The organism is Sphaerisporangium fuscum (assembly GCF_018531465.1).
Lineage (GTDB): Bacteria > Actinomycetota > Actinomycetes > Streptosporangiales > Streptosporangiaceae > Sphaerisporangium > Sphaerisporangium fuscum.
Genome location: NZ_JAHDTF010000025.1, coordinates 107521 through 164532 on the forward strand (window position 1 = coordinate 107521; position 57012 = coordinate 164532).

Genomic DNA, 57012 nt, shown 5'->3' on the forward strand with positions numbered 1-57012 from the left:
CCGTTGCCGTACTGCGAACCCGTCCCGTTCCCGTACTGCCCACCCGTCCCGTACTGGGGACCGGTCCCGTTGCCGTACTGCGAGCCGGTCCCGTACTGCGAACCCGTCCCGTTGCCGTACTGCGAACCGTAGCCATTCCCGTACTGCGAACCGGTTCCGTACTGGGAGCCGTAGCCGTTGCCGTTGCCGTACTGGGAACCGGTCCCGTTGCCGTACTGCGAACCGGTCCCGTACTGCGAACCCGTCCCGTACTGCGAACCCGTCCCGTACTGCGAACCCGTCCCGTACTGCGAACCTGTCCCGTCGGTGCCTCCGGAATCGCTGTCCGTGCCGTACTTCGAACCGCTGCCGGCACCGCCCGACTGACCACCACTTGTCATGGACGCCGGGAGGTTGGAAAGCGGGAGAGAGGTCGACTTGACCTTCTGCGCCTGCTCTTCCATTGCCGTGCCCTTGCCTTTGAGCTTCCCCTCCTGCGAGGAAAGCCAGCCCCACACCAGACTGGCGATGGTCAGGCCCGTGCCCGCGATGGCGGCGTACTTCATGACCATTTTCCTGGTCGTCAACTGGGCCGGAGGTCCTGCCGCCTGCGCCGCTATCAAAGTCGGCGGGGTCGGCAGGAAGGACAACGCCGCCGCAGCGGCGAGGACGGAGCCGACGGTCGCCGACAGAACGCCACCGGTAAAGGAGATCTTAGCCAGCCCCTTCATCAGGGAAGCCATGTCACGGTGCAGACTCTCACCTGTTGCCACGTTCTCGTGGTCGGTTTGGAACGTAGCCCTGAACGCGTCGGCGTCCGTGGCGGTCCACTTGTCCAGAGGAATCGAATTCCGGAGCTCAGCCATGGAGTCCGCGATTTCCTTCAGCCCGTCGGCTGCCTTCTCCCAGCCGCCACCCGCCTCGTCGATTTTCTGGGCGCTGGAGGTTGCGCTGGTGATGGCGGCGGCGACGGCCAACCCGTATTTGGGATTGACCTTGAAAGCGTAGAAGGTGGCTCCGGCAAAACCGAATGCGTACAGATAGACGCCCGTTTCGTAGCTCATGCGCTCGCCGCCTTCTTGACCGCCTCGTTCCTGGCCTTCGCGTCCTCGTTGGCCAGCCGCCACTTCTGACCGGACATCTTGAGGTTGTCCCGGTAGACCTCCATCTGCGCGTGTATGGCCTCGAGATAACTTTCGGACTGATGGCAGACCTGCCCATGGGCGCCGCTGATACCCATGCCGATCGCCCCACAGTCGAGTAACCCGATGTGATTGTTCGCAGGCACGCTCTTCAGTTCCTTCGCCCTGACGCCGATGCCGTCCTTGCCGTTATCACCGGCATAAACCCGTTCACCCAACTTGATCACATAATCATGGTCCACTTCGCGGGTGGGGCCGGAATCGCCGGGCTGGCCGTTGCCGGGCCCATTGTTCGGGCCGTTGTTTCCGGTGTTGTTGTTTCCGGCACCGTAGTTCCCCCCTCCGCCTCCCGTGCCGTAGTTGGTCGGGATCGTCCCGCCCCCGCCACCGCCGGACGGGTTCGTGCTCGGGAGATCGGAGACGCCGGGCGTCGAGGCGCCGCCGGCGCCGGGTGACTTCCCGTTGTCGTACGTAGGAAGCTGCGGCACAGTGGGCGTGCCGGGGTCCGAAGGAGTGCTCGGCACACCGGGAGTACTCGAATCGGTCGGCGGCTTCGGCGTACCGGGCAGGCCTGGATCAGTCGGCGTCGTCGGCACGCTTGGCACGCTTGGCACGGACGGGTCGGTGGGCGTCGTCGGATCCGTGGGCTTCGTCGGGTCCGTCGGCGTGGTCGGGGGGTCCGTGGGCTTCGTCGGATCGGTCGGTGTGGTCGGCACCGAGGGGTCGCTCGGAGACGGCTGCCCGGGGATGCTCGGGGTCGGGACCTCCGGATTACCCGGAGTCGTCGGGTCCGGCGTCACCGGGACGTTCGGGTCCGGGTAGTTCGGCGTGTCCGGCGTCGGCTGGCCCGGTATGTTCGGATCCGGCACCACGGGATGACCGGGGTCCGACGGGATCGGGTCGGTCGTGTTCCGCGTGTCGGGCCACGTCGGCCCGGTGATCACGCCGTTCGGGTCCGTCCCGTGAGGGCCGCCGATCACGAAGGGGGCGCTGGGGTCCGCCGTGCCCTGCGGGTCGACCTGCCCGGTGGGGTGGTTCACGTAGACGTGCGAGTCAGGGCTCCCGACGGGTGTACTGGGACCGCCGATGACCGTGTCGAGCGTGCCCGTCGGCGAGTGCAGCTGCGTGACGACCGCGTCGGGGGACCCGAAGGGGGTGTGCGGCGCGGTCACCATGGAATCCGGCGACCCGAACTGCGCATGCGGACCGGTCACCATCGAATCGGGAGACCCGAACTGCGAATGCGGCGCGGTCACGAAGGAATCCGGAGAGCCGGAGAGCGGACTGTGCGCGAGCGGCGAGCCGCCGTCCGGGCCGGCGAACGGTGAACCCGGTCCCTGCACGGTGTGGTCGCCCACCGGCGAGTTCGGCCCGGCGAAGGGTGAGCCAGGGCCCTGCACGGTGTGGTCGCCCACCGGCGAGTTCGGCCCGGCGAACGGCGACGACTGCCCCAGGTGCCCGGTCGGCCCCGGACCGGCGTCCGCGTAGGGCCCGCCTCCGTTCGCCTGCGGCCCGACCGTCTGCAGGACCGGATCCTGCCCGCCGCCACTGTCGGCGTGCGGCGCCGGACCTCCCTGCGACGTCGCGAAGGGCCCGCCTCCGAGAGGGCTGGAGGCCGAGGTACCGAAATCACCCCCGCCCGGTGTGGACGGCGAGGCGACCTCGCCGTTCAGCAGGGCTTCTATGCTTGGTCGCTCGCTCATCACGCCGTCCCCGTTTTCCGCGCGCCGCCCGCTGATGCCACCGTGGGAGTCCGCCGAGGCACCATAGAAGTTCCTTGATCCACCCTAAAAGGGCAGAGTAGCCCAGCTTCGCTCAGGCCGTACAGAAAGCCGCAGGGCCGTCTCCGCGCCTGTCTCCCTTCTATGCTGTCGGCGTTGACCCGCCAGGCAAGGCTGAGGTGGCATGCAGACCCGTCGTGATCTTTACCAGGCCCACAGGCTGATGATGCAGCGCTTGGGCATGGCCCTGTTGCAGGCGGAACCCGACATTCCCGAATCGCCGATGCGACGGCACAACGTTGCGATGTTCTGCGGGGTACTGGTGGCCGTCCTCGTGACGGCCGTCTTCGGCATCTGGGGCTGGATCAAGCCGGGCGGCGCGACCGCCCTGACCGACCCCGGCATGCTCCTGGTCGAGGAAGGCACGGGCGCCACCTTCATCTACAGCCAGCAGGAGGAGAAGCTCATCCCGGTCGCCAACTACACCTCGGCCCGTCTGCTGCTCGACAGCGCCGAGGTGAAGGTCCGCACCGTGTCGCCGGCCTCGCTGGCCAAGTTCGCCAGGGGCACGCTCGTGGGCATCCCGGGCGCCCCGCAGAGCCTGCCCGCCCCCGAGAAGCTCGTGCGCGGGCCGTGGTCGGCCTGCGTGGCGGAGTACGTCGACCCGAGCGGCACGCGCAAGCCGTACGTCTCCCTGATCGGCGGCATGGACGTCGGCGGACGGCCCTTCAGCGGTGACGCGATGGTGGCCGACGACGGGCAACAGTCGTGGGTGATCCTGGCGGACCGCAAGATGAAGATCTCGGACGCGGGGGTGCGCGCGCTGACCGACCAGCGGCCCCGGCAGATTCCCGCGACGTGGCTCAACGCCCTGCCCGTCGGCCCCGATTTCAAGGCTCCGCGCATTCCCGCCATGGGCCGCAAGGTGAAGGGGCCGGACGGTCACATGTCCGCGGTCGGGCGCGTGTACACCGTCCCGGCTGTGACGGGCGGCGATGCCCGCTGGTACGTGCTCCGGCAGGACGGCCTGGCGGTGATCACCCAGACCCAGGCGACGCTGCTGCTCGAGGACCCGGCGAGCAAGGCGGCCTACGGGAGGCAGCCGGTGAAGCCGATCGAGGTCGACGCCGCGCGGGTGAACGCCGCCCCCCAGTCGCGCACCTCGATGGCCGTCGACGGCATGCCGGCGACGATGCCGAAGGTCAGCATGCCGGACCCGGGCGCGCCGCTGTGCGCGGTGTACTCCGACACCGCCAAGGGCTCCACGGCCGCGCGACTGACGATCGGCAGCCGCATGCGGATCCCGGTTCCGGAGAACGCGGGCGCCGACCAGGAGCACTTCGACCAGGTGATGCTGCCGGCGGGCGGGGCGGTGCTGGCGGGGCTGCTGCCGGGCGACGGCCAGCTCGACGCCGTCCAGACCTATTCAGTGATCACCGACCAGGGGCGTCGGTTCGAGCTGGCCTCCGCCGATCTGGTGGCGAAGCTGGGGTACAGCGGCGAGGACGTGGCGCCGCTGCCGGCGCACCTCTGGCTGGAGATCCCGGAGGGTCCGACGCTCGATCCGGAGGCGGCCCGGGTGCCCGTGCCGATCACGCAGGCGCAGGTCCTGAAGCCTTGACCGTTTAGTAGGCCAGTGGTACGAAAAACCGTAACTGACTCGTAATGTTGCGCTTGTCCACTGTGTGGCGAATGATCCTACTGTTGCAGTGATCAGCAATCACGGGGGCCGATCAAGATCAGCGGACGCATGGACGATGGGCCGCCGTGGGCATGCTCGAGGTCGCACCCCATGGAGGAAACCCGTGGCTCAGGAACAGATCAGCAACGCACAATTCAGCAAGCTCAAGGAGGCCGCCGGCCGCACCGGTGAGGCCCACAGCCTGATCGAAGGCATCCGCACCATGCTCATCAGCCACACCGCCGAGCTTCGCGCCGGCTGGGGCGGCTCCTCCGGTATGGCCTTCGGTGACGAGCACACCGGTGCCTTCGGCGCGTGGAACGGCGAGCTGCAGAACGTGCTCAAGGAGCTGAAGACCCTGGAGGACAAGCTCCACAAGGTCGAGGCGCACTACCGCACGAACGAGCAGGACCGCGAGCAGCGTGCCCGCCAGCTCTCCTCGAACATCAGCGGCGCCGGCCGGCTGAGCGCGTCCATCAACGGCTGACGAGACCCCTGACCTACGGAGATCATGATGGCTGGCTACGACGACGTCGACCGTACATTCGTCAACTTCGGCACGATGGCCACCGGGCGCCAGGACTTCGCCCGCCAGTGGCAGATGATGGAAGGCACGCTCCAGGAGCTGGAGGGCCAGCTCGACCGCCTGCTGGGCGACTGGGAGGGCGAAGCCCGCTCCGCGTACTGGATCGCCCGCAAGAACTGGGACGCCGCCTCCGGTCGCATGGCCACCCTGCTCCAGAGCCTCGGCGCTGTGATCGAGGAAGGCCACGAGAACTTCAAGCTCACCGAGAAGAACAACGCCCAGATGTTCGGCGAGTTCTTCGACGGTAAGTGACAGGGCCGGACACCAGGTTCGGCAGCAGAAGACCGCCCTCGCACCACGACTCTCGTGGGCAGGGCGGCCTTGAAGCTCGATGAAAGCTCAAAGGGCAGAACATGAGCGATAACGGTAGTAGCGGCTTCGCCTACCAGGGCTTCAACCCGGACAAGACGAACGGCTGGCCCGGGCTCGAGGTCAAGGACGGCGTCGACGTCCGCCATTCGTCGGTGAAGAACCTTCTCAAGGCCCTCGAGGACGACCTGGCGGAGCTCCAGGACGTCAAGCCGGGGACGCTGGCGCACTTCAAGGTCTACGGCAAGGTCACCCCCGCGCAGATGGGCGACTGGGACGTGGCCCAGGACATGCACGCCGTCTTCGACCAGGGCTTCAACTCGCTCGCGACCAGCATCGAGAAGTGCATCGCGCAACACGCGGCCGCGCTACAGGTCGCTAGGGCCGCGTTCGAGAACACCGGCAAGGCCGACGATGCCAGCACCATCCGTAAGCAGACAGAAGCCTGACGTGATCGACAGTTAGACGATGGGTCGTTATGGAGCGCATCAGCGATATTCAACCGATCAGGGCTGGGACGTCGATCTCGGCGGGTGACTCCGGCAGCTACGGCGGTGTCGAAAGCGTCCGCAAGAAGCTGGAGGCCACCGACCCCGAGGGAATCGCCGCGGCCGGCAACGCCTACATCTCGGTCGCGTCACGGCTCGAGTCGACGCTGGCGTTGCTCGAATCGGTGGCCGGCACGATGGCGGGCGACTGGAAGAGCCCGACTTCCCCGAACGTGCAGGAGTCGCTCCGGCTGGTGCACGTCACTCTCGGCGAGATCGCGTACAAGGCGCGCCAGGTGGGCGCGGCCCACAAGGACTACGCCGAGAAGCTGAAACAGGCCAAGGCCGACTTGCCCAGCAGCCACGGGGCGACCTGGGACGACGACATGTGGGGTTGGGCCGCCGACGGCTCGGGCACCTGGTCCTCGGAGAACGACCGGGCCCGCAAGCACATCACGGACCTCAACGAGAAGATCAAGACGGTCTACAAGACGCTGCCGACGGACGTCGCCACCGCTCTGCCGGCGGTCAAGGCGCCTATCCCGGCCAGCCCGACGGACGTCAAGTACGATCCCACCGCCTTCAAAGGACCCGGCAGCGGCACCGGTTACAACGGCCCCACCTATCCGGGTAGCGGGACCAACTTCCCGAACGGCACCGGGCTCGACGGAACGGGCGGCGACGGGAGCGGCGGCCTGAAGACGCCTCCGGGCACGAACCTTCCCGGCGACGGCACGGGCGACAACAGCGGAACCGGTTCCGGTGGACCCGGTACGGGCGGAACCGGGCCGGGTTCGGGCACGGGCGGTACGGGCACGGGCGGTACGGGTACTGGCGGGCTTCCCGGCGGCGGGAACGGCACGGGGAGCGGGACGGGCGGCATCGATCCCACGACGGGTCTGCCGGTCGGCACCGGGAACGGCGCCGGCTCGGCCGGTGGCGTGGGTACCGGCGATTCGCGCAACACGGGTATCGCCGGGCTGGACCCGTCGAACGGGCTCAACACCCCGCCCTCCAACCTGAACAATCCCAACCTGAACAACCCGAACCTCAGTAACCCCAACCCGAACAACCCGAACCTCAGTAACCCCAACCTGAACAACCCGAACCTCAACAACCCCAGCCTGACCACGCCGAATCTCCACAACCCCTACGCGATGGGGGTCAACAACCCCAACAACCTGGGGAACAACGGCGGTGGCAACGGCAACAACGGCACCAGCACCTGGCTCGGGAGCGGTAGCTCCGCGGGCGGCGCGAACCAGGCCCTGGCCGCTCGCGGCACCAACGGGGCCGCGGGCGTGGGCGGGATGCCGTACATGCCGATGAACGGTGGTGCCGGCGGCGAGGGCAACAAGGATCGGGAACGCGCGACCTGGCTGAGCGAGGACGACGAGAGCGTCTGGGGTGGCGACCAGGAGGTCGCTCCGGGAGTGATCTGCTGAACCCGCCCGGCCCGCGAGCCCGGACCCCCGGGCTCGCGGAATGCCGCCGGCGCCGCGCAGCCGGAGTACAGGGGAGATCTCCGAGGCCGCCCGCACACGCAGGTTCGCCCCGTAGCCACAACCCCCAAAGAGCCACACCCACGACGCCGGAGTACAGGGAAGATCTCCGAGGCCGCCCGCACACGCACGCCCCTTGTTGCCGCTCGACCCGGCGGCGAGGGCACTCAGCGGCGAGGTTGTGACGGCGGACCGGTCGGGCCGGTTGGGCCGGTTGACAACGCCAAAGGGTGGCCCCACCCGCGATACCGCGGGTGGGGCCACCCTTTTTGGCGTGCCGTACCCGGCCGGTGAGCGCGACCGGAGACCTCCCCCGTCTCCTGCCTCGCGTTCCCGGCCGGGGACGCCACGCGCCCCCCGGCTCTGCCGGTACGCCGCGAACCCCTCCCCGGCGCACCGCCCCCCACTACCGGCGCCCCGAGCCACCGGGCGCCTGCCAACAAAGTTCCACGAACCACTTGCAAGCCGCTTAAAGGATGCTTGACTCATATCCCCATAAGAGCCATATAGCGGATTCCAACCCGCTGTCGCCATGGTGACCGCCGTGACGATCGAACCCGACCTCGGCGTACCGGGCCGCCGCCGCCTCGTCGAGCACGTCCTCGGCAACGGGCTGCTGCAGCTCGCCGTCCTCCGGCCGGACGGCGCCCCGGTGCTGCGCGAGGTGTGGTACCAGGCGTCGTTCGAGCCGGACCGCCTCCACTTCGTGTCCCGCCCGGACCAGCTGCACCCGGGAGACCTGCGGCTCGACAACCGCGTCGCCGGCGCCATCGTGACGCCGCCCCCGTCCGGCCCCGGGGAACCCGCCTGCGCGGTCACCCTGACGGGCGCCGCACGCGAGCTCACGGGGGCCTCCGTCGCCACCGCGCTCGCCGGCTACCTGACTCGCTGGCCCGCCACCACGACCGACCCCGGACGGCTGGCGCGGGGCGAGACACCCGAGCGGGTCTACCGGGTCGACGTGACCGAGTGGACCGTGGTGACCGGGAACGACACCCCACCCTTGATCATCCCCGCCGCCCCCTGATCCGCGAGGGGCGCGGCTAAAGGGGTCAGTCACGCACCGCTTCGAGCGCCCGGCGGGCCGCGGCCGTCCAGGCCGGCGCACCCGCCTCCTCGGACACCTCCAGGGCGGTCCGGTAGCGCGCCCGCGCCTCCTCCGGCCTGCCGAGGTGCAGGGCCAGGTCGCCGAGCACCTGGGCCACCGGCCACAGCGGGATCACCGCGGTCCCGTCGGTCACCGGCCGCCGTTCGTACGGCAGCAGCGCCGCACGCGCCTCCAGCACCCGCGCCTCGTCGCCGATCGCCGCGCCGAGCAGGCCGCGCACCACCGTGAAGAAGTGCCGGTAGAAATCCGACCTGATCGGGACGCGGGCGTCGCCGAGCACCGTCCGGGCCTCCTCCACCCGCCCGGCACGGGCGAGGGCCAGCGCCTGGCACTCGCGCGCCACCTCCCAGCGCGGGGCGATGATCTCGGCCTCCTCGACCAGGTCGGCCAGGGCGCCGTCCAGCAGGCGCAGGCAGTACCTCGCCATGAACGACAACCCGACCTCGAAGCGCCAGGCCCCCACCTTGCTCTGCAACCGCGCCGCCTCGCGGTACCGCTGCTCGGCCTCCCCGAACTCCCCCGCCAGCGCCAGGCGGAACGCCCGGTAGAAGGCGGCGACCGACGCGGGCATCGGCAGGTCGTATCGTTCGGCCAGCCGCTCGGCGACCTCCGCGTGCCGGTCGGCGCGCGGCAGGTCGAGCGAGGCCGTGGCCTGCTGCATGAGCATCAGGTGCGCCACGACCTCCTCCACGGTCATCGCCTCGGCCCGGGCGAGTTCGAGCAACTCGGTGCCGATGCGGCGGCGCTCCTCCAGCCCGTCCCCGCGGAAGGTGTGGAAGTACCGCGCGTTGAGGGACTTGGCCAGGAGCGAGGGGACGCCGAGCCGCCTCGCCATCGCCAGCGCCTCGTCGGCGGCCTGCTGCCCGCGCGCGGTCTCCTCGCCGTCCAGCTCGAAGGCCAGCGAGCAGAGCAGTGCGCACCGGGCCTCGCCGTCGCCGGGCCCGAGGTCGGCGAGGGTCCGCTCGACCGCCTGGACGATCTCGTGGGAGACCTGCCCGTAGTAGCGGACGCTCCAGACCGCCGGCGCGTCGAAGGCGACGATCACCCGTGCCGTCAGCTTCGCGTCGCCGACCGGCAGCGCCAGCCGCACCGCCTGCTCGCGGTGCTCGCGGGCCAGGACCAGCTCGCTGGCGAGCGCCAGCGCCCGCACCCGGCGCATGATGAGTTCGAGGTCCTCACCGTCGCCGAGCTCCAGCGCCCGCCCCCACAGCGCGGCCGCGGCGGCGTAGGCGAAGCGGCGCTCGGCCTGCTCGGCGGCCAGCGCGCAGTAGCGCGCCGCCTCGGCCCGCTCGCCGCCCGCGTCGAAGTGGTGGGCGAGGGCCGCGACCTCGTCGCCGCGCAGCGTTCGGAGCACGGCGGCGACGCGGGCGTGCGTACGGGTGCGCCTGAGCCCCGAGATGTCGTCGTAAAAGGTGTCACGGACCAGCGCGTGGGCGAACCGGATGCGTCCGGGCTCGGGCTCCACGAGCAGTCCCGCCATCAGCGCCGCCTCCAGGGCGTCGACCACCGCCTCCTCACCGCCTCCGTGGACCTCGGTGAGGACGTCCAGGTCGACGTCCCCGCCGATCACCGCCGCTTCGCGCAGCACGGTCTGCGCGGGCACGGGAAGCCGGACGAACCGGCGCCGCAGCACGTCCCGGACGCCCGCCGGCACGACCGAGACGGCCGCCCGCTCCCCCTCCGCGACGATCAGGCGGGCGGTCTCCCATAGGAAGAACGGGTTCCCTCCTGTTCGCTCGGCGACCGCGGCGACGGCCTCGGGCGACACCTCGGCCCCCGCCACGCGGCGCAGCAGCCCGGCGGCGGCGCCCGCGTCCAGCCCGCGCAGCCGGACGCGGACCGGCTCGCAGGCCGCGAGGGTGGCGGCCGTCTCGGTGAGACGCGCCGCGCCCTCGTCCTCTCGGTAGGTGAGCACGAGGAGCAGCCGGGTGGCGCGCAGGTCGGCCACGAGGTGGGCGAGGACGGCGAGGGTCTCGTCGTCGGCGCGGTGCAGGTCGTCCAGCACGACCAGCAGCGGCCCCTGCCGGGCGACCCCGCCGAGGTAGGAGGCCAGCGCGCGCCGCGCCCGGAACCGCTCGGCCGTCAGGTCGCCCACCGCACCCGGCCACCCCGCCTGCGGCCGGCCGTCCTCCGGCCCTGCCGCCTCGCCGGTCAGGGACCTGATGGACGCCGCGACGGCCGCGTCGGGGGGAAACGTCTCCACCAGGCCGCGGAGGATCTCCGCCCACGCCCAGCCCGCCGGCGCGCCGTCGGTCTGCGGGCAACGGCCGACCGCGACGTGCCACCCGTCGTCCAGCAGCTCCGTCACCAGCCGCTCGGTGAGCGCGGACTTGCCCATGCCGGCCTCGCCGGTGACCAGCACCGGCCGTAGCCGCCCGGACCGCGCCCGCGCCGCCGCGTCCATGAGGGCGGACAGCTCGGCGTCCCTCCCGAACAACCCTTCGCCGTCCGCCCAGGCCTCGTCCCCCGCTGCGCGAGTGCCGACCGCCCCGGTCTCGTCCCCGTCCGCCGCCACGCGAGTGCCGGCCGCACCGGCGACGGGCGGCGGCGGGGCCGGCGGGCCGGCCAGGTCGGGCGACTGGGCGAGGATGTCGGCCTCCATGCGCTGCAGGGCGGGTCCCGGGTCCACGCCCAGCTCCTCGGCGAGCGTCCGCCTGGCCTGCCGCAGCGCCAGCAGCGCGTCCCCCTGCCTGCCCCCGCGGTAGAGCGCGAGCGCCAGCAGGCGCCACCCCTCCTCGCGCAGCGGATGAGCGCCGACGTACACCTGCAGGTCGCCGATGACGGGCGCGATCGCGCCGAGCCCGATCAGGCACGCCGCCCGCTGCTCCACCACCGAGGCGTGCAGCTCCTCCAGCCGGGCGATCTCCGTCACGGCCCACTCGGCGGAGGAGAACTCGGCGTACGGCGTCCCCTGCCAGAGCTTCAGCGCCTGCTCCAGCACCTGGGCGGCGGCACGGGGATCACCGGCGTCGAGCAGCTCGCCGCCCTGCCGCGCCCGTGCCTCGAACCGCCAGGCGTCCACGTCCTCGGCACGCAACGCGTACCCCGGAGGGACGGTGACCAGCAGCTTCGCCGGGGTGCGCGGGCCGCGCCCCGGTTCGAGCACCCTGCGCAGGTTGGAGACGTACGCCTGAATGGACGCCAGCGCGCTCGGCGGCGGCTGCTCCTTCCACAGGTCGTCGATGATCCGGTCGACGGGGACGACCTGACGGCGGGCGACCAGCAGCCGCGCGAGCACCGATCTCGGCCGGCGCCCGCCCACCTCGATCGGTCCTGAATCACCTGCGAGCTCGAAGGCGCCGAGCACCCGGAACATCACCACGAAAGGTGAGGGTATATGTCGAAAAACCGGCGGACCAGGGCGATTTTCGGCATCGCGGCCGAGGTCGGCGCCCTGGGTCAGTCGTGCTCGGCGGAGGCCGGGACGGTGACGTCCTCGGCGGGGGTGACGCGGTGGACGACGACCGTGCTGATGCGGTTACGGCGGCCGGCGGTGCTCTCGGCGGTCAGGCTGAGGCCGTCGACCGTCGCCTCGGAGCCGGCGATCGGCACCCTGCCCAGGGCGTGGGCCAGCAGGCCGCCGACCGTGTCGACGTCGTCGACCTCCAGCTCGACGTCGAACAGCTCGGCCAGCTCGTCGACCGACAGCCGCGCCGTCACCCGGGCGCCCCCGTCGTCGAGCCATTCGACGCGCGGGGCCTCCTGGTCGTACTCGTCGGTGATCTCGCCGACGATCTCCTCCAGGACGTCCTCGATGGTGACCAGGCCCGCCGTGCCGCCGTACTCGTCGATCACGATGGCGAGGTGGATCTGCCGCGCCTGCATCTCGCGCAGCAGCTCGTCGATCGGCTTGCTGTCGGGCACGTAGGTGGCCGGGCGCATCAGCGACCCGACCTTCTCGCGCTCGGCCTCGCCCCCGGACGCCTCGTGCATCCGCCGCACGATGTCCTTGAGGTAGGCGATGCCCACCACGTCGTCCTCGTTCTCACCGACCACCGGGATGCGGGAGAAGCCGCTGCGCAGCGCCAGCGACAGGGCCTGCGATATGGTCTTGCCGCGCTCGATGAACACCATGTCGGTGCGCGGCACCATCACCTCGCGCACGATGGTGTCACCCAGCTCGAACACCGAGTGGATCATCTGCCGCTCGTCGGGCTCGATGACCCTGCGCTCCTCGGCCAGGTCGACCAGGTCGCGCAGCTCGGCCTCGGAGGTGAAGGGGCCCTCACGGAAGCCCTTGCCCGGGGTGAGCGCGTTACCGAGCAGGATGAGCAGCTTGGGCAGCGGCCCGAAGATGCGCGTCAGCCCGGACACGATGGGGGCGCTCGCCAGGGCGATCGGCTCGGCATGCTGACGGCCGAGGGTGCGCGGCGAGACCCCGACGATGACATAGCTGATCAGGATCATGACGCCCGCCGCCGCGGCGTAGGCCTGCCCCTTGTCGCCCAGCCAGTCGATGAACAGCAGCGTCACGATCACCGTGGCGACCAGCTCGCAGCTCAACCGCAGCAGCAGCAGGAGGTTGAGGTAGCGGGGCGGGTCGGCCACGATGGCCTGCAGGCGCTCGGCCCCGCGCCTGCCCTTGCGCACGAACTCCTCGGCCCGGACCCGCGAAATGCGGGTCAGGGCCGTCTCCGCGCTGGCCAGAAGGCCACCGATGAAGATCAGTAGGGCGGCCGAGACCAACCACCCGCCGGGGGAACTCACTGCTCCCGCCGCACCTCCCGCCACGCGTCGAGCAGCTCTCCCTGGAGCCCGAACATCTCAGCGTGCTCCTCGGGCTCGGCGTGGTCGTAGCCGAGGAGGTGCAGGATGCCGTGGGTGCACAGCAGCTCCAGCTCGTCCCGGGTGCTGTGGCCGGCCTCCGCCGCCTGCTTGGCCGCGACCTGCGGGCACAGCACCACATCACCGAGCAGCGCCGGGTCGAGCGGGGCGTCGCCGTCCTGGCGGGATCCCCCCTGGTTCGGGCGCAGCTCGTCCATCGGGAAGGCCAGCACGTCGGTCGGGCCCGGCTCGCCCATCCACTGCTCGTGGAGCTGGGACATCGCGGCCTCGTCGACGACGAGGATGGAGAGCTCGGCCAGCGGGTGGATGCCCATGCGGCCGAGCACGTGACCGGCCAGCTCCACCAGCGACGACTCGTCGACCTCGACGCCCGACTCGTTGGCCACCTCGATACTCATGGTGTTTCTTATCTCCCCCGAGGGCGCTTGCCGCCCTTGATGGCATGCGGCTCGGCGGTCGCGAGGTCGTAGCGGCTGTAGGCGTCGATGATGTCGCTCACCAGCTTGTGCCGTACGACATCGGCGCTCGTCAGCCTGCTGAAATGGATGTCCGGAACGCCGTCCAGGATATCCTGCACGACCTTCAGGCCGCTCTGCTGGCCGCCGGGGAGGTCGATCTGCGTGACGTCGCCCGTCACGACGATCTTCGCCCCGAAGCCCAGGCGGGTGAGGAACATCTTCATCTGCTCGGGCGAGGTGTTCTGCGCCTCGTCGAGGATGATGAACGCGTCGTTCAGCGTGCGGCCGCGCATGTACGCCAGCGGCGCCACCTCGATCGTGCCCGCCGCCATCAGGCGCGGGATCGAGTCGGGGTCGAGCATGTCGTGCAGCGCGTCGTAGAGCGGGCGCAGGTAAGGGTCGATCTTCTCGTACAGCGTGCCCGGCAGGAAGCCCAGCCGCTCGCCCGCCTCGACCGCCGGCCGGGTCAGGATGATGCGGTTGACCTCCTTGGCCTGCAGCGCCTTCACGGCCTTGGCCATGGCGAGGTAGGTCTTGCCCGTGCCCGCCGGACCGATGCCGAACACGATCGTATGCCGGTCGATCGCGTCGACGTACCGCTTCTGGTTGACGGTCTTGGGGCGGATCGTACGGCCCCGGGACGACAGGATGTCGAGGGACAGCACGTCGGCGGGACGGGCGGTGCTCATGCGCAGCATCGCGATGCTTCGCTCGACCGCGTCGGTGGTCAGCTGGGCGCCCGATCGCACCAGCTCGACCATCTCCTCGAAGAGGCGGACCACCAGGCCGCTCTCTTCGGGGCTGCCACTGATCGTGATCTCGTTGCCGCGCACGTGGACGTCGGCCTGGAACGCCCCCTCGATGACCCGCAGCAGCTCGTCACGCGAGCCGAGGATGGTCACCATGGAGTGCTCGTCGGGGATGACCACCTTGGCCTGGGTGCGGGACGGGCCTTTGGTACGCGGCGCCTGGCTGGAGTGCGCGCCGACGGGCGCGCCGCGGTTCTCGTGTGACTCGGACATGGGCGGCCCTTGGGGCCTGCTCGCCTCCCGGTCTGAATGTTCTCGTCTGTCGCTCGCGCGGGGCGAGCGTGTTCGCCGCGGATGCGGCCCGGTCGTTTGACCCCGGCCCGGCCTCGCCGCTGACTATGCCATGCTATCCGGGCCGGGCCCGCCCCGCAGGTCAGGTGGACGCCTGACGGGCTAGCCCGGCGGCCAGTGCAGGTCGCGGCCACCGAGCACGTGGGCGTGCACGTGGAAGACCGTCTGACCGGCCTGCGGGCCGGTGTTGAACACCACGCGGTAGCCCGCCTCGGCCACCCCTTCCTGGACGGCCACCGCGTCCGCCGCCTTCAGCACGTCGTCGGCCAGGCCGTCGTCGGCCTCGGCCAGCACCGCGGCGTTCTCGTAGTGCCCCTTCGGGATCACCAGCACATGGGTGGGCGCCTGGGGGTTCACATCGCGGAAGGCGAGTGTGCGAGCGGTCTCATGGACGACCGTGGCGGGGATCTCCTTGGCCACGATCTTGCAGAACAGGCAGTCTGTCACGCCCGAATGCTAGTGAGCTCTGTTGCCAATCGGTAATACCGAGGAGGTCGTGCGGAAAGATCCTCGCGGCTAGGGTTGGTATGCGACACTTCAGCGGCAGACAGGGTTCAGTGTCGGCGAGGCCACCGGCGAGGACACAACTGGGTCATGCCCCCTAAAGAACCGACAGAGCGTAAACCCTCTGGAAAGGCCGTGCGTCCAACAGATGTGACCACCGAGACCCTCGTGGCCGAAAGGTCGCTCGGGGCGGTGCCCGTCGGATGGGACGCCGACACGGCCGTGACGACGCTCTACAGCGCTCATTATCGGTCGCTCGTCCGTCTCGCCATGCTGTTGGTCCGCGATAGCGCGACCGCGGAGGAGGTCGTGCAGGACGCGTTCGTCGCCCTCCATGGGGCATGGCGGCGCCTGCGCGACACCGACAAGGCACTCGCCTACCTGCGGCAGTCGGTCGTGAACCGATCGCGCTCAGTGCTCCGCCACCGTGCCGTCGTGGAGAAGTACGCCCCCAAGGGCCTGCCCGACGCGCCGAGCGCGGAGAACGGAGCCATAGGCGAGCTGGAGCGATCCGCCGTGATCGAGGCGCTGCGCGGGCTGCCGACCAGGCAGCGCGAGGCGCTGGTGCTGCGTTACTACGGCGACCTCTCAGAGGCGGAGATCGCCCATGCCATGGGCATCAGCAAGGGTGCGGTGAAGAGCCACACAGCCCGCGGCATGGCCGCACTACGCACTGTACTGGAGCAATTGTCATGACCGAGTCCCCCGACGAGTACGGCGACGTTCTTCGCCGTGTCTTGCGCGCGGAGGCGGATTCTGTCGTGCCCTCCGCCGAAGGACTGCAGATCATCCGCGCTCGCATCGAGGAGCGTGGCGGGCAAGGCCTGTTTCGGTGGTGGGCCCAGTTCGGCGGGCGAGGCCTTTTCTGGTGGCGTGCCGCCGCGTCGGCGTTCGGTGCGGTCCTGGTTGCCGCCACCGTGGTGATGATCGTGCCCGACCTGCGGGATCAGTTCACGACCGAGCAGCGGTCGATCAAGCCCGTCCAGTACGACACGGCGCCGCCCGACGAGTCGAGCACCCGCAGGCCGACCACGAACATCCCCGTGCCACCGGTCATCGGATCCCAGCGCCCGACGCCGACCCCGACGGTCTCCACGACCCGCATTCCCACGCCCACGCCCTCGGTGACGCCCTCGCCGGGCAACGAGTGCGCGAGCACGGCCCCGACGGCGATCGAGCCCGACGGCGGCGAGCGGAGCGTTCCCTGCGCCAGCCCCACGGTGACGCAGACCCAGCCGCAGGAGAACACCCCGCGGCCGAAGCCCACTCCCACCCCGACTCCCACGCCGACCCCGCAGCCGACGCGCACGGCCACCCGTACGCCCACCCGCACACCTACGGCCACGCCGACGTCCGTCCCCTCGGCGACGCCCACGTCCTCGACCACCCCCACCCCCCAGCCCACCCCCACTCCCCAGGGCACGCTGGACGGCCAAGCCACCGCCCCCGAGAACACCGGCACCTGACCCAGGCCCCCACCGACCCGGTCGTCGATCAGCCGATGCCCCCGGAGACCATGTGCGGCGGTGACCGGTGCTACCAGCGGCCGGTGCGGGAAAGGAGGACCGCGGCGGCGGCCACGCCGGCCGTCGAGGTGCGCAGCACGGTGGGGCCGAGGAGGGCCGGGACGGCGCCCGCCCCTGTGAACGTCTCGATCTCGCCGTCGGTGATGCCGCCTTCAGGCCCGACCACCAGCACGATGTCACCGGTAGCGGGAAGCTCCAGCCGCGACAGCGGCTCGCCGGCCTCCTCGTGGAGCACGGCCGCGGCCGCCGCCCCGCGGAGCAGGGCCGCCACCTCGGCCGTCGTGGCCTGCTCGGCGACCTCGGGCAGGTGGAACCGCCGGGCCTGCTTGCCCGCCTCTCTCGCCGTGGAGCGCCAGCGGGCCAGGGCCTTGGCCGCGCGGTCACCCTTCCACTGCGTGACGCACCGCGCGGCGGCCCACGGGACGATCACGTCGACCCCCGCCTCGGTCATCATCTCGACCGCCAGCTCGCCCCGGTCGCCCTTCGGCAGCCCCTGGACGACCACCAGACGCGGCGACGGCGCGGGCACGGCACGCCGTTCGAGCACCGCGAGCCGCAGGGAGTCCTTGGCGACGTCGCGCACGACGCACTCGGCCACCGCGCCCCTGCCGTCGGTCAGGTCGACACGCTCGCCGGCACGCAGCCGCCGTACGGTGGCGGCGTGCCGCCCCTCGGGGCCGGACAGGACGATCTCGGCCCCGGACAGGTCGTCGGCGAGGAAGACGGGGACGCTCACCCTGCCCCCTCGACGACCGTGCGGACCTGCTGGGAGATCACCGTCCGTTGAAGGCGTCTCTGAGCCGCGAGAAGAAGCCCTGCTGCCCCGGCGCGAACTTGCCCGGCGGACGCTCCTCGCCCCGCAGCTTGGCCAGCTCGCGCAGCAGCTCCTCCTGGGCCGGGTCGAGGCGCGACGGCGTCTCAACGTTCACGTGGATCAGCAGATCGCCGCGGCCGTTCTCGTTGAGCCGCTGGATGCCCCGGCCGTACAGCGGGATCACCTGGCCCGACTGGGTGCCCGGCCGCACGTCGATCTCCTCGGCGCCGTCGAGGGTCTCGACGGTCAGGGAGGTGCCGAGGGCGGCGGCGGTCATCGGGATCTGCACCGTGCAGTGCAGGTCGTCGCCCCGCCGCTCGAAGATCTCGTGAGGCCGCTCGACGATCTCGAGGAACAGGTCGCCGGGCGGGCCGCCGCCGGGGCCGACCTCGCCCTCGCCGGCCAGCTGGATGTGGGTGCCGTCCTCGACACCGGCCGGGATGCGCACCTTGATGGTGCGGCGGGTGCGGACCCGGCCGTCGCCGGAGCACTCCTGGCAGGGGTGGGAGATGATCGAGCCGAAGCCGCCGCACTGCGGGCAGGGCCGGGCCGTCATCACCTGGCCGAGGAACGACCGCGTGACCTGCGAGATCTCGCCCCGCCCGTTACACATGTCGCAGGTATCGGGGTGGGTGCCGGCCGCGGCGCCGCTGCCCTGGCAGACCTCGCACAGCACGGCCGTGTCGACGACCAGCTCACGCGTGGTGCCGAACGCCGACTCGGAGAGGTCGAGCTCGACGCGGATCGTGGCGTTGCGCCCGCGCCGCGCCCGGGAGCGTGGGCCGCGCGACCCGCCGCCCCCGCCGAAGAAGGCGTCCATGATGTCGCTGAACGGGAAACCGGCACCGAACCCGGCCGCGCCGGCGCCCGCCGCCGCGCCCCCGCCGAAGGGGTCGGCCCCGAGATCGAACATCTGGCGCTTGTTCGGGTCCGACAGGACCTCGTACGCCTGGTTGATCTCTTTGAAGCGCTCCTGCGTCGCGGGGTCGGGGTTGACGTCGGGGTGGAGCTCACGCGCGAGCCGGCGATAGGCCTTCTTGATCTCGTCTTGGCTGGCGTCACGGCGGACCCCGAGGATGCCGTAATAGTCGCGGGCCACCTAGGACCCCGCCAGGATCTGGCCGACATAGCGTGCCACTGCGCGCACCGCTCCCATCGTCACCGGGTAGTCCATTCGCGTCGGGCCCAGCACTCCGAGCCGAGCCAGTTCATTGTCGCCCGAACCGTATCCGGCGGCGACGATCGATGTGCCGTGAAGGCCGGAATAAGGGTTTTCCGACCCGATTCGCACCGTCAGTGCGGACGGGTCGCTGGCCTCGCCGAGCAGGCGCATCAGCACGACCTGCTCCTCGAGCGCCTCAAGGACATCGCGCAGGCCGACACTGAAGTCGCCCGCGAGATTGGCCGTGCCGGCGAAGACGATCTTCTCCTCGTGCCGGTCGACCAGGGTGTCCAGAAGCACGGAAAGGATCGTGGCCGCGATCGCGCGATCTTCCTCGGGCAGCCGATCGGGCAGGTCGGCCACCGTGTCGGGCACGCGGCTGAGGCCGCAGCCGTCGAGACACGCGTTGAGCACCGCCCGCAGATGGGCGATGCGGTCGTCGCTCACCGGGTCGGGGAGATCGACGACGCGCTGCTCCACCCGCCCCGTGTTGGTGATCAGCACCAGCATGAGGCGCCGCTCCACCAGCGGCACGAGCTCGACGTGCCGGACGGTGGAACGGGTCAGCGAGGGATACTGCACGACGGCGACCTGCCGGGTCAGCTGCGCGAGCAGCCGCACCGTGCGTGTCACGACGTCGTCCAGGTCGACCGCGCCCGCCAGGAACGTCTCGATGGCCCGCCGCTCGGCCGCCGACAGCGGCTTGATCTGCGAGAGCCTGTCGACGAACAGGCGATATCCCTTGTCGGTCGGCACGCGACCCGCGCTGGTGTGCGGCTGAGTGATGTACCCCTGCTCCTCGAGCACGGCCATGTCGTTACGGACGGTGGCGGGAGAGACCCCGAGATTGTGGCGCTCCGCCAACGCCTTGGACCCGACCGGCTCGTTGGTGGACACGAAATCCTCGACAACGGCGCGCAGGACGGCCAGCTTACGCTCGTCGAGCAACGTGCTCACCTCCCTGCCTTGCGTTCGTGCCTGCGTAAACGGTTAGGCTGGCACTCTGTGTTCCCGAGTGCCAAGTGTACGGCTCCAGCCGACAGGGTGCGATAACTCCAAGCTCACGACCTCGCCCAGTCATCGGCAAGCCGCTTGCCATCCGGCGACAAGTGCGCGGGCGCACACTCGGGCCATGAGCGAGAGCAACCCGCCTGTCAACGACGCGACGACCAGGATTCCGCGTCCCGCCTCCCCCGGCGACCAGCCGTACCCGCCGGGGCCCACGGCGAGCCCCCGGCAGCACGCCGCCGCGCAGTACGGCGCGCCCCTGCCCCCGCCCGGCCAGACCCTGCCGTACGGCGCCGGGCAGCCGTACCCGCCCGCCGCCCGCGGGCCGGTGCGGCCGCGTGTGCTGTGGATCGTGCTGGCCTGGCTGGTCGCGGTGATCTGCACCGTCGTCGGCGTCGCCGGCTTCGCCGGCGGCCTGTTCAAGACCCTGGGCGACGCGGCGCCCACGCACACGTTCGCCAGCGGCGGCAGCGTGTCCGTCAGGCTGGACCCGGCGGACAAGCCGATGCTCTACGCCTCGGCGTCCGGCCCCACGGACGTGACCTGCTTCGCCCTCGACTCCTCCGGCGGCAAGGCGGACCTCACCCGGCCCAAGGCCTCCCAGGTCGTGACGGCGAACGGCAGGACGTGGGAGGGCCTGTTCGACATCGGCGTCCCGGCCCCCGGCACCTACAAGGTGAGCTGCAAGGGCGAGGACGGCAAGCAGGTGCTCTTCGGCGTCGGCAAGTCGCTCACCGCGAGCGCGGGCACGCTGGCCGGCGGCGTGGCGTCGCTGTTCCTGCTCCCCCTGGGCGGGTTCCTGTTCGCGGTGATCGTCACGATCGTCGTGCTCGTCCGGCGCCGCGGCAACCGCAAGCGCATGGCGGCCGCCTCCGCCTACGGCGCGTGGCCGCAGGGGGCGCCGCCGGCGGCGTGATCTTTGCTAGCGTGCCCTGGTATGCGGGACTACGGACGAGACGTGCTGGCGGAAGACTGGCGAAGGCCGCTGCGTGGCAAGATCCCGCAGGTTCCCGCCGAGCTCGACCTGGTGGTCGAGGACGCCGAGGGCGGCTTCTGCGGCGCCGTGGTGGCCTGCGACAAGGAGGCCGTCACGCTGGAGGACCGCTTCGGACGGCGGCGGGTGTTCCCGCTCGCCCCGGCCGCCTTCCTCCTCGACGGCAAGCCGGTGACGCTGGTACGACCGGCCCCGGCCGCCGCGAAGGGCCCCGCGCGCAGCGCGTCCGGCTCGGTCGCCGTCGCCGGGTTGCGGGCGCGCGTGGCCCGCGAGAGCCGCATCTACGTCGAGGGCGTGCACGACGCGTCCCTCGTGGAGAAGATCTGGGGCCACGACCTGCGCGTGGAGGGCGTGGTGGTCGAGTACCTCGAAGGGGTCGACGACCTGCCGGCGATCGTGGAGGAGTTCGAGCCCGGTCCCGGCCGGCGTCTCGGGGTGCTGGTCGACCACCTCGTGCCGGGCTCGAAGGAGAGCCGGATCGCCGCCCAGGTGTCCTCCCCGCACGTGCTCGTCGTCGGCCACCCCTACATCGACATCTGGCAGGCGGTGAAGCCGTCCGTCGTCGGCATCCCCGCATGGCCCGCGGTTCCGCGCGGGGTGCCGTGGAAGGAAGGCGTGATCGAGGCGCTCGGCTGGCACGTGGAGCCCGCCGACGCCTGGCGCCGCATCCTCGGCTCGGTGCGCGCGTTCACCGATCTGGAACCCGAGCTCCTGGGGCGTGTCGAGGAGCTGATCGACTTCGTGACGATCGAGGAGCAATCATGAGCGAGACCCCGCAGGATCGCCGTCCCGACGACGCCTCCCACGACCGGCCGGGCCCGCACGACGCCCCGGGCGGGCACGGGCCGTACGGTCAGCCCGGCGGCCACGAGTACGACCACGGCCACGGCGAGCAGGCGTACGGGCAGGGCGGCCAGTGGCAGCAGGGGTACGGCCACCAGCCGCCGCCGTACGGGCAGCCGGGCTACGGCCAGGCTCCGCCGCCTCCCTACGGGTACGGCTACGGTCAGCCCGGGTACGGGCCCCGGCCGCACGTGCCGGGGACCTACGGCCCGCGGCCCGGGTCCGACGACACCACGATGGCGATGCTCGCCCACGTGCTGGGCCTGTTCACCTCGTTCCTCGGGCCGCTGGTGATGTACCTGGTGAAGAAGGACGAGTCGCCGTACGTGCGCGACCAGGCGGCCGAGGCGCTGAACTTCCAGATCACGCTGTTCATCGCCTACGCGGTGTCCACCGTGCTGGCCATCGTGATCATCGGATTCCTGCTGATGCTGGTGGTGTGGGTGGGCTCCCTGATCCTCATGATCATGGCGGCCGTCGCGGCCAACCGGGGAGAGAACTACCGCTACCCGATGAACATCCGCTTCGTCAGCTGACGCCGGAGCCGGGTCAGGTCAGGTCGCGGATCAGCGCGTCGGCCAGGAGCCGGCCCTTCAGGGTCAGCACCGCGCGCCCGCTCCTGAACGGGCCCGGCTGGAGCAGGCCGTCGCCGAGGGCACGGGCCACCGCCGTACGGGCGTCGGGGCCGATCTCGGCCAGCGGGAACCCCGAGTCGAGCCGCAGCTCCAGCATGAGCCGCTCGACGTGGCGGTCGGCGTCGGAGAGCACCTCGCGGGCGTGGCCCGGCGAGACCCCTTCGGCCAGGCGCGAGGCGTACGCGGCCGGGTGCTTGACGTTCCACCAGCGCGTGCCGCCCACGTGGCCGTGCGCGCCGGGCCCGACGCCCCACCAGTCGCCGCCCGTCCAGTAGAGCAGGTTGTGGCGGCAGCGGCCCTCCTGTGAGGCCGCCCAGTTGGACACCTCGTACCAGGAGAACCCGGCCTGGGTCAGCATGGCGTCGGCGATGAGGTAGCGGTCGGCGGCCACGTCGTCGTCGGGCATCGGCAGCTCGCCCCGGCGGATGCGGGCCGCCAGGCGGGTGCCGTCCTCCACGATCAGGGAGTAGGCCGAGATGTGGTCGGGACCGGCCTCGATCGCCGCCGCCAGCGAGGCCCGCCAGTCGTCGTCGGTCTCCCCCGGCGTGCTGTAGATCAGGTCGAGGTTGACGTGCCGGAACCCCGCGCCGTACGCCTCACGCACCGCCTGCGCCGCGCGGCCCGGCGTGTGGCGCCGGTCGAGGACGGCGAGCACGTGCTCCTTGGCGCTCTGCATGCCGAAGCTGACCCGGGTGAAGCCTCCGGCCCGCAGCCTCTCGAGATAGGCCGGGTCGACCGACTCGGGGTTGGCCTCGGTGGTCACCTCGGCGCCGGCCTTCAGCCCGAACTCCGCCTCGATGGCCCGCAGGATGCGGACCAGGTCGCCGGCCGGCAGCAGGGTCGGCGTGCCGCCGCCGAAGAACACCGTCTCCACCGGCAGCTCGGCGTCGCCCAGCACCCGGCGGGCCAGCCGTATCTCCTCGATGGCGGTCGCGGCGTAGTCGCCGCGTGAGGCGCCCGGGCCGAGCTCGGCGGCGGTGTAGGTGTTGAAGTCGCAGTAACCGCAGCGTGTCGCGCAGAACGGCACGTGGACGTAGAAGCCGAACGGCCGGGTGCCGAGGCCCTCGCGGGCGCTGGCGGGCAGCTCGCCCGAGGCGGGCACGGCATCGCCGTCGAGAAGTACGGATGGCACCTTCCCAGTGTGCCGCCCCCGCCGCTGTGCCGGGGACGACCGACACCGCCGCGGCGGAGGCGTGCGGCTACTTCTTGGGCTTGTCGGCGCTGCCGCTCTCGGTGGACAGGGCGGCGACGAAGGCCTCCTGGGGGACCTCGACCCGGCCCACCATCTTCATGCGCTTCTTGCCTTCCTTCTGCTTCTCCAGCAGCTTGCGCTTACGGCTGATGTCACCGCCGTAGCACTTGGCGAGGACGTCCTTGCGCATGGCGCGGATGTTCTCGCGGGCGATCACGCGCGAGCCGATGGCGGCCTGGATCGGCACCTCGAACTGCTGCCGGGGGATGAGCTCCTTGAGCTTCTTGGCCATCTCGACGCCGTAGGAGTAGGCCTTCTCGCGGTGGACGATCGCGCTGAAGGCGTCGACGGCCTCGCCCTGGAGCAGGATGTCGACCTTCACGAGGTCGGCCGCCTGCTCGCCCGACGGCTCGTAGTCGAGCGAGGCGTACCCCCGCGTGCGCGACTTGAGCTGGTCGAAGAAGTCGAAGATGATCTCACCGAGCGGCAGGGTGTAGCGGATCTCGACGCGGTCCTCCGACAGGTAGTCCATGCCGAGGACGTTGCCGCGGCGGCTCTGGCAGAGCTCCATGATCGCGCCGATGTGGTCGGACGGGGACAGCAGGGTCGCCTTGACCACCGGCTCGTAGATCTCGGCGATCTTGCCCTCCGGGAACTCCGAGGGGTTGGTGACGGTGATCTGCTTGCCGTCCTCCATGACGACCCGGTAGATGACGTTGGGCGCGGTGGAGATCAGCGCCAGGTTGAACTCGCGCTCCAGCCGCTCGCGCACGATCTCCATGTGGAGCAGGCCGAGGAAGCCGCAGCGGAAACCGAAGCCCAGGGCCGCGGAGGTCTCGGGCTCGTAGACCAGGGCGGCGTCGTTCAGGCGGAGCTTGTCGAGGGCCTCACGCAGCTCGGGGTAGTCGTCGCCGTCGATGGGATACAGGCCGGAGTAGACCATCGGCTTGGGGTGCTCGTAGCCGCCGAGCGCGTCGGCGGCGGGACGCACCACCGAGGTCACCGTGTCGCCGACGCGCGCCTGGCGGACGTCCTTCACGCCGGTGATGAGGTAGCCCACCTCGCCGACGCCCAGGGACGCCGACGGCACCGGCTCGGGCGAGATGACCCCGATCTCGAGGGTCTCGTGGGTGCCGCCGGTGGACATCATGACCGTGCGCTCGCGCTTGGACAGCTGGCCGTCGATGACCCTGACGTAGGTCACCACGCCGCGGTAGGTGTCGTACACCGAGTCGAAGATCAGCGCCCGGGCGGGGGCCTCGGCGTCGCCGACGGGGGCGGGCACCTGCGCGACGACGTGGTCGAGCAGCTCCTTGACGCCCTCGCCGGTCTTGCCCGACACGCGCAGCACGTCGGAGGGGTCGCAGCCGATGAGGCCGGCGAGCTCCTCGGCGTACTTGTCGGGCTGCGCGGCCGGCAGGTCGATCTTGTTGAGCACCGGGATGATGTGCAGGTCGGCGTTCATGGCCAGGTAGAGGTTGGCCAGGGTCTGCGCCTCGATGCCCTGCGCGGCGTCGACCAGCAGGATCGCGCCCTCGCAGGCCGCCAGCGACCGGGACACCTCGTAGGTGAAGTCGACGTGGCCCGGCGTGTCGATCATGTTGAGGACGTGGCCGTCCCACGGCAGCCGGACCGCCTGCGACTTGATGGTGATGCCGCGCTCGCGCTCGATGTCCATGCGGTCGAGGTACTGCGCGCGCATCTGCCGTGCGTCGACCACACCGGTGAGCTGCAGCATCCGGTCGGCAAGCGTGGACTTGCCGTGGTCGATGTGCGCGATGATGCAGAAGTTGCGGATCAACGCGGGGTCGGTCTGGCCAGGCTGGATGCGCACCGGGGTCCGTTTCGGCAGGATTGACGACGATCATGAGACCGGCTGGGCCGGCCGCTTCCCATGGTGGCACGCCCGGGTGGTCACCCAGGCAGCGTCACCCGGACAGCAAAGCGGCGCCGCACCCGCTCACACCGCCCGGGCGAGGATCTCGCCCCGCCTCGCCGGCGTGCCGGTGCCGCGCTTCGCCTCCAGTTTACCGGGCACCAAGACCGCCAAGCTCGTGCCTGCGCTAAGATTACGGCGCAGGCGTGTGCCGGGTCTTCGATTTGAGCGCGGACCGGCCATGTTGGTAACCTGTTCAACTGCGTGTGGCGCGCCCTCTCTGCCCGCGCGCCCCATCCAATCGACTTTCACCGAGGCTTCTTCGTGGCGAACATCAAGTCCCAGATCAAGCGCAACCGGCAGAACGAAAAGGCCCGGCTGCGCAACAAGGCCGTCAAGTCCTCTCTGAAGACGGCGGTCCGCAAGTTCCGCGAGGCCGCCGACCAGGGCAACCTGGAGGAGGCCGCCGTTCTCATGCGCGCCGCCTCGCGCCAGCTCGACAAGGCGGTCAGCAAGGGCGTCATCCACAAGAACCAGGCGGCCAACCGCAAGTCGGCGATCGCCCAGCGCGCCGCCGCTCTCACCGCCGGCAAGTAGGCGCCACCCTTCCCGCACACGCGGGAAGGAGCCGACAACGCCGTGTCCTCATGCAGGACGCGGCGTTTTGGCATGTCCACTCCCGGCAGCCGCCGCCCCTCGGCGGTCTCCAAGCGCGAGGGGAATATCACGATTTAGACATCATCCGCCGCTCCCGGGCGATATCGGCTCCGTCACCTGATCCACCAAGATCTAGTGCCGTACGACGTGACCGTCGGCGCGCGCTCCGACTCCCATGCCCGGCCTGGACAGGAACGCCTGAAGCGCCCTGAGCTGATCCGTTTCGGGGTGGACGAAGAGTGCGGCGACAGGCGCGCCTCGTCCAGAGCTCCTGGCCTGGGCCCGTGACCGGCGGCACGTGGAGACCGCGCTCTCCCAGCCCGCCGCGCAGACCATGGACGTGTCGGTCGGTGACGAGCCGGCCATAGCGGGGCGGCTCGACCACCGCCAGGTACCCGCCCGGCTGACGGGGATCTTCCAGCTCGACGACCCCTACTCGGAACGCCGAGGGGACGACGAGCTGCTGCGCCGGGGCGTCGAGCACGGTGACCACACCACAGGCGCGCATCCGCGCCCGCCGAACCGCAACGGTCGCCCGATCAGCTCCGAGATGATCCGTACGCGCTCGATCCGGGTCAGGGACTACGGTCCGGTGAGTACGCATGCCTCCCCGACACGCTCATCGAGCAGGGCGCGTACGGCGCGCCCAAGTCGACCGGGGCCGGTTCGGCGTCCGCCGTACAGTCCGCGGACGATCCGGCCGTTGATGATCTGAGGCACCCACATGAGGTCGTCGGTCATGAACGCGCCGGGACGTACGAAGGTCCACGGCAACCCGGACATTTCCACGGGCCGTTCCAAACGCGGGTGTTGTTCACCGATCCAGCCGGCTTGAGGGGCGTTTCGGTCGATGAGGACAGCGGCACGGCATGTCCCAGTCCGGCTACGCGCGCCACTTCGAGGAGTCCGTCGATCTCGGTGAAGACGCGGAACAGGAATGCCCGGCCGACGCCGGACAGCGCCTCCGGCGGGGTTTCCGGCTAGGTCATGTCGCCGGGATTACGGGTCATGAGACGTACCTTTTCGCCCGCGTAGAGCAGTTGACCGACAATTTCGGCGCCGACGCTCCCGGTGCCACCGGTCACCAGAATCGCGAAATCTCCATTTCTTTTCTTCGGATCGCGTGCTGTGGCGAGCCCACGACGAGCATCTCCGGCCGGGCCTGGGCCACCGCCTCGCCGACCGGCGCCGCATCCAGCCCGTCCATCACGACCCCCTCCGCGCCCAGCCGCCACGGCAGGCCCCCGCCTCCATGCTCGATGTCTGTCTCCGCCACCCGGGACGAGACAGCCCGGCCTGTGTGACATGCGGGCGGAAAGAGCCGGAAGGCGATCTCGTACGGCGCCCGGCCATGTGGTGCACATCACTGTCACAAGGATCGGATCGTCGGCATCTTGTGGTCGTCCAGCGCAAAACACGGCACAAGGAAACGCATCATGGAACCTCGCTTGATCCTTGCCGCCGGCCGGCTCGCGTCCATGAAGCGCTGCTTCTCGGCCAGCAACATGATCTTCAAGGATTCGACGCTGCCGAAGGCGCTTCAGGATCTGGTGATGCTCCGCGTCCACGGTGTTCACCGAGGCCGAGCGCGCCGCCCTGGTGATTCTCATCTCCCTCATCAACACCGCCAACCGGTTGAACGTCATCGTCCGGCAGCCCGGCCAGTTGGCCTGACGGAAGGAACGTCATGAGCACAGCCTTGGAAACCCTTCGCCGTGAATTCGGCGGCGACATCATCGAACCCGGCGCGCCGGAATACGCGTCGGCCGCCCACGCGATGCTGGCGTCGGGCAGCCCGGCCTACGTGCTGCGCCCCAGCGGCGTCGTGGACGTGCAGGCCGGAGTCAGATTCGCCGTCGAGACGGGACGGTCGCTGTCGGTACGCGGCGGCGGGCATGCCTTCCCCGGCTTCGGCACCAACGACGACGGCATCGTGATCGATCTTCGCCGGCTGGCGAGCGTGGAGGTCATCGACAAGGACCGTCACCTGGTGCGGATCAGCGGCGGCGCCACCTGGGGCCAGGTCGCCTCCGCCCTGGCCCCGCACGGCCTGGCCATCTCCTCGGGCGACACCAAGAGCGTCGGGGTCGGCGGGCTCACATTGAGCGGCGGCATCGGATGGAAGGTCAGGAAGCACGGCCTGGCCCTGGACAACCTGGTCGCCGCCGAACTGGTCACCGCCGACGGCCGGATCGTGCGGGCCAGCGCCCAGGAGAACCCGGAATTGTTGTGGGCGCTGCGCGGCGGTGGCGGCAACTTCGGCATCGTCACCGCCTTCGAATTCACAGCACACCCGACCACCGACGTCTTCTACGGCAAGATCACCTTCCCTGCCTCCGAACTCCCCGGCGTACTGCAGGGCTGGGCGGACCATATGCGTGACGCCCCCGAAGAGCTCACCTCCATCGCGAACTTCGCCAATCCCTTCGCCGGCGGCCCCGAGGCGCCGGTCGAGATCCAACTAGCCTTCGACAGCGACGACCCGCGGCTCGCGGCCCAGGCCATCGACCCCATCCGCGCCCTCGGCACCGTGATCGCCGATGATGTCGCGCTGCGACCGTATGCGGACACGCTGGTGGACGGCGCGATCCCCCCGCCCGGCATTCAGTTGGTGACGCGCAGCGCCTTCGTCGACAGGGAGTCGGTGCCGCAGGCCCTGCGGATCCTGGCCGAGACCGGGGCATCGCAGGGGGCGCCGTTCATCGCCGTGCGCAGCCTCGGCCGCGCGGTGTCCCGGGTCCCCGAGCAGGCCACCGCCTACGCCCACCGCCAGGCCGAACTGATGGTCGTGACCACCACCGCGGGCCCGCCGCCGGTCATCGAGGCCGCCCGCCCCACGCTGGAGGCGATGTGGGCCAGACTCGCACCTCACGTCAACGGCGCCTACGCCAACTTCCTCTCCACCGCCACCGAGGACGACGTCGCCGCGATCTATCCCGCGCGGACTTACCAGCGCCTCGCAGCGATCAAGCGCCAGTACGACCCCGGCAACCTGTTCGCCCGCAACCACAATGTCCGGCCCCAGTAGGCCGCCTGCACCGCTTCGCACCCGTAGCAGAAAGAAGGAGATCATGAGCAAGGTTTGGTTCGTCACCGGTTCGTCCCGCGGCCTTGGCCGCGGCTTCGTCGAGGCCGCCCTGTCCCGCGGCGACCGGGTGGCGGCCACCGCCCGCACCCCTCGAAGCCTGGATGACCTGGTCACCACCTACGGCGACCTGGTGCTTCCGCTGAGCCTGGACGTGACGGACAAGGCCTCCGTCTTCGAGAGCGTGACGCAGGCCAAGGAGCACTTCGGCCGTCTGGACGTGATCGTGAACAACGCCGGCTACGGCCTGTTCGGCGCGGTCGAGGAACTGACCGAGCAGCATCTGCGCGACCAGTTGGAGACCAACCTGTTCGGCCCGCTGTGGGTGGTCCAGGCCGCGCTGCCTCACCTGCGCGAGCAGGGCTCCGGGCACATCATCCAGATCTCCTCCACCGCCGGCGTCGCCGCCTTCTCCCTCGGCGGCGGATACTGCGCGTCCAAGTGGGCCCTGGAGGGCCTGAGCGAGACCCTCGCCCAGGAGGTCGCCGGCTTCGGCATCAAGGTCACCATCGTCGAGCCCGGCAGTTACGCCACCGACGCGAGCGAGAGTGCGATCCAGGCCCCGCCCAACCCGCTCTACGACGCCGCCCGCCAGGCCTACAGCGCGTACGCCCAGGCACTCGACACCGGCGACCCGGCCGCCGCCGGCCAGGCCATGCTCAAGCTCGCCGACACCGACAATCCGCCCCTGCGGGTGTTCTTCGGCACCCAGAGCTTCCCGATGCTCCAGCAGGTCTACGCCGACCGGCTCAAGACCTGGGCCGACTGGCACGACCTCTCAGTGGAGGCCCACGGGCCCCAGGCCACCTGACCTCTCGACGAACCGCCCCACTCGAGCAGAGCGGGGCGGCAGGCGCCCTTACCCTGGCGAACGCCGACCAGGACGTGCGCCGAGACCGATCGGAAGAGGCAGTTTTGTGGAAGGTAGCCGTAATGCACGCCAGCACCCACCGTCCCCCTGGTGGTCGAGCTCAGGATCGCGACCACACTCCGACCACAGCAGGTCAACTGGGCGACCCGCTTCACGGTGAGCAGGTCTGCTTCGCGGTGAGCAGGTCTACTTCGCGGTGAGCAGGTCTAATTCGCGGTGAGCAGGTCTACTTCGCAGTGAACTGCCTGCGCGAAGTCATGGATCTTCTCGGGGCGACCGGTCCCGGCGGACGACGGATTCTTCACCGCCGTCTCCGCCATGGCGGCAGCCGCCGTCGGGGCGGTGACCCGCGCTGGTCGTGGTCGGCGGCATCGCCCTGATCCCGCCGCGACCAGGGCACCCGACACCGCCGCGGCCCCGACGCCCATCAGCGGCGCCGTCCCTCATCCCCACTGCTCCTGCGGCTGGGGGAGCGTGGGGGCAGGCGCGGGGGGATGGAGGAGGCCCCGCCGTCCAGGCTCACCTGAGCCACGGCCGGATCAGCGGCCGGTGCGGCTGGCGACGATGACCTGGACGGTGTGCTCCAGGGCGTACGCGGGGTCCGTACCGCCGCCCTTGACCTGCTCGTCGGCGACGGCTACGGCCTGCATCGCACGCGCGATGCCCTCAGGGCCCCAGCCGTTGAGCTGCCGCTTGACCCTGTCGAGCTTCCACGGCGGCATGCCGACATGGCTCGCCAGCTGCCCGCCACGGAGCTTGCGTGGCGCGCCGCCGACCTTGGCGAGCGACCGCACCCCTCCGGCCAGGGCACTCACGATCAGCACAGGGGCGGTGCCGGTCGCCAGCGCCCACCGCAGCTGTTCGAGTGCTTCGCCGAGCCGTCCCTCGACGGCGCTGTCGGCGATGGTGAACCCACTGACCTCCGCCCGGCCCCGGTGATAGCGGGCGACGGCGGCTTCATCGATCGCCTTGCCGGGGGTGTCGAAAGCGAGCTGGCTGCATGCGGCAGCCAGCTCACGAAGATCGTTCCCCACGGCGTCGAGGAGCGCCTGGGCGGCGGCGCCGCTGATCGAACGGCCGGCGTTCCTCGTCTCACCTTTGATGAAGTCGAGCCGCTCCCCCGCCTTGGTCAGCTTGCTGACCGCGATGACAGCGGCTCCGGCCTTCTTGACCCCCTCGACCAGGGCCTTGCCCTTGACACCGCCGGGGTGCACGAGCACCACCACGGCATCCTCGGACGGGGACTTGGTGTAGGCGACGATTTCGGCGATCACTTCTTTGCCGAGATCCTGCGCCGAGCGGAACACCACCACGGCAGGGTCGCCGAACAGGGACGGGGACGTCAGCCGGGTGAGCTCCCCCGGCTCGACCTTGCCGCCGAACAGGTCATGGACCTGCGTACCCGGGTCCTTGGCGCGGGCCGCCGCGATCACCGAGCTCACCGCCCGATCGGCGAGCAACTCCTCGTCGCCGACCACCAGGGTCACAGGTGCTGGATCCGTCCCCATGGCAGCAGCATCCCACGTCCTGACACTTCACCGGCAACCGAATCCGCTACTCCCAGCCAGATCCCCTCTGCCCCTCAGCAACAGCACCCCCAACCGCTCCCGATAAGACCAACCCCAGAAGGCAACAAAACCAAGCCCCACCCCTCACAAGAAGCACCCCAGGCACAACCAGCCCCAACGGCCCTCACCACCCGAGAAGCTCAAAGCAGCTGCCCCTGGCCGTTCTTCCCGGAAGGGATCTCAGGGGCGGCGGACCGGATGGCGCAGGATGGTGTGCATCCTCGCCGGGTCGGTCTCGTGGACGTCCGAGAGGTAGATCTCGTGGTGCAATCCCGCGTGCACGAGCCCCTCCTGGGTCATGTATTCGTCCATCAGGGCCAGGGAAGCCGGTTCGTCGGCGTAATGACCGTGGTGGGTCATCTGCACGCACAGCCCCTCGGTGAAGGTCACCATCTGCACCTTGTCAACGGCAGCCCCGGATGGCCGGGCGTTCTCCCGCGCCTGGTCGACGAGAGCCGGGTCGAACTCGTCGGGGAGGCGCAGGAACAGGTGCCAGCGCCACTCCGCCCGGGGAACCTGCAGAGGCGGCCGACTGTCCTCGACCCACCAGCGCCCCTCCAACGGCGCCAGGTGAGGCGACGACGGAAGCGCACCGGCGACGGTGTAGAGAGCCTGTACGGCGGCGGTGTACTCGGTGCCGCCCGGCTCGCCCACACCTGTCACCGTCAGGCCCTGGACCGGGCCGAAGGTCACGAGTTCCGGCTTGTCAGCGGCGGTGTACCACTGCCGCATCGCGTCATCCACGGGTATCTCCTTCGAGTCGTCCTCGTTGACCCGCCCAGAATCGTCTCTCCCTCAGTGGGAGAGTCCAGGCGCCCCCCTCCACCCGAGAAGCGATTCGCCACCAGGCGAGTTCAGGACCCTGCGATTGTTCCGGCCCCAGGGGTGGCGCCACCGACGCAAGCGCCACCGACCGGATACCGCCCACAGCGCCCAATACGCCACCAATAGCCAACGCCACATACAACGGCCAGCGCCCCACACAAAACATGCGCCCCACACACCCCCGACGCCACACCAAGCACCAAATACGGCACGAAGAGGACCCCACATAGAACGCCAGCGCCCTAGAGAGAACCGCGCGCCACATACAGCGGCCCCACGCCACGTCAAGCACCGATACGACACAAAGAACCGAAAGCCATACACAACTCGGCGCCCTACACAGACCGCCGCCACACGCAGCACCGGAGGCATAGCAAGCACCGCGATGACACAAAGAACCCGAAGGCCACACACAACACCGGGCGCCCTACACAGACCGCCGCCACACGCAGCACCGGACGCATAGCAAGCACCTGTGACACAAAGAACCCGAAGGCCACACACAACACCCGGCGCCCTACACAGACCCCCGCCACACGCAGCACCGGACGCATAGCAAGCACCTGTGACACAAAGAACCCGTAGGCCACACACAACACCCGGCGCCCTACACAGACCCCCGCCACACGCAGCACCGGACGCATAGCAAGCACCTGTGACACAAAGAACCCGTAGGCCACACAAACACCGGCGCCCTACATAGACCTCCACGCCACACACAACACCCGACGCCATAGCAAGCACCGAATACAGCACCAATAGTCAAGGCGACATATAGCGCTCAGCGCACCCTACATAGAACTCCAGGCCGCACAGCAGCCGATAGCGCACGAAGCGTCCGATACGGCAGGAAGAGCCACCGCTTCATGCAGCGGTCGGCGCCCTACAGAGGGCCCATGCGGCGCAGCATCCGATGCCGCATGCCGCGCCCGCGCACTCGACGCCCTATCGCACTCGACAGGGAAGAGGATCTTCGCCGCTGTCCGTGGAACACCGGCATCACTGCAAGTCATTGGCAATTCACCTGCAGGTATCCTCTGTCACGCTTCAGGAGACCAAGGCGAAAGAGGAGGTGAACACCGTGAAGACCAACCCGAACCGTCACAGTTGCCCCCGTTGCGGAGCGCTGCTCGACGACGGCCCGATCCTCTACCGCTGCGCCCCGTGCCGGCGCTCGCTCTACGCCGCCGACCTTGACACCGAGTTCCGCTCCCTGCACACCCCCACCTCCCGCTGACGCCCTCCCCACTAATCCGGCCTCACTCATTGGCCCCCCACTAACCTGACCTCGCTCCCCGGCCTTCCGTATTGCTCCAGCCGCACTCATCGGCTTCCGCTGACCCGGCCTCACTCACCAGCCTTCCGTATTGCTCCGGACGCAGTCACCTGCCTTCCGCATTGGCCCGGCTCTACTCATCTGCCATTGCCCCAGCCTCACCCATCCACCCTCCGCACTGACCCCGCCTTCTCACTACGCCATTGACCCGGCCTCACCCACCCGCCCTCCACACTGACCCGGCCTTCTCACTACGCCATTGACCCGGCCTCACCCACCCGCCCTCCACACTGACCCGGCCTTACTCACCCGCCCTCCACACTTGACCCGGCCTCGCTTGTCCGTTAGCGCCGCTGAGTGCAAGGGATGCAGCAGTCATGGCAGTTGGAGCGCCCCGCCAGGCGACCCGGCTGGGATCTCCCGGGGGGATCAGGCGCCAGCACCTCCACCGCCATACGGTCACCGGTGCGTCGTCGTCCAGTGAGAGGGCCGCGGTACTCCTTGGAGCGACCGTGATGAGCAGAGGGCTGGAGGTCGGCGGGCTTGGTCAAGGGCCCCGAGGAACCACGGCCAGATGATCGCGGTCGGAGATGACGGCCAGGTCGCCCTGCTGGTCGGTGCGGTAGATGCGCATGCCGAAGGCGTGCAGACGGCTCAGCGTCAGGGGGGCGGGGTGGCCGTAGTCGTTGTCCGCGCCGACGCTGATCAGTGCCGCCCTCGCCCCCATGCTGGCGAGAAACTCCGGATCCTGGCGGGCCGATCCGTGATGCGGAACCTTGAGGATGTCGGCTTTCGGCAGGCCTCGTCGCAGCAACTCCGCCTGGGCCTCGATCTCCACGTCGCCGCACAGCAACGCGGAACCAGCCGCCCACCTCGCGTGGATCACGATGCTGGCGTTGTTCGCCATCGATCCCTCCCCCGGCCCGGCCGCGATCGCCTCCGCCGCCGGGCCGAGGACCGTCAGCGACACCGACCCCAGCTTCCACGCCATCCCCGGCGAGGCCACCCATTCCGGCACATGCCGTCGACTGAGGTCGGCGCTGACCCGTACACTCTCCTCCTCTGGTTGGTGACCAGGGCTCACCACCACGGCCCCCACGGACCTGTCGCGGAACACACCGTCGAGGCCTCCGACATGGTCGAGATGCGGATGGGTCAGGACAAGCAAGGGCACCTGTTTCACACCGAGTGCACGCAGGCACCGGTCCATCGCCACAGGATCGGGCCCGGTGTCGATCACGATCGCCTGCGCGCCTCCGGCTGACAGGACGAGGCCGTCGCCCTGCCCGACGTCGCAGGAGACCATGAGCCATCCCGGTGGAGGCCAGGACGCCACGGCCGGTCGCACGACGAAGACGGCGATCATCAGGCCGGCGGCGACGGCGCACACGATCAACCGCCATGCGGCGCGCCGCAGGAGCACCAAGGCGACCGCGGCGGTGATCGCGAGCAGCAGCAATCCGACGGGGCCTCCGGGCCACGGCAGCACGGCCGAGGGCAGGCCTGCCGCCTGGTGCGCGACCGAGATGATCCAGCCGACGGCGTACCCTGCCGGGCGGACGATCCACCGTGCGACCTCCATGTTGACGGGCGCCACGACCGCCGCCGCGAAGCCGAGAACGGTCGCGGGTGCGACAGCCGGGCCTGCGAGGAGGTTCGCGGGGATCGCGACGAGCTCCAGCTGTCCCGAGATGAGCACGAGCAGAGGCGTCACCGCCGCCTGGGCGGCGCAGGGCACCGCTATGGCCTCGGCGGACCAGCGAGGCATGCGGACGGCCATGCGGTCTCGCCAACGAGGTGCGAGCTTCAGGATGCCACCCGTGGCGAAGACCGACAGGGCGAAGCCGTACTCACGGGCGAGGGCCGGGTCGAACAGGATCAGTCCCAGCACCGTCGCCGACAGGGCGGCGATGCCGTCCCGCGGACGCCCGGAACCTAGCGCCACCGCGGTCACCACTCCCATCACCAGCGCACGAAGCACGCTGGGCGACGGCCGGGCGACGACGGTGAAGGCGAGCATCGCGGCTATCGCCAGCGCGGCCCGCAGCGCCAGTGGCAGCCCGGCGACTCGCGCCACCGCGATGACCGTTCCGGCGATCACGGCGAGGTTCGCTCCTGATACCGCGGTCAGGTGACTCAGACCGGCCGTCTTGAGCTCGTGTCTGACCTGCTCGTCCATCAGCGAGACGTCGCCGACAACCAGCCCCGGCAGAAGCCCGCGCTCGGCCGGTGTGAGAACCGCGGCCGCCTGTCGTAGGCCTGCGCGCAGGGTGGCCGCCATCTGCTGCGGTGGGGACGGGCCGTTCAGCACGAACGGCGACTCCTTGATCACGAGGGTCGCGGCCGTGAGCTCCCCGGGGTCCGCCGGGACGAGCCTGCCTTTTGCCCGTATCCGCTGGCTGGGCAGGAGCGACGCCCACTCGGCCCCCTGGGCGAAGACCACTACAGGTACGGCGGTCGTGAACCGCGATCCGGACGTCTCCACGAGCACGAGGTCGCCCTCGACGACGACCCTGTCGTGTCGGACCAGTCCACGATTCCCCTTCAGGACCCGTGGATCGTCCGTGACGGTGATCTCCACCGTGACCGTCGCCCGCTTGGCCGCCAGCGCCGGGACCGGCCCGGACGTGATCGCGTGAACCCGGAACGCCACGCAACCGGCTACCGCCGCGACACACCCCAACACCCCGAAAGCCGTGGTCCGCCCCCATTCCTCCCACCACGTGGCCAGGCCACTCCCCCTCATCCCACCCCGCCCGACGACACCCCGACGGCCGGCTTTTGCCTCACCGACCGCCCCACGCCCGCTCGCACCCTGCCCGACGACACCGCCACCGCCGGCACTTGCCTCACCCGCCGCCCCAACCCCCCTCGTCCCACCCCACCCGACGACACCCCCACCGCCGGCACTTGCTTCACTGGGCGGCCCTACCAGTGGAGAACCGCGGGCTCCTCCATCAACCGCTCCCCGTGCCGGGCGACCGTCTCCGCGGAACTTTCGCGTGGCGTACAGGGCCGTCATGCCGGACAAGGCCGTAAAAGCGACGATCAGATCGGTGTGGACGGAGCAGCCGAGGAGGACCAGTGAGGTGACCCATGCCGCCGAGGCGGGCAGCACCAGGCGCATCGAGTGGGCCTGCCCGGCCTCGCTCTCCGTATCCGAGGCGAGGTCGCGAACTGTCACGGCCGGAGACGTCATACGCGGACCTTGTCGCGCAGCTCGGCGAATTTCCGGTCGCCGATGCCGCTGACCTGGCGGAGCTGGTCGACGCTCCGGAAACCGGCGTGGAGCTGGCGGAACTCGACGATGCGGCGAGCGAGGACCTCACCGACGCCGGGTAGCGTCTCCAACTCGGTGGGGCTCGCGGCATTCAGGTCGAGCACGGGAGCGGGGCCGGACACGGGATCGGACAGCGGGACAGCAGCCGGACCGGACACCGCAGGAGCGCCGACGACGATCTGCTCACCGTCGGTCAGCCTCCGGGCGAGGTTGAGCCCGCCGATGCCGGCCCCCGCGCGCACCCCTCCCGCCGCCGTCACGGCGTCGGCCACGCGGGCCCCGGCGGGCAGGGTGACCAGCCCAGGTTTGCGGACCTTTCCGGTGACATGCACGATGACCAGCGCGCCGGAGCTTCCCGGCGCCGGCCGGCCCAGCCGGTCGGCCGGCGTGGTGATGGCGGAGGCCACAGGTGCAGACCCGGCGAGAGGGAAGCCTGCGGGCGGAGCCCCCGGGAGGCCGGCACCGGCGGCCCGGACACCGGCGACCGAGGAGGCCTCGTCAGGCCCGGCACCCGCCACGGAAGAGGCCCCAGCAGGCCCGGCACCCGCCGCGGAGGCCCCGCCGGCCCGGGATCCCGGTGTGAAGGGCGCCTCCGCGGACGCGCCCATGGGAAGCGGCGGCCCGAGAGGCTCGGCGGACGGCCTGGACCGCCACGCGTAGAAACCACCGACCACGACCGCCAGGAGCCCGAGCACCAGCAAGACGCGCACCCCCGGACGTCCCAGGTCGAGCGGGGCGGCGTGGCCGGTCAGCATGTCTCCCAGCCGGACGCGCAGGGAGCGACGGGGCAGCGGCTGTGACCGGGCCAGCCCCGCCGGGGCGAGATCCTCTTCCGAGGCCTCGGTGCTCCACTGCGGGTCGGACTTCCCTTGGTCGGCCCTGACCATTTCGTCGCCTCCTTGACTCGCGCCTTCGGCTGGTCGTGCGGACGAGCGTGGAGGCGCGGGCATGAGGCCTCGCAGCGGCGTCGGGGCTTCGGCGAGAGCGAGGGCGCCGCGAAGCTCGTCCACGTGGACGCCGACGCGGCGGGTCTCCCTGGCCGCGCCCAGAGGCCGCAGGGCATGGAGCCGGGAGGCGCCGATCTCGCTCTCGGTGGCCCTGTCCGCTGTTCGCACGGGAGCGACGTTAGGGGGCCGGAGACCGCCGATCAGCGACCGAACGCCGCTCTGTGGATAACCCGACAGGAGGACCGGCGGGGCCGTGCGCGGCAGTACGGGGAGGAAGTTCAGCGCCCTGCCGGTACAGCCACCCCGCGAGTGACCAAAGGGCCGTTCACGGCAGTACGGGTAGAGAGTTCAGCACCCTCCCGGTACAACCACCCCGCGAGCGACCAGGAAGCCCTCCACGACAGAACAGGTAGAGAGTTCAGCACCCTCCCGGTACAACCACCCCGCGAGCGACCAGGAAGCCCTCCACGACAGAACAGGTAGAGAGTTCAGCACCCTGCCAGTACAGCCACCCCGCGAGTGACCAGGGGCAGTCTCTGTTTCGGCCAGGCCCCCGCATCGGGTCACCGCGAAGGCCTCGGTGGACGCGAGAGTGACCCGGCCGGACGGCCAAACGTTTGGCCTTCGGTCCCGGGCAGCAGCCGCGGAGTCCGCAGCGCTCCTGGCGCACTCCGGCAGCGGGAACAATCACGATCTCCGGCCGCTCACGTTGATGGTCGCCGGGTCCGGTCAGGCGAGGATCAGGTGCCGGGAGAGGAGGCGCCCAGAGATGGGGTGAGGGTGATGCCGAGCATGCCGGGGCCGACGTGGACGCCGACGACCGGGCCGACCTCGACCACGCGAAGCCTCTCCAGGTGAGGGATCCGTCGGCGGAGGTGGTCGGCGAGGGTGTGGGCCCGTGCGGCTGCCACGAGATGGTGTACGGCCACGTCGACCGGCCGCTCGCCCGCCGCCCGTACCGCGAGATCCTCCAGCCTCGCGATGGCGCGACCGGTCGTGCGGACCTTCTCGAGGGGGGCGATCACCCCGTCGGTGATGTGCAGCAGCGGTTTGATCGCGAGGGCGGAGCCGAGGAGGGTGGCGGCGGCTCCGAGCCGCCCTCCCCGGCGCAGGTGCTCCAGGGTGTCCACGTAGAAAAAGCTCTTGGTGGCCTCCGCACAGGCTCGCGCGGCGGCCGCGACGTCCGTGCGGGTTCCGCCGCGACGAGCCGCCTCGGCGGCCGCGAGCACCGGAAATCCCAACCCCATCGCGAGCGACCCGCTGTCGACCACCTCGACGGGGATCATCGCGTCCCTGGCGGCCATCCGCGCCGAGTCGACCGTGCCCGACATCGCTCCGGACAGGTGTACCGAGACGACGCCGACGGCGCCTCTGGCCGCGGCGAGTTCGTACGCGTCGGCGAAGCGTTGCGGAGCCGGCCGGGAGGTGGACACCGGCGACCACTCGCGCAGGGCCGTGGCGACGCCTTCCGCGTCGATCTGCACGACGTCGTCCAGAGTACGTCCGCCCACGACGACCTGAAGAGGGATGACGATGACGCCGAGCCGCTCGGTCTCCTCGGGATCGAGGTAGGCGGTGGAGTCGGTGACCACGGCGACCGGTTGCGACATGTCCGAAGGCTACCCGCCAGATCGCCCTTCCGCCCGGCGTGAATCAGGTCTCCCACGAGGCACGACACGGGGTGGACATCGGTCGAACACGACACCGCATTCGCCCTGCCGCGGAGAGGGCCGTACCGCCCCCAGAGGCCGGGCAGGCCCGCGGGGAGGCACCTGGCCGCCGTGGCGCCAACCGAGCGTGCCACCAGGCCGCGGGAACACCGGACGCGGGCACGCTGACGCGGGAACACCGACACCGGACGCGGGCACGCCGGACACGGGAACACTGAACGCCGGACGCGGAAACACCGGACACAGACACACTGGCATCGGACCCGGGCACGCCGGACACAGACACACTGAACGCCGACCGCGGGCACCGGACACGGGCCCGCTGACACCGGACGCGGGAACACCGGACACGGGAACACTGAACGCCGGACGCGGAAACACCGGACACAGACACACTGGCATCGGACGCGGGAACGCAGGCGCCGGGGAGTCGGACAGCCGGCTGTGGCCCTCCCGTGACGCGGGTCTTACTGGACGGGGACGCCGCCGCGCCAGACGCGGCGGGGCTTGAGGCCGAAGCCCCAGGCGAAGGCGCCCTCGTGGTCGGCGTCCCACTGGACGATGTCGGCGAGGCGACCGGGAGTGAGTACGCCGCGGTCGGGCGCGCCGAGGACGGTGGCTCCGCCGAGCGTGGCGGCCCGCAGGGCGTCGCCCACGCTGATGCCGAACGCCGCCACGGCCAGGCTGATCACCAGCGACATGGAGGTGATGCCGCAGTGGCCGGGGTTGTGGTCGCTGCCGAGCGCGACCGTGACTCCCTGGGCGAGCATGCGCCGCACGGGAGGGAGGCTGCCCTGCTGGAGGGCGGTGCTCGGGCAGACGACGGCGGGCACGCCGTACCTGGCGAGGAGCGCGATGTCCTCGTCGGTGGTGTTGTGGAGCAGGTCGGCCGACGCGCAACCGAGCTCGGCGGCGAGCTGGACCGCCCCGCGCCGCTTGTGGGCGCCGGCGTGGATGCGCGGGAGCAGGCCGACGTTGCGGCCGGAGGCGAGAACCCAGCGGGCCTCGTCGGTGGTGAAGTGACCGTCGTCGCAGTAGACGTCGACGCTGTCGGCGCCGGCCGCCGCGGCGTCGGCGCACCAGGAGCCGACCGCCTCGACGTAGTCGCGCTGGCGGCCGAAGTACTCCGGCGGCACGACGTGGGCGGCGAGGAACGTGACGTGCACCCGCGGCATCATCGGCTCTTTCTCGAGCTCGCGCAGCAGGCGGACGTCGGCCAGCTCGCCGTCGCGGGTGAGGTGGTAGCCGGTCTTGGCCTCGACGGTCGTGGTGCCGTTGAGCACCCAGTCGCGCAGGCGCTCGCGGACGCCGTTGCACAACGTCCACGGGTCGGTGCCGCGCGTCACGGTGACGGAGGAGCCGATGCCGCCGCCCGCCGCGGTGATCGCGCTCGGTGTGGAGCCGCCGGAGCGCATGGCGAGCTCGGCGTAGCGGTTGCCGGCGTACACCGGGTGGGTGTGCGCGTCGATCAGGCCCGGCGTGACGAGCGCGCCGCCGAGGTTCTCGACGTGGTCGACGTCGACGATGTCGTCGACGACCCCGGGCACGCTCTGCGGGAGGTCGGCGGCGCGGCCGACCCACGCGATGCGGTCGTTGTGGACCAGGATCGCGGCGTTGCTGCAGACATCGTTGCCGGTCCAGAGCCGGCCGATGTTCGTGAGAAGACGCACCGTCATGGCATCACCACCCGGCCACCGGCCGTCAGGACTCCCGGGAACGCCGAACAGGCCCGGTGGGGGCCGGGCGCCACGCCCGCCGGGTCCGCTCCGTTTCCGGACGTCATTGGGGGGTCTCCTGATCTCATCCGCACGTCAGGTGCGATGACGGTACCGCCCGGATCTTGGCCAGGCGATTTCAGTTCAGTTACGTTATTTCACAGGTCGGCTCGCTGTACAGGGTTATCGGGGAAAAGGCCTGCTCTTCCCCCCTGTGCGGCGTCGGGGACCCCATGCACCCCGGCATGTCGGAATCTGCCCCGAGGTCACGCCGGACGACGAGCGCAGCCTCTGCTGTCACAGCAGTCACACACGTCATCATGCGGAACCAACGCCAGAATGTCCTGTCAGGGTTTCCATATCGTAGCAATAATCAAGCCGCGCAGGCCACAGTCGTTTTCCTGGGCATTTGAGCGGTTTCACGGAATTCGAAACCTCTGTGCCATTTGCCCGTTTTATCCCGGAGTGTGACTTTGCTCCCAGCCGCACCTCAACAGGATGATCTTGATCATACCCAGTGTGGCCTTCGCGGAAGAGCATCATCTGGCTCACTGATTGCGGATCGGCCCGGGAGCTGTCTTGACCGTCCAGGAGAATACCAGCAGGCGCCACGTCACGGAGCTGTTGCGCGCCAACGAAGAGCGCATACTGCAGCGCTGGGTAACGATCTCCAATGCCCCTCTGCGCGGACGCGCGTCCGAGACGGAGACCCGCAAAGAGCTCCAGGAGATCTTCCGCGCCTTCCTGCGGTCGCTGGAGGATGCCGAGGCGGGCACCGAGTTGCGCGGCCTCCTCAGTGAGCTCTCCCGGTCCCGCGCCCGGAAGGGATTCACCCCGAGCGAGACCGCCGTCGCGGTCTTCGGGCTGAAGGAAGCGGTCTACGAGCTCGTGGAGGCCGACGGCGGCGAGGAGGCCCTGCGCGGCTTCATCTGGCTCTCCCGCACCAGTGACAAGCTCGGCCTTTACACCTTCGAGGCGTTCACCACGGCACGCGAGAAGATCATCGCCGACCAGGCGGAGCAGTTGCTGGAGTTGTCCACCCCCGTCGTCAAGCTGTGGGAGGGCATCGTCGCCGTCCCCCTGGTCGGCACGCTCGACTCCGCCCGCACCCAGGTGGTCATGGAGAAGCTGCTCCAGACCCTGGTGGACACCGGCTCGGAGTACGCCGTGATCGACATCACCGGCGTACCGGCGGTCGACACCCAGGTCGCGCAGCACCTGCTCAAGACCGTCATGGCGGCCCGGCTCATGGGCGCCCAGTGCATCATCTCCGGGATCCGCCCGCAGATCGCCCACACGATCGTCACCCTCGGCATCGAGTTCGGTGACATCGTCACCAAGGCCACTCTGGCCGACACCCTGGCCTACACCCTCAAGCAGAGCGGTGTGGAGATCATCGTCGGCAAGAGGACACGCGTGGCCGTCCGCGCGGAGGAATCCTGATGGAACGCGTGCCCATCCTGAAGATCGGCGACATCCTCCTCGTCTCCATTCAGGGCGATCTGGATAACCAGAGCGTCCTCACCCTTCAGGAGGACCTCGCCGACCGCATCGTCGCGACCGGCGCCGCCGGGGTCATCATCGACATCACCGCCGTCGAGATCGTCAACTCGTTCGTCGGGCGGATGCTCTCCACGATCGCCGGCATGGCACGCATGCTCGACGCCGAGACCATCGTCGTCGGCATGCGGCCCGCCGTGGCCATCACCCTGGTCGAGCTGGGCCTCTCCCTGGGTGGTCTGCGCACCGCGCTCGACCTGGAGAAGGGCATCGCACTGCTGAGCCGTACGTCCGCCTCGCACCGGTACAAGCTGTCAACGGCCGACCAGTGATCCGCCCCATCACCGAGACCACCGATCACCTCTCCATCGCCTCGAACGACGATGTGGTGATCGTGCGCCAGAAGGTCCGTGCGATGGCGATCGAACTGGGCCTCTCGCTCGTCGACCAGACCAAGGTGGTCACGGCGGCCAGTGAGCTCGCCCGGAACACCCTCGTCCACGCGGGTGGCGGGAAGGCGACCATCGAGATCGTCGAGAACGGGATGCGGCGGGGCCTGCGCCTCGCCTTCCACGACGAGGGCCCCGGCATCTCCGACATCCAGCTGGCGCTCAGCGACGGCTGGAGCAGCGCGGGTGGTCTCGGCCTGGGGCTGAGCGGCAGCCGCCGGCTGGTGGACGAGTTCGAGCTCGACTCCGAGCCGGGCCGAGGAACGGTCGTGACGGTGACGAAATGGACGCGCTGAGCCCCAACCGTGACGATGCCTGGCTCAGGATGGAGGAAGGCAGCGCGATCGGCGCGGCCCGCCGGATCGCCACCGCGCTGGCCGGCGAGAGGGGCTTCGACGACGAGCACGCCGGCCAGGTGGCCGTGGCCGTCAGCGAGGCGGCGTCCAACCTGGTCAAACACGCCCAGGCCGGGGTCATGCTCGTGCGCCCGCACGCGTCGTCGCCGTCGTCGATCGAGGTCCTGGTGATCGACAGCGGTCCCGGCATGGCGGACACGATCAACCCGATCCGGGACGGCTACTCGACCACGGGCACACTCGGCATCGGCCTCGGGGCGATCACGCGGCTCAGCGACGCGTACGACATCCACTCCGTCCCCGGCCGGGGCACCGTGCTGAGCATGCTGTTCACGGCGCGAGAGGCCCCGCCGCCCGAGTCCCGCTCGTGCGGGCTGTCCCGACCGGTGGGCGGCCGGCCGGTTCCCTCACCTACGCCGGCGTGGGCAACATCTCCGGGTGGCTCGTCCATTCGGCGGGACGGCAGGGCCTGATCTCGCTGCCGGGTATCGCCGGCCACAACGCCCGAGGGTCCCGCGAGTTCCATTACGAGCTTCCGCCGCACGCCTTCGTGGTCCTCCATTCCGACGGGCTGACCGACCGATGGGACCTGTCCGCCTATCCCGGCCTTCTCAAGCACACGCCCCACGTGATCGCCGGCACGCTGCTGCGCGACTGTGCCGTCCGCCGGGACGACGCCTGCGTCCTGGTCGTGCAAGGGTAGCGATGAGCAACGAGCTGGTCAGCGTCACGATCCGGGAGGGCCGGGACATCTTCGCCGTACGTCGGCTCGGCCGCGATGTGGCCGAGGCCGTAGGGCTGGACGATCTCGACCAGATCCGGGTCGGCACCGCGCTCAGCGAGGTCGGCAGGGAGATCCTGTCAGGGTCCCGCGAAGCGCGGGTGAGCTTCACGCTCGACGACGCCGGAGGCGGCCTGCTCATCGACATCTCGTACACCTCCGGCGCCTCGCTCGTCGGCTCCGCCGGCGTGGCCCTCGCCGCCCGCCTGATGGACGCAGGCGAGCACGACAACGTCAATCGCCGGATCACCTTGCGCAAGCGGGTACCCGGCCTGCGGATCCCGGGAGCACCGCGGCTCGGCCGGATCCGCGGGAAGTTGGCGGAGCCCGCTCCGAACGAAGCCCTCGAGGAGCTGCGCCAGCAGAACCGCGAGCTCGCCGCCGCTCTGGAGGACTCGCGCACGCAGCGTGAGCAGCTCGTCCGGCTCAACGCCGAGCTGGAGGAGACCAACCAGGGTGTCTTCGCGCTCTACAACCAGCTGCCGGAGGAGCTGGAGGAGACCAACCGCGGCGTCGTCGCCCTATACGCCGAGCTGGACGAGAAGTCGGCCCAGCTGCGGGAGGCGAGCGAGGCCAAGAACCGCTTCTGGGCGACCGTGAGCCACGAGCTGCGCACCCCGCTCAACTCGATCATCGGCCTGGTGCGGCTGCTGCTCGGGCCGGGTGGGGAGAGGCTGAGCGAGGAGCAGCAGGTGCAGGTGGAGCTGGTCGACAACTCCGCCCAGACGCTGCTGGCCCTGGTGTCCGAGCTGAACACCGCCTCACCCGCCGCGGCGTCGGTGGTCTGCCTCCTGCTCATCGACCCGCTGACCGGCGACGCGGAGGTGGTGAACGCCGGCCACATCCCGCCGGTGCTGGTGGTGGACGGCGAGGCGCAGTACCACGACTGGGGCAATCTCCTCATCGGCGCCGCGCCCGAGACGTACCGGGTGGACCGGCTGCGCATCCCGGAGAAGGGCGCGCTGCTGCTGTTCACCGACGGTCTCATCGAGGACCGCGACGTCCCGCTCGACCAGAGCCTGGAGGTCGTACGGCAGATCGCGACCTCCTTCGACCACGATCTGGAGATGTTCTGCGACCGGCTGATCGACCATTTCGGGGCGCGGGAGGACGACGTGGCCGTGGTGGCCCTGCGGCGCACGGGCGACGACGGCGCCTGACAGGCGTGCCCTTGAAGACGCCGACGGCCGGCGCCCGGTCAGGGCGTCGGCCGTCGGCGGGCAGGGGACACAAGGGTGAGGCGGGCCGTCACACCGTCTCGACCGGCTTGGCGGTGCGCTCCAGCTCGCCGTACAGGGCGGACGGCACGCGGGCGTGCAGCACCGTGCCGTCGCCGGTGTGGTCGATCGAGAGCACCTCGCCCTCCTTGTGGGCCCGCGCGATGAGGTCGCTGCGCTCGTAGGGCACGAGCATGTGCACCTCGTGGTCGAGGTGCGGCAGCTCACGCTCGATCGTGGCGAGCAGCTCGTCGATGCCGGCCCCGGTGCGGGCGGAGACCACCACGCTGTGCCGCTCGCGCGTGGCGAGCCGGGCCAGCACGACCGGGTCGGCCGCGTCGGCCTTGTTGATCACCACGATCTCGGGGATGTCCTTGGCGCCGTCGATGTCGGCGAGGACCTCGCGGACGGCGGACAGCTGGGACTCCGGATCGGGGTGCGACCCGTCCACGACGTGGAGGATCAGGTCGGCCTCGCCGACCTCCTCCAGCGTGGAGCGGAAGGCCTCGACGAGCTGGTGCGGCAGGTGCCGGACGAACCCGACGGTGTCGGCGATCGTGAACAGCCTGCCCTCGGGCGTGCGGGCCTTGCGGACGGTCGGGTCGAGGGTGGCGAACAGGGCGTCCTCCACCAGCACGCCGGCGCCGGTGAGGCGGTTCAGCAGCGACGACTTGCCGGCGTTGGTGTAGCCGGCGATCGCCACCGACGGCACCTCACGGCGCTGGCGCCGGGACCGCATGGTCTCGCGGGCGACCGACATGCCGCCGATCTGGCGGCGGAGCTTGGCCATCCGCTCGCGGATGCGGCGGCGGTCGAGCTCGATCTTCGTCTCACCGGGGCCGCGGCCTCCGATGCCGACGCCGCCGGCGGCCCGGCCGCCAACCTGCCGGGACAGGTTGCCACCCCAGCCTCGGAGGCGTGGCAGCAGGTAGCTGAGCTGGGCCAGCTCGACCTGCGCCTTGCCCTCGCGGCTCTTGGCGTGCTGGGCGAAGATGTCGAGGATCAGGGCCGTACGGTCGATGACCTTGACCTTGACGACGTCCTCGAGCTGACGCAGCTGACCGGGGGTCAGCTCTCCGTCGCAGATCACGGTGTCGGCGCCGGTCGAGACGACGATGTCGCGCAGCTCCTGGGCCTTGCCGGAGCCGATGTAGGTGGCGGTGTCGGGACGCTGGCGGCGCTGGATGAGGCCTTCGAGGACCTGGGATCCGGCGGTCTCGGCCAGGAGCTTGAGCTCCTGCAGGGAGTTCTCCGCGTCGGTGACGGTGCCGCTGGTCCACACGCCCACCAGGACGACCCGCTCGAGGCGGAGCTGGCGGTATTCGACCTCGGTGATGTCCTCGAGCTCGGTGGAGAGCCCGACGACCCTCCGAAGCGCCTGCCGCTCCTCGAGGTCGAAGTCACCGGTGGCGAGGTCTTCGTAGGACCCGTCGTACGTGTACGTCTTCTCTGTGGCTATGGTCGCGCTCCTCAGCGCTCGTGGGTTCACCGCTTTCACACAGTTCAACACGGAGACCCCGCGGTTGTCTTCCCTCCGATGGTGCCACGGCGACCCCCACCGGTTCATCTTGTTATCGCCCGCGCGCCCTGCCCGTTTCGTTACCTGGCGGGCCGCTTTCAGGCCTTGAGCACCTTGGCGTCGCCCGACCCGGTCTTCACCGAGATGCGGCGCGGGGAGCCGGCGTCGTTGTCGACGTCGACCCTCTTCTCCCCGGAGCCGGTCCACGCCGTGACGTTGTAGGTGTTCTGCGGCACCCGGACGACCCCCGCGCCGGAGCCGCTGTCCACGGTGACGTTGTCGGGGACGGCGGCGAAGCGGAGGTCGACGTCGCCGGAGCCGGTGCGCGCGGTCACCTGCTTGCCACCCAGCCCGTTGGCGTCGATGTCACCGGACCCGGTCGAGGCCTTGACCTCTCCGGACAGCGCCCTCAGCGTGATGGCGCCCGAGCCGGTGTCGACCCGGACCTGCAGACCGTGCGGAATCTCGACGGTGTAGTCGACGCTGCACGCGAAGTCGCCGTGGGAGCAGGTGCTGTCCAGCCTGAGCGCGTCGCCCTCCACCGGGTGCCGGGTCGTGGGCTTGCTCGACCTCCAGTGGAGGGTCTCGGTCACGTGGATCCCCGTGCGGCCCGACTCGTTGACCACGATCTCCCCGGAGCCGCTGTCCACGCGCAGTGTGGCCACCTTGCCGGCGACGTCGTACGACTGGGTCGCCTGCTCGGTCGGCCCGCCGATGCTCTTCAGGTCGCAGCCGGTGAGCAGGAGTCCCGCGCCGAGGGCCGTCCCGGCGGCGATCACGTGTCGAAGTCGCATGGGTCAAGGATGCTCTCCTGTTGAACGGCCGCTCATCAGGGAACGCCCGGAGAGATCCCTGAGGGAGCCCTCAGGGACCCCCGGCGTTGACCCGTCAGTAACCGGTCGAGTAGCGTCGATTCCACAATTCAGAACTTTATTTCCGCATAGTGGAAAGGATAGCCATGGACGGCGTTGAGATCACCGGTCCTCTGCTGGACCGCTTCGACCAGATCCTCACTCCGGAGGCGCTCGGTTTCGTGGCCACCCTGCAGCGCGAGTTCGACGACCGGCGGCGCGAACTGCTCGAGGCCCGCCAGGCGCGCCAGGCCGAATTGGCCGCGGGCGGCACCCTCGACTTCCTGCCCGAGACCAAGGCCGTCCGCGACGACGACTCCTGGCGGGTGGCCGAGCCGGCTCCCGGGCTGGTCGACCGCAGGGTCGAGATCACCGGCCCGGTCGACCGGAAGATGACCATCAACGCGCTCAACTCCGGCGCCAAGGTCTGGCTCGCCGACTTCGAGGACGCCAACTCCCCGCTGTGGGAGAACGTCGTCAACGGCCAGCTCAACCTCCGCGACGCGCTCGACCGCAGCATCGACTTCGACTCCGGCGGCAAGCGGTACGCCCTGCGTCCCGACGAGGAGCTCGCCACGATCGTCGTGCGCCCCCGCGGCTGGCACCTCACCGAGAAGCACGTGCTGGTCGACGGCCGGCCGTTCTCCGCCTCGCTCTTCGACTTCGGGCTCTACTTCTTCCACTGCGCGCAGCGGCAGATCACCAAGGGCAAGGGGCCCTACTTCTACCTGCCGAAGATGGAGTCGCACCTGGAGGCGCGGCTGTGGAACGACGTCTTCGTCCGGGCACAGGAGCTGCTCGGCGTCCCCCGGGGCACGATCAGGGCGACGGTGCTGATCGAGACCTACCCCGCCGCGTTCGAGATGGAGGAGATCCTCTACGAGCTGCGCGAACACTCGGCGGGTCTCAACGCGGGCCGCTGGGACTACCTCTTCAGCGTGATCAAGAAGTTCCGGACCCGGGGGCGGGAATTCCTGCTGCCGGAGCGTAACGTCGTGACCATGACCGCGCCCTTCATGCGCGCCTACACCGAACTGCTGGTGCGCACCTGCCACAAACGCGGCGCCCACGCCATCGGCGGCATGGCGGCCTTCATCCCGTCCCGCCGCGACCCCGAGGTGAACAAGGTCGCCCTGGAGAAGGTGCGCGCGGACAAGACCCGCGAGTCGGGCGACGGTTTCGACGGCTCGTGGGTGGCCCACCCCGACCTCGTGCCGATCTGCCGCGAGGTGTTCGACTCCGTCCTGGGCGACAGGCCGAACCAGCTCGACCGGCTGCGCGAGGACGTCTCGGTGTCGGCCGGTGACCTGCTGGCCGTCTCCAAGACCCCCGGCGACATCACCGAGACCGGCCTGCGCAACAACGTCGACGTCGCCCTGCGCTACCTCGCCGCCTGGATGGGCGGGAGCGGCGCCGTGGCCATCCACAACCTCATGGAGGACGCCGCGACGGCGGAGATCTCCCGCTCGCAGATCTGGCAGTGGATCCACAACGACATCGAGCTCGCCGACACCGGCGAGGTGGTGACCAAGGAGCTGGTCGAGCGGATCATCGCCGAGGAGCTCGGCAAGATCCGCCAGGAGCCCGGGTTCGACGAGAGCCTGTACGGGCAGGCGGCCGAGCTTTTCACGGAGGTCGCCCTCGACGACGACTTCGCCGAGTTCCTCACCCTGCCCGCCTACGACCGCATGCCATGACCCCTGCCCCGGCCACACTGTCCGGCCGTCTCGTCTCGATCCTGGGTCCCGACGCGGTGATCACCGATCCGGTGCGGCTGCGTACCTACGAGTGCGACGGGCTGACCTATCACCGCGCCACCCCGGCGGTGGTCGTACTGCCGGAGACGGCCGAACAGGTGGCGGCGGTCGTCAGGCTGTGCGACGAGACCGGGACGCCGTTCGTCGCGCGGGGCTCGGGCACCGGTCTGTCCGGCGGAGCGCTGCCGCGCGCCGACGGCGTGCTCATCGTCACCTCGCGCATGCGCCGGATCATCGAGATCGACGTCGAGAACCGGCGGGCGGTCGTGGAGCCGGGGGTGACCAACCTGGCGATCACGGAGGCGGCCCGCCCGTACGGGTACTACTACGCCCCCGATCCCTCCAGCCAGCAGGTCTGCTCCATCGGCGGCAACGTCGCGGAGAACTCCGGCGGCGCGCACTGCCTGAAGTACGGCTTCACGGTCAACCATGTCCTGGCGATCGAGCTGGTCACCCCGGAGGGGGAGATCGTTCAGCTCGACGCGATGGACCCGGGGTACGACCTGCTCGGCGCGTTCATCGGCTCGGAGGGCACCCTCGGCATCGCCACCAAGATCACGGTACGGCTGTCGCGGGCGCCGGAGACCGTGACGACGCTGCTGGCGGCGTTCCCGGACGTCGAGTCGGGCGGCCGGGCGGTGTCGTCGATCATCGCGGCGGGCATCGTCCCGGCGGCGATCGAGATGATGGACGCCCTGGCGATCGAGGCGGCCGAGGCGGCCGTCCGGTGCGAGTACCCGGCCGGAGCGGGGGCCGTCCTGATCGTCGAGCTCGACGGGCCGGGGGCGGAGGTCGCCCACCAGTTCGCGCAGGTGGAGCGGCTCTGCCACGACAGCGGGGCCTTCGAGCTGCGCGTGGCCGACGACCCGGCACGGCGGGCGGCGATCTGGAAGGGACGGCGGTCGGCGTTCGCCGCGGTGGGCCGGATCAGTCCCGCCTACCTCGTGCAGGACGGCGTGGTGCCGCGGACGTCCCTGCCCGGCGTCCTGGCTGGCATCGAGGAGCTGTCCGCGCGATACGGCATCCGGGTGGCGAACGTCTTCCATGCCGGGGACGGCAACCTGCACCCCCTCGTGCTGTTCGACGACGCCGAGGAGGGGGCGGGCGAGCGCGCCGAGGAGGTCTCGGGCCGGATCCTGGATCTGTGCATCGCGCACGGCGGGTCGATCACGGGCGAGCACGGGGTCGGGGTGGACAAGTCCCGATATATGCCGAAGATGTTCACGCCGGAGGATCTGGACACGATGCAGTTGGTACGGTGCGCGTTCGACCCGAAGAACCTGTCCAACCCCGGCAAGATCTTCCCGACGCCCCGCCTGTGCGGAGAGGCGCCGGGCGTGCGCAAGGGCGTGCATCCCCTGGTGGCCTCCGGAGAGGCGGAGCTGTTCTGATGGCCGCCTCCGCCGACGACACCGCGCCGAACCGGCCGGCGCCGCTCGCCGGCTGCGGCGTCACCATCCGGGAGGCCGGCCCGGACGACGAGGTCGCCGGGGTGATGCCGCGCTGGGTGGCCCTGCCCGAGTCCACCGAGGAGGTCGGGGCGGTCATGCGGGCCGCGGCCGAGCAGGGGCTGGCCGTCGTGCCGGCCGGCGCGGGCACCAAGCTCCACTGGGGCGCTCCCCCGACCCGCTGCGACCTGCTCCTGGACACCTGCTGCCTGAACCAGGTGCTCGAACACGAGGCGGGGGACCTGGTCGTCCGGGTGCAGGCGGGAGTGACGACGGAGGCCCTCGCGGGCGTCCTCGGCGCCGCGGGACAGGAGCTCGCCCTCGACGTCCCGGTCGAAGGCGCCACGGTCGGAGGCACCCTGGCCACCGCCACCGCCGGCCCGCGCCGGCTCAGGTACGGCACCGCCCGCGACCTGCTCATCGGCATCACGGTCGTGCTCGCCGACGGGACGATCGCCAAGTCGGGCGGCAAGGTCGTCAAGAACGTCGCGGGCTACGACCTCGGCAAGCTGTTCACCGGCTCCCTCGGCACGCTCGGTGTGATCGCGGAGGCGACGTTCCGGCTCCACCCGCTGGCGGCCGCACGCGCGTGGATCACGGCGACCTTCCCCGGCCTCCACAGTCTCCCCGATGTCGCCGCCGTCGCCGGATCCCAGTCGGAGCCGAGCGCGGTGGAGATCGACCTGCCGGAGGTCCACGGCCCCGCGACGGTGGCCGTCCTGGTGGAGGGGGTGGCCGCCCGGGAGCGGGCCAAGGCCCTCGCGGACCTGCTGGGGCCCGCGGCCCGGCTCGCCGGCGAGCCTCCCGAATGGTGGGGCCGCCTCCCGGCGGGCGAGTTCCTGCTGGAGCTGCGGGTACTTCCCGCCGCGGCCGTGGAGGCGCTGGCGGCCGTCGCCTCCGCCGCACAGGAGGCCGGCGACGTCCCGGTACGGGTCCGGGGCGCGGCCGCCTCGGCGGTGCTCCACCTGTCGCTCCCCCCGGACACTCCCGCGGCGGCCGCGGAGACGTTCGTCACGGCGCTCCGGTCCCGGATGGCCCAGAGAGGCGGGAGACTGGTGGTGTGGAGCGCGCCTTCGCACGTCGCGCCGCGGCTCGACCGCTTCGGGCACTCCGGAGCCGCCGTGCTCATGCGCCGGGTGAAGCGGCGCTTCGACCCCGACGACCGCATGGCCCCCGGCCGGCTCCTCGGCGAGAGCCCGCCGCAGGCCGGACAGGGCGCGTGAGGAGCGGACGCACATGGACCCCGAGCTGATCAAAGACTGCGTGCACTGCGGGTTCTGCCTGCCCGCCTGCCCCACCTACTCCCTGTGGGGCGAGGAGATGGACTCCCCGCGCGGCCGCATCCACCTGATGAAACAGCACGTCGAAGGCACTCCCCTGACCCCCGAGATGGCCGGGCACTTCGACGCGTGCCTCGGCTGCATGGCCTGCGTGACGGCGTGCCCGTCCGGGGTGCGGTACGACCGGCTGATCGAGTCGACGCGCGCCGAGGTCGAGCGGGTACACCGCCGCACGGCGTCCGACCGGGCCTTCCGGGCACTGGTGTTCGGACTGTTCCCCTACCCCCGGCGGCTGCGGGCGCTTCGGCTGCCGCTGAAGGCCGACCAGACCCTCGGGCCGCGGCTGCGTCCCCTGCTCCAGCGGGTCGCCCCGCGTCTTTCGGCCATGGCCGACCTCGCTCCCCCGCTCACGCCCCGGGTGCGCCTGCCCCGGCTGGTCGAGGCGCGGGGCGAACGGCGGGCCGTCGTCGGCCTGCTCACCGGGTGCGTCCAGGCGGAGTTCTTCCCCAGGGTGAACGCCGCCACCGCCCGCGTGCTCGCCATGGAAGGCTGCGACGTCGTCATACCGCCGGGCCAGGGCTGCTGCGGGGCACTGTCGGTGCATTCCGGCCGCCCGGAGGAGGCCGCGCGGTTCGCCCGGCGCACCATCGAGACGTTCGAACGCGCGGGCGTCGACACGGTGATCGTGAACGCGGCGGGATGCGGGTCGAGCACCAAGGAGTACGCCGACCTTCTCGCCGGCGATCCCGCCTGGGCGGCGCGGGCACGAGCGCTGCGCTTCGCCGACCTGTCGGAGTTCCTCGCGGAGCTCGGGCCGGCGGCGGAACGCCGTCCACTGCCGATCACGGTGGCCTACCACGACGCCTGTCACCTCGCCCACGCACAGGGCGTGCGTGAGCAGCCGAGGGCGTTGCTGGCGGGCATACCCGGGCTACGGCTGAGGGAGATCCCGGACGCCGCGATGTGCTGCGGCTCGGCGGGCACCTACAACCTCTTCCAGCCGGAGGCCGCCCGTGAGCTCGGCGACCGCAAAGCCGGGAACGTGCTGTCGGTGCGGGCCGACCTGCTGGTCTCCGCCAACCCCGGCTGCACGATGCAGATAGCCTCGGCCGTGCGCAGGAGCGGGCAGGAGATCCGCGTCGCCCACACCGCCGAGGTCCTCGACGCCTCCCTGCGCGGCCTGTCCCCCACTAGTCTGGGCTGAGAACCATGAGCACAGTACAGAGTGTCGATCGAGCGTTGGACGTGCTGGAGGCGCTGGCCGATCACGGTGGGGAGGCGGGGCTCTCGGAGATCGCCGCGCGCACCGGCCTGCCGTACGGCACGATCCACCGGCTGCTGCGGGCCCTGCTGGTCCGGGGGTACGTCCATCAGGAATCCGACCGCCGGTACGCGCTCGGCAGTGCCCTGGTGCGCCTGGGAGGCGCCGCCGAGCGCATGGTCGGCGTGCGGGCGCAGCCGTACCTCGAGAAGCTGGTCGACCTGTCCGGCGAGACGGCGAACCTCGCCGTGATGGAGGGCGACTTCGTCGTGTACGTCGCGCAGGCCGCCTCTCCCCGGCGGCTGCGGATGTTCGCCGAGGTGGGCCGCCGGGTGCTGCCGCACAGCACGGCGGTGGGCAAGGTCCTGCTCGCCGAGCGTCCCGACGCGGCGGCCGTCCTGGAACGGACGGGCCTGCCGCGCCGCACCGAGCACACGATCACCTCCGTCGGCGCCATGCTCGCCGAACTGGAGGCCGTACGGGCGCGCGGCTACGCGATGGACCTCGGCGAGGAGGAGCTCGGGGTGCACTGCCTGGCCGTGCCGGTCCGCGACGGCAGCAGGGTGATCGCGGGTATGTCGATCTCGGGTCCCATGGAGCGCATAGAGGCGCTCGACCGCGACGAGCTGGCCCAGGGGCTGCGCAGGATCGCCGAGGAGTTCGGCGCGGAGGTCCGCCCACCGGGCGGGTCCTAGCCGAATCCACGCAGATCCGTCGCGGTCGCCGCCCAGCTCATGCGCGAGGGCCCAGGGTCCACACCGGCCCACTCCCCCTGGGCAGGTGTCTTCCGGCCAAATCGCAGCCGGACGCCGCACCCGCCCACTCGACCGAACCGGCCGAGGCGTATCGGTGCCGGTAGAAGTTCTTCGCCGAGGTGTCATCGGGGATGCCGCTGGTGTGCCGGAGTAGTTGGCGGATGGTGATCTCGCGGCCGAGCCGGGCTCAGACATGGTGCGCCATGTCCGTGAACTCGCACACGGCGAACATGGCGCCGGAACAGTCGAGGACGACCGCCACGGTCGCCTGCGGCAGCTCGTACATGTCGATGACGACCTCGCCCCCTTCCTTCACGACGCGCGCCACCGCCTCCTCGCGGTCGGCGACGGTCAGGTACAGCACCCACTGGCAGGGGCAGTGACGCGACTCGTACGGGATCTTCAGCCGGCCGCACACCGGGACGCCGCCGATCTTCCAGACGCAGTAGTCGAAGTCGACCCCGTCGCCCACCTGCTCCTGCTCGTAACCGAACAGCGCCCGGTAGAACGCGTCCACGCTGGTGGTGTGTTTGGTGTGCAGCTCGAACCAGCACATGGCGCCCGGCTCGGACACCCGCCGCGCGCCCGAATGCGAGCCCGCCTCCCACAGCCCGAACGGCGCGCCGTCGGTGTCGAGGGCGACCGCGAGTTTCCCGAAGCCGGGCATGGTGGTGGGCAGCACCACCAGCTTGCCGTCGTTGGCCTCGACCCGTACGGCCGAGGCCTCGACGTCGGAGGTGGCGAGGTAGGGCGTCCATCTCGTCCGCACGGATCGCGTGCCGATGGCCGGTGGCGCCATCGCCGCGACCGGTTCCCCGTCCGCCAGGCACAGGGTGCTGTTCCACAGCCGGGGGCCGAGGTCCTGGTAGGCCCAGCCGAAAACCCGGTGGTAGAAGCGGGTGGCGCCGGCGAGGTCAGGGGTGATCAGTTCGGGCCAGCAGGGGGCGCCGTCCGGGTAGTCGCTGCGGATCGGCATACCGGACCTCCCCCTACAGGCTTGGTGAGTCTCCTAAAGGCATCGTTCCATCAGCGGGCCGCCTCCACTCACTACCGCCCAACCTTGCCGATATATGTACTTACCGTCATATAGAGGGCAGGGCTGTGGCGTCAGGCGCACTGCGTCAGCATCGCGTCCTTGTCCGCAGTCGTGACGGGCAGCTCGTATTTCAGGGCCACCTGGGCGAAGCGCACGGCGTACGAGCAGCGGATCCCCTTCTCCGGCGGCAGCCAGGTCGCCGGACCGGAGTCACCCTTGGAGGAGTTCGCGGAGCCGTCCACCGGGATGAGGTTCAGGGGGTCGTTGGCGATCTGCATGCGCTTGGCCTTGCTCCAGCGGGAGGCGCCCATCTGCCAGTCGTACGACAGCGGCATCACGTGGTCGATCTGGACCTCGGCGGCGTCCTGCTTGGTCCATTTGATCGTCTTGCCGGTGTAGGGATCCCGGAGGGTCATCGACGTCAGGACGCACTTGGAGCCCGAGCGGTACTTCAGATCCTCCCCGTCCCGCGCCAGGACGTCGTTCCTGGTGTCGCAACCGTTGTGGGCCAGGGGGATGCCGTCGGCGTTGTCCGCCCACGCGTACCCGAACTCGTCCCGGCTGTAACCGGTCTTCGGGCCACGCCCCTTGGTCGGCACCTTCTTGATCAGGTCGACCGCCTTGGCCTTGTCCTTGGCCGAGGTGATCGCGGCGAGGCCGCGCTCGGTACCCTTCGGATTGTCGAGCGGGCTGACACCGGTGGAGCCGCCACCTCCCGATCCCGTATCACCGCCGCCACCGACACCCTTGGCGTCGATGGGACCACATCCCGCCAGTACGACGATCGCCGCCACCCCCGCCACGATCACGCGAGACCCACGCAGGTGCACTGCCACCCCCAGGTAAAGGAAAAGTAATACCTAGGTATAGCAACTACCCCTGAAACCCGCGATTACGGCTGAGAGCCCCCAGGTGTCACCACACCGCCCCACGGCAATCGCCCCGGCGACTGCCTTGACCGCCCAGACGCGCTAAATGCTTTACAAACCCGCCACAGGAGGACCACCTGGGGACCTCGCGACGAAAGCATGCAGATCCACCCTGACCTCACAAAGGCCAGCGTCCTTCCCAAGGAAGAGCGCCCCCGAGCAAACCGGCCACGGCGAACATGGATCGACGAACCGCCCAAGACCAAGCATCAGACGCGCATGCCGGAGGGACGAACAAACCGCCCCTGAACAAAAGAACACGAGCAGACCAGCCGCACACGGTAAGGCCCAGCGAACCTGCCCGGACCGGACGAACCAGAGCAGGTAGGGCGGGCGTCCGAGCGAACCGGCCACCCATCGACGAACGCGACCAGATCGGCTGAACACGGGCGAATGACGAGCAGGTAATCGGCCCGCAGGGACGAACGCGAGTAGATCGGCTGCACGTGGACGAAGGCGAGCGGGTGACCACCCGCTCGCCTGTCAAACCACCGGCGCCTGGTGTTTCACGGCCGGACCATGCGCCGGACCGCCTCACTCAGAGCCGGGCTCGCGCCGTGTCCCGG

At 70.4% G+C, this 57012-nt stretch carries 51 protein-coding genes (1 of these 51 only partly in view); 26 read left to right on the top strand and 25 right to left on the bottom strand.

Translation table 11 applies throughout. The features are described 5' to 3' along the window. Positions 1–1043, bottom strand: partial view of a hypothetical protein gene (locus KIK05_RS30260; RefSeq protein WP_214414283.1) — the 5' portion only. It extends 133 nt beyond the left edge of the window; the window shows 1043 of its 1176 coding nt (coding positions 1–1043); its start codon is at positions 1041–1043; the stop codon falls past the left edge of the window. Next, positions 1040–2824 carry a hypothetical protein gene (locus KIK05_RS30265; RefSeq protein WP_214414284.1) on the bottom strand — a complete coding sequence of 595 codons (1785 nt, stop codon included), beginning with the start codon at positions 2822–2824 and terminating at the stop codon, positions 1040–1042. Before KIK05_RS30265 ends, KIK05_RS30260 begins: the two co-directional genes overlap by 4 nt. A 202-nt stretch (positions 2825–3026) precedes the next feature. On the opposite strand from KIK05_RS30265, the gene eccB reads away from it, so the two are divergent. The 6 genes from eccB to KIK05_RS30295 all read left to right on the top strand — a co-directional run bounded on the left by eccB (position 3027) and on the right by KIK05_RS30295 (position 8435). Further along, positions 3027–4463 (top strand): type VII secretion protein EccB, encoded by a 1437-nt coding sequence (gene eccB, locus KIK05_RS30270; RefSeq protein ID WP_214414285.1) that lies wholly within the window; start codon positions 3027–3029, stop codon positions 4461–4463. A gap of 184 nt (positions 4464–4647) precedes the next feature. Then, on the top strand, positions 4648–5010 hold the full coding sequence (locus tag KIK05_RS30275; protein ID WP_214414286.1) for a WXG100 family type VII secretion target: 363 nt from the start codon (positions 4648–4650) through the stop codon (positions 5008–5010). A 27-nt stretch (positions 5011–5037) separates the two neighbouring features. Further along, complete coding sequence (locus KIK05_RS30280) at positions 5038–5361, top strand: WXG100 family type VII secretion target (RefSeq protein WP_214414287.1); 324 nt, start codon at positions 5038–5040, stop codon at positions 5359–5361. A 101-nt stretch (positions 5362–5462) separates the two neighbouring features. After that, positions 5463–5867, top strand: coding sequence for a hypothetical protein (locus KIK05_RS30285; RefSeq protein WP_214414288.1), 405 nt, complete (start codon positions 5463–5465; stop codon positions 5865–5867). Positions 5868–5896: 29 nt separating this feature from the next. Further along, entirely contained in the window at positions 5897–7351 is a 1455-nt protein-coding gene (locus KIK05_RS48355) for a WXG100 family type VII secretion target (protein WP_214414289.1), read from the top strand. A 601-nt stretch (positions 7352–7952) separates the two neighbouring features. After that, positions 7953–8435: a pyridoxamine 5'-phosphate oxidase family protein gene (locus KIK05_RS30295; RefSeq protein WP_214414290.1), complete on the top strand. Its 483-nt coding sequence runs from the start codon at positions 7953–7955 to the stop codon at positions 8433–8435. Between the two features lie 25 nt (positions 8436–8460). Here the strand turns inward: KIK05_RS30295 and KIK05_RS30300 are convergent, their stop codons facing one another. From KIK05_RS30300 to KIK05_RS30320, 5 genes are all read right to left on the bottom strand, one after another. Then, entirely contained in the window at positions 8461–11832 is a 3372-nt protein-coding gene (locus KIK05_RS30300; protein ID WP_250563733.1) for an ATP-binding protein, read from the bottom strand. Positions 11833–11915: 83 nt separating this feature from the next. Continuing rightward, positions 11916–13223 (bottom strand): hemolysin family protein, encoded by a 1308-nt coding sequence (locus KIK05_RS30305; protein WP_214414292.1) that lies wholly within the window; start codon positions 13221–13223, stop codon positions 11916–11918. Continuing rightward, on the bottom strand, positions 13220–13699 hold the full coding sequence (gene ybeY, locus KIK05_RS30310; RefSeq protein ID WP_214414293.1) for an rRNA maturation RNase YbeY: 480 nt from the start codon (positions 13697–13699) through the stop codon (positions 13220–13222). The genes KIK05_RS30305 and ybeY overlap by 4 nt, the downstream gene beginning before the upstream one ends. A gap of 8 nt (positions 13700–13707) precedes the next feature. Continuing rightward, positions 13708–14781 carry a PhoH family protein gene (locus KIK05_RS30315; protein WP_214414294.1) on the bottom strand — a complete coding sequence of 358 codons (1074 nt, stop codon included), beginning with the start codon at positions 14779–14781 and terminating at the stop codon, positions 13708–13710. Positions 14782–14961: 180 nt separating this feature from the next. Then, positions 14962–15306 carry a histidine triad nucleotide-binding protein gene (locus KIK05_RS30320; protein WP_214414295.1) on the bottom strand — a complete coding sequence of 115 codons (345 nt, stop codon included), beginning with the start codon at positions 15304–15306 and terminating at the stop codon, positions 14962–14964. Between the two features lie 147 nt (positions 15307–15453). Between KIK05_RS30320 and KIK05_RS30325 the strand changes: the two genes are divergently transcribed. Further along, positions 15454–16059: a SigE family RNA polymerase sigma factor gene (locus KIK05_RS30325; protein ID WP_250563710.1), complete on the top strand. Its 606-nt coding sequence runs from the start codon at positions 15454–15456 to the stop codon at positions 16057–16059. A 250-nt stretch (positions 16060–16309) separates the two neighbouring features. On the opposite strand, the gene KIK05_RS30330 is transcribed toward KIK05_RS30325, so the two are convergent. The 4 genes from KIK05_RS30330 to hrcA form a co-directional block, all read right to left on the bottom strand. Next, a complete protein-coding gene (locus KIK05_RS30330; protein WP_214414296.1) occupies positions 16310–16768 on the bottom strand; it encodes a hypothetical protein in 459 nt (152 codons plus the stop codon). Positions 16769–16899: 131 nt separating this feature from the next. Then, positions 16900–17625, bottom strand: a complete 726-nt coding sequence (locus KIK05_RS30335; protein WP_214414297.1) for a 16S rRNA (uracil(1498)-N(3))-methyltransferase — start codon at positions 17623–17625, stop codon at positions 16900–16902. A gap of 37 nt (positions 17626–17662) precedes the next feature. Next, a complete protein-coding gene (gene dnaJ, locus KIK05_RS30340; RefSeq protein WP_214414298.1) occupies positions 17663–18802 on the bottom strand; it encodes a molecular chaperone DnaJ in 1140 nt (379 codons plus the stop codon). Next, positions 18803–19813, bottom strand: coding sequence for a heat-inducible transcriptional repressor HrcA (gene hrcA / locus KIK05_RS30345; protein WP_214414354.1), 1011 nt, complete (start codon positions 19811–19813; stop codon positions 18803–18805). It abuts the gene before it with no gap. 184 nt (positions 19814–19997) lie between these two features. Here hrcA and KIK05_RS30350 point away from each other — a divergent pair, with 184 nt between their 5' ends. Genes KIK05_RS30350 through KIK05_RS48360 form a run of 3 tightly spaced genes read left to right on the top strand, consistent with a single transcriptional unit; the run spans position 19998 to position 22246 of the window. Beyond that, complete coding sequence (locus tag KIK05_RS30350; RefSeq protein ID WP_214414299.1) at positions 19998–20789, top strand: hypothetical protein; 792 nt, start codon at positions 19998–20000, stop codon at positions 20787–20789. A 21-nt stretch (positions 20790–20810) separates the two neighbouring features. Further along, positions 20811–21632, top strand: coding sequence for a DUF3097 domain-containing protein (locus KIK05_RS30355; protein WP_214414300.1), 822 nt, complete (start codon positions 20811–20813; stop codon positions 21630–21632). Beyond that, the gene (locus KIK05_RS48360) at positions 21629–22246 is read left to right on the top strand and encodes a DUF4870 domain-containing protein (protein WP_214414301.1); all 618 of its coding nucleotides are present in this window, start codon (positions 21629–21631) and stop codon (positions 22244–22246) included. The genes KIK05_RS30355 and KIK05_RS48360 overlap by 4 nt, the downstream gene beginning before the upstream one ends. Positions 22247–22259: 13 nt before the next feature. Here KIK05_RS48360 and hemW read toward each other — a convergent pair whose 3' ends face one another. Together hemW and lepA are read right to left on the bottom strand one after the other, a co-directional pair. After that, positions 22260–23477 carry a radical SAM family heme chaperone HemW gene (gene hemW / locus KIK05_RS30365; RefSeq protein WP_214414302.1) on the bottom strand — a complete coding sequence of 406 codons (1218 nt, stop codon included), beginning with the start codon at positions 23475–23477 and terminating at the stop codon, positions 22260–22262. Positions 23478–23544: 67 nt separating this feature from the next. Continuing rightward, entirely contained in the window at positions 23545–25371 is a 1827-nt protein-coding gene (lepA, locus tag KIK05_RS30370) for a translation elongation factor 4 (protein WP_214414303.1), read from the bottom strand. A gap of 366 nt (positions 25372–25737) precedes the next feature. Here lepA and rpsT point away from each other — a divergent pair, with 366 nt between their 5' ends. Beyond that, complete coding sequence (rpsT, locus tag KIK05_RS30375) at positions 25738–26010, top strand: 30S ribosomal protein S20 (protein ID WP_214414304.1); 273 nt, start codon at positions 25738–25740, stop codon at positions 26008–26010. Positions 26011–26368: 358 nt separating this feature from the next. Then, positions 26369–26785: a hypothetical protein gene (locus tag KIK05_RS30380; protein WP_214414305.1), complete on the top strand. Its 417-nt coding sequence runs from the start codon at positions 26369–26371 to the stop codon at positions 26783–26785. Between the two features lie 366 nt (positions 26786–27151). On the opposite strand, the gene KIK05_RS48365 is transcribed toward KIK05_RS30380, so the two are convergent. Further along, complete coding sequence (locus KIK05_RS48365; protein ID WP_284681474.1) at positions 27152–27277, bottom strand: hypothetical protein; 126 nt, start codon at positions 27275–27277, stop codon at positions 27152–27154. A gap of 162 nt (positions 27278–27439) precedes the next feature. Further along, complete coding sequence (locus tag KIK05_RS30385) at positions 27440–27586, bottom strand: hypothetical protein (protein WP_214414306.1); 147 nt, start codon at positions 27584–27586, stop codon at positions 27440–27442. Positions 27587–27757: 171 nt separating this feature from the next. On the opposite strand from KIK05_RS30385, the gene KIK05_RS30390 reads away from it, so the two are divergent. Together KIK05_RS30390 and KIK05_RS30395 are read left to right on the top strand one after the other, a co-directional pair. Beyond that, entirely contained in the window at positions 27758–29098 is a 1341-nt protein-coding gene (locus KIK05_RS30390; protein ID WP_214414307.1) for an FAD-binding oxidoreductase, read from the top strand. A gap of 43 nt (positions 29099–29141) precedes the next feature. Then, positions 29142–29966, top strand: a complete 825-nt coding sequence (locus KIK05_RS30395) for an SDR family NAD(P)-dependent oxidoreductase (protein WP_214414308.1) — start codon at positions 29142–29144, stop codon at positions 29964–29966. Between the two features lie 599 nt (positions 29967–30565). Here the strand turns inward: KIK05_RS30395 and holA are convergent. Both holA and KIK05_RS30405 read right to left on the bottom strand, forming a co-directional pair. Next, entirely contained in the window at positions 30566–31534 is a 969-nt protein-coding gene (holA, locus tag KIK05_RS30400) for a DNA polymerase III subunit delta (RefSeq protein ID WP_214414309.1), read from the bottom strand. Positions 31535–31774: 240 nt separating this feature from the next. Further along, entirely contained in the window at positions 31775–32338 is a 564-nt protein-coding gene (locus KIK05_RS30405; protein WP_214414310.1) for a GyrI-like domain-containing protein, read from the bottom strand. Between the two features lie 1162 nt (positions 32339–33500). Between KIK05_RS30405 and KIK05_RS30410 the strand changes: the two genes are divergently transcribed. Continuing rightward, positions 33501–33656, top strand: coding sequence for a hypothetical protein (locus KIK05_RS30410; RefSeq protein ID WP_214414311.1), 156 nt, complete (start codon positions 33501–33503; stop codon positions 33654–33656). Between the two features lie 586 nt (positions 33657–34242). Here the strand turns inward: KIK05_RS30410 and KIK05_RS30415 are convergent. The 4 genes from KIK05_RS30415 to KIK05_RS30430 all read right to left on the bottom strand — a co-directional run bounded on the left by KIK05_RS30415 (position 34243) and on the right by KIK05_RS30430 (position 41268). Beyond that, positions 34243–36348, bottom strand: coding sequence for a ComEC/Rec2 family competence protein (locus KIK05_RS30415; protein ID WP_308250176.1), 2106 nt, complete (start codon positions 36346–36348; stop codon positions 34243–34245). Between the two features lie 542 nt (positions 36349–36890). Then, positions 36891–38090: a helix-hairpin-helix domain-containing protein gene (locus KIK05_RS49090; protein WP_308250177.1), complete on the bottom strand. Its 1200-nt coding sequence runs from the start codon at positions 38088–38090 to the stop codon at positions 36891–36893. Positions 38091–38662: 572 nt separating this feature from the next. Next, positions 38663–39532 (bottom strand): DegV family protein, encoded by an 870-nt coding sequence (locus KIK05_RS30425; RefSeq protein WP_214414312.1) that lies wholly within the window; start codon positions 39530–39532, stop codon positions 38663–38665. A 527-nt stretch (positions 39533–40059) separates the two neighbouring features. Then, positions 40060–41268: an amidohydrolase family protein gene (locus KIK05_RS30430; protein ID WP_214414313.1), complete on the bottom strand. Its 1209-nt coding sequence runs from the start codon at positions 41266–41268 to the stop codon at positions 40060–40062. 618 nt (positions 41269–41886) lie between these two features. On the opposite strand from KIK05_RS30430, the gene KIK05_RS30435 reads away from it, so the two are divergent. Genes KIK05_RS30435 through KIK05_RS30455 form a run of 6 tightly spaced genes read left to right on the top strand, consistent with a single transcriptional unit; the run spans position 41887 to position 45553 of the window. Then, on the top strand, positions 41887–42750 hold the full coding sequence (locus KIK05_RS30435) for an STAS domain-containing protein (protein WP_250563711.1): 864 nt from the start codon (positions 41887–41889) through the stop codon (positions 42748–42750). After that, positions 42750–43139, top strand: a complete 390-nt coding sequence (locus tag KIK05_RS30440; protein WP_214414314.1) for an STAS domain-containing protein — start codon at positions 42750–42752, stop codon at positions 43137–43139. The genes KIK05_RS30435 and KIK05_RS30440 overlap by 1 nt, the downstream gene beginning before the upstream one ends. Next, positions 43136–43552, top strand: a complete 417-nt coding sequence (locus tag KIK05_RS30445) for an anti-sigma regulatory factor (protein ID WP_214414315.1) — start codon at positions 43136–43138, stop codon at positions 43550–43552. Before KIK05_RS30440 ends, KIK05_RS30445 begins: the two co-directional genes overlap by 4 nt. After that, entirely contained in the window at positions 43540–44085 is a 546-nt protein-coding gene (locus KIK05_RS30450) for an anti-sigma regulatory factor (protein WP_250563712.1), read from the top strand. The genes KIK05_RS30445 and KIK05_RS30450 overlap by 13 nt, the downstream gene beginning before the upstream one ends. Further along, complete coding sequence (locus KIK05_RS47340) at positions 44034–44315, top strand: hypothetical protein (protein ID WP_250563713.1); 282 nt, start codon at positions 44034–44036, stop codon at positions 44313–44315. The genes KIK05_RS30450 and KIK05_RS47340 overlap by 52 nt, the downstream gene beginning before the upstream one ends. Positions 44316–44317: 2 nt before the next feature. Next, positions 44318–45553: an ATP-binding SpoIIE family protein phosphatase gene (locus KIK05_RS30455; protein ID WP_250563714.1), complete on the top strand. Its 1236-nt coding sequence runs from the start codon at positions 44318–44320 to the stop codon at positions 45551–45553. Positions 45554–45641: 88 nt separating this feature from the next. Here the strand turns inward: KIK05_RS30455 and hflX are convergent, their stop codons facing one another. Next, positions 45642–47069, bottom strand: a complete 1428-nt coding sequence (hflX, locus tag KIK05_RS30460; protein WP_308250182.1) for a GTPase HflX — start codon at positions 47067–47069, stop codon at positions 45642–45644. Between the two features lie 158 nt (positions 47070–47227). Further along, positions 47228–47923, bottom strand: a complete 696-nt coding sequence (locus tag KIK05_RS30465; RefSeq protein WP_214414317.1) for a DUF4097 family beta strand repeat-containing protein — start codon at positions 47921–47923, stop codon at positions 47228–47230. 164 nt (positions 47924–48087) lie between these two features. Here KIK05_RS30465 and aceB point away from each other — a divergent pair, with 164 nt between their 5' ends. Genes aceB through KIK05_RS30490 form a run of 5 tightly spaced genes read left to right on the top strand, consistent with a single transcriptional unit; the run spans position 48088 to position 54421 of the window. Next, a complete protein-coding gene (aceB, locus tag KIK05_RS30470) occupies positions 48088–49677 on the top strand; it encodes a malate synthase A (protein ID WP_214414318.1) in 1590 nt (529 codons plus the stop codon). Continuing rightward, the gene (locus tag KIK05_RS30475) at positions 49674–51128 is read left to right on the top strand and encodes an FAD-linked oxidase C-terminal domain-containing protein (protein WP_214414319.1); all 1455 of its coding nucleotides are present in this window, start codon (positions 49674–49676) and stop codon (positions 51126–51128) included. The genes aceB and KIK05_RS30475 overlap by 4 nt, the downstream gene beginning before the upstream one ends. Further along, entirely contained in the window at positions 51128–52408 is a 1281-nt protein-coding gene (locus tag KIK05_RS30480; protein WP_214414320.1) for an FAD-binding oxidoreductase, read from the top strand. Before KIK05_RS30475 ends, KIK05_RS30480 begins: the two co-directional genes overlap by 1 nt. Before the next feature lie 13 nt (positions 52409–52421). Then, positions 52422–53669, top strand: coding sequence for a (Fe-S)-binding protein (locus tag KIK05_RS30485; RefSeq protein ID WP_214414321.1), 1248 nt, complete (start codon positions 52422–52424; stop codon positions 53667–53669). A 5-nt stretch (positions 53670–53674) separates the two neighbouring features. Then, positions 53675–54421: an IclR family transcriptional regulator gene (locus KIK05_RS30490; protein WP_214414322.1), complete on the top strand. Its 747-nt coding sequence runs from the start codon at positions 53675–53677 to the stop codon at positions 54419–54421. Positions 54422–54668: 247 nt separating this feature from the next. On the opposite strand, the gene KIK05_RS30495 is transcribed toward KIK05_RS30490, so the two are convergent. Further along, a complete protein-coding gene (locus tag KIK05_RS30495) occupies positions 54669–55457 on the bottom strand; it encodes a VOC family protein (RefSeq protein ID WP_214414323.1) in 789 nt (262 codons plus the stop codon). 131 nt (positions 55458–55588) lie between these two features. Continuing rightward, the gene (locus KIK05_RS30500) at positions 55589–56326 is read right to left on the bottom strand and encodes an HNH endonuclease family protein (RefSeq protein WP_308250178.1); all 738 of its coding nucleotides are present in this window, start codon (positions 56324–56326) and stop codon (positions 55589–55591) included. Positions 56327–57012: the final 686 nt, after the last annotated feature.

What these genes read in the sequence shown, in the direction of transcription:
- KIK05_RS30265 (WP_214414284.1), bottom strand. Translation starts at nt 2,824, where the DNA reads ATGAGCGAGCGACCAAGCATAGAAGCCCTGCTGAACGGCGAGGTCGCC.
- eccB (WP_214414285.1), top strand. Translation starts at nt 3,027, where the DNA reads ATGCAGACCCGTCGTGATCTTTACCAGGCCCACAGGCTGATGATGCAG.
- KIK05_RS30280 (WP_214414287.1), top strand. Translation starts at nt 5,038, where the DNA reads ATGGCTGGCTACGACGACGTCGACCGTACATTCGTCAACTTCGGCACG.
- KIK05_RS30285 (WP_214414288.1), top strand. Translation starts at nt 5,463, where the DNA reads ATGAGCGATAACGGTAGTAGCGGCTTCGCCTACCAGGGCTTCAACCCG.
- KIK05_RS48355 (WP_214414289.1), top strand. Translation starts at nt 5,897, where the DNA reads ATGGAGCGCATCAGCGATATTCAACCGATCAGGGCTGGGACGTCGATC.
- KIK05_RS30300 (WP_250563733.1), bottom strand. Translation starts at nt 11,832, where the DNA reads ATGTTCCGGGTGCTCGGCGCCTTCGAGCTCGCAGGTGATTCAGGACCG.
- ybeY (WP_214414293.1), bottom strand. Translation starts at nt 13,699, where the DNA reads ATGAGTATCGAGGTGGCCAACGAGTCGGGCGTCGAGGTCGACGAGTCG.
- KIK05_RS30315 (WP_214414294.1), bottom strand. Translation starts at nt 14,781, where the DNA reads ATGTCCGAGTCACACGAGAACCGCGGCGCGCCCGTCGGCGCGCACTCC.
- KIK05_RS30325 (WP_250563710.1), top strand. Translation starts at nt 15,454, where the DNA reads ATGCCCCCTAAAGAACCGACAGAGCGTAAACCCTCTGGAAAGGCCGTG.
- KIK05_RS30350 (WP_214414299.1), top strand. Translation starts at nt 19,998, where the DNA reads ATGAGCGAGAGCAACCCGCCTGTCAACGACGCGACGACCAGGATTCCG.
- KIK05_RS30355 (WP_214414300.1), top strand. Translation starts at nt 20,811, where the DNA reads ATGCGGGACTACGGACGAGACGTGCTGGCGGAAGACTGGCGAAGGCCG.
- KIK05_RS48360 (WP_214414301.1), top strand. Translation starts at nt 21,629, where the DNA reads ATGAGCGAGACCCCGCAGGATCGCCGTCCCGACGACGCCTCCCACGAC.
- KIK05_RS48365 (WP_284681474.1), bottom strand. Translation starts at nt 27,277, where the DNA reads ATGGACGGGCTGGATGCGGCGCCGGTCGGCGAGGCGGTGGCCCAGGCC.
- KIK05_RS30390 (WP_214414307.1), top strand. Translation starts at nt 27,758, where the DNA reads ATGAGCACAGCCTTGGAAACCCTTCGCCGTGAATTCGGCGGCGACATC.
- KIK05_RS30395 (WP_214414308.1), top strand. Translation starts at nt 29,142, where the DNA reads ATGAGCAAGGTTTGGTTCGTCACCGGTTCGTCCCGCGGCCTTGGCCGC.
- holA (WP_214414309.1), bottom strand. Translation starts at nt 31,534, where the DNA reads ATGGGGACGGATCCAGCACCTGTGACCCTGGTGGTCGGCGACGAGGAG.
- KIK05_RS30425 (WP_214414312.1), bottom strand. Translation starts at nt 39,532, where the DNA reads ATGTCGCAACCGGTCGCCGTGGTCACCGACTCCACCGCCTACCTCGAT.
- KIK05_RS30430 (WP_214414313.1), bottom strand. Translation starts at nt 41,268, where the DNA reads ATGACGGTGCGTCTTCTCACGAACATCGGCCGGCTCTGGACCGGCAAC.
- KIK05_RS30440 (WP_214414314.1), top strand. Translation starts at nt 42,750, where the DNA reads ATGGAACGCGTGCCCATCCTGAAGATCGGCGACATCCTCCTCGTCTCC.
- KIK05_RS30450 (WP_250563712.1), top strand. Translation starts at nt 43,540, where the DNA reads ATGGACGCGCTGAGCCCCAACCGTGACGATGCCTGGCTCAGGATGGAG.
- KIK05_RS30455 (WP_250563714.1), top strand. Translation starts at nt 44,318, where the DNA reads ATGAGCAACGAGCTGGTCAGCGTCACGATCCGGGAGGGCCGGGACATC.
- KIK05_RS30465 (WP_214414317.1), bottom strand. Translation starts at nt 47,923, where the DNA reads ATGCGACTTCGACACGTGATCGCCGCCGGGACGGCCCTCGGCGCGGGA.
- aceB (WP_214414318.1), top strand. Translation starts at nt 48,088, where the DNA reads ATGGACGGCGTTGAGATCACCGGTCCTCTGCTGGACCGCTTCGACCAG.
- KIK05_RS30475 (WP_214414319.1), top strand. Translation starts at nt 49,674, where the DNA reads ATGACCCCTGCCCCGGCCACACTGTCCGGCCGTCTCGTCTCGATCCTG.
- KIK05_RS30480 (WP_214414320.1), top strand. Translation starts at nt 51,128, where the DNA reads ATGGCCGCCTCCGCCGACGACACCGCGCCGAACCGGCCGGCGCCGCTC.
- KIK05_RS30485 (WP_214414321.1), top strand. Translation starts at nt 52,422, where the DNA reads ATGGACCCCGAGCTGATCAAAGACTGCGTGCACTGCGGGTTCTGCCTG.
- KIK05_RS30490 (WP_214414322.1), top strand. Translation starts at nt 53,675, where the DNA reads ATGAGCACAGTACAGAGTGTCGATCGAGCGTTGGACGTGCTGGAGGCG.
- KIK05_RS30495 (WP_214414323.1), bottom strand. Translation starts at nt 55,457, where the DNA reads ATGCCGATCCGCAGCGACTACCCGGACGGCGCCCCCTGCTGGCCCGAA.